This window comes from Flavobacterium omnivorum, assembly GCF_900099915.1.
GTDB lineage: Bacteria > Bacteroidota > Bacteroidia > Flavobacteriales > Flavobacteriaceae > Flavobacterium > Flavobacterium omnivorum.
This window is the reverse complement of record NZ_FNDB01000021.1, coordinates 1-57,671: the sequence shown is the minus strand read 5'-3', so window position 1 is coordinate 57,671 and position 57,671 is coordinate 1. Positions and strand designations below refer to the sequence as shown.

Annotated in this window: 44 protein-coding genes, 3 tRNA genes and 1 pseudogene (1 of these 48 running past the window's edge); 33 read left to right on the top strand and 15 right to left on the bottom strand. The window is 33.9% G+C overall.

Annotated elements, in window-relative coordinates; genetic code table 11:
* Positions 1–3,317: the 5' portion of a DUF5977 domain-containing protein gene (locus BLS90_RS14970; protein WP_091259063.1), read on the bottom strand. Its footprint begins 361 nt before the window's first position; 3,317 of the gene's 3,678 nt are visible here — the first part of the coding sequence; it begins with the start codon at positions 3,315–3,317; the stop codon falls past the left edge of the window.
* 739 nt (positions 3,318–4,056) lie between these two features.
* Here BLS90_RS14970 and BLS90_RS14965 point away from each other — a divergent pair.
* The 6 genes from BLS90_RS14965 to BLS90_RS14940 are packed head-to-tail and all read left to right on the top strand — an operon-like array spanning position 4,057 to position 10,267.
* Positions 4,057–4,467, top strand: a complete 411-nt coding sequence (locus tag BLS90_RS14965) for a prepilin-type N-terminal cleavage/methylation domain-containing protein (protein ID WP_091259061.1) — start codon at positions 4,057–4,059, stop codon at positions 4,465–4,467.
* Positions 4,467–4,949, top strand: coding sequence for a hypothetical protein (locus BLS90_RS14960; RefSeq protein WP_091259059.1), 483 nt, complete (start codon positions 4,467–4,469; stop codon positions 4,947–4,949). Before BLS90_RS14965 ends, BLS90_RS14960 begins: the two co-directional genes overlap by 1 nt.
* Positions 4,950–4,951: 2 nt before the next feature.
* Entirely contained in the window at positions 4,952–6,355 is a 1,404-nt protein-coding gene (locus tag BLS90_RS14955; protein WP_091259057.1) for a GspE/PulE family protein, read from the top strand.
* A 36-nt stretch (positions 6,356–6,391) separates the two neighbouring features.
* Positions 6,392–8,545: a type II secretion system protein GspD gene (locus BLS90_RS14950; RefSeq protein ID WP_091259055.1), complete on the top strand. Its 2,154-nt coding sequence runs from the start codon at positions 6,392–6,394 to the stop codon at positions 8,543–8,545.
* On the top strand, positions 8,545–9,741 hold the full coding sequence (locus BLS90_RS14945) for a general secretion pathway protein (RefSeq protein ID WP_091259053.1): 1,197 nt from the start codon (positions 8,545–8,547) through the stop codon (positions 9,739–9,741). Before BLS90_RS14950 ends, BLS90_RS14945 begins: the two co-directional genes overlap by 1 nt.
* Position 9,742: 1 nt before the next feature.
* Positions 9,743–10,267, top strand: coding sequence for a general secretion pathway protein (locus tag BLS90_RS14940; RefSeq protein ID WP_091259051.1), 525 nt, complete (start codon positions 9,743–9,745; stop codon positions 10,265–10,267).
* A gap of 353 nt (positions 10,268–10,620) precedes the next feature.
* Here the strand turns inward: BLS90_RS14940 and BLS90_RS17175 are convergent.
* The 3 genes and pseudogenes from BLS90_RS17175 to BLS90_RS14930 all read right to left on the bottom strand — a co-directional run.
* Positions 10,621–11,122, bottom strand: a pseudogene (locus BLS90_RS17175) (hypothetical protein); the annotation flags it as partial.
* An 11-nt stretch (positions 11,123–11,133) separates the two neighbouring features.
* Positions 11,134–12,537 carry a site-specific integrase gene (locus tag BLS90_RS14935; protein ID WP_091259049.1) on the bottom strand — a complete coding sequence of 468 codons (1,404 nt, stop codon included), beginning with the start codon at positions 12,535–12,537 and terminating at the stop codon, positions 11,134–11,136.
* Positions 12,538–12,814: 277 nt separating this feature from the next.
* Positions 12,815–13,819: a T9SS C-terminal target domain-containing protein gene (locus tag BLS90_RS14930; RefSeq protein ID WP_245705124.1), complete on the bottom strand. Its 1,005-nt coding sequence runs from the start codon at positions 13,817–13,819 to the stop codon at positions 12,815–12,817.
* A 373-nt stretch (positions 13,820–14,192) separates the two neighbouring features.
* On the opposite strand from BLS90_RS14930, the gene BLS90_RS14925 reads away from it, so the two are divergent.
* From BLS90_RS14925 to ftsY, 11 genes are all read left to right on the top strand, one after another.
* Positions 14,193–14,708, top strand: coding sequence for a cupin domain-containing protein (locus BLS90_RS14925; RefSeq protein WP_091259047.1), 516 nt, complete (start codon positions 14,193–14,195; stop codon positions 14,706–14,708).
* 64 nt (positions 14,709–14,772) lie between these two features.
* Complete coding sequence (locus BLS90_RS14920; RefSeq protein WP_091259046.1) at positions 14,773–15,948, top strand: glycosyltransferase family 2 protein; 1,176 nt, start codon at positions 14,773–14,775, stop codon at positions 15,946–15,948.
* Between the two features lie 84 nt (positions 15,949–16,032).
* Positions 16,033–17,334 (top strand): dihydrolipoamide acetyltransferase family protein, encoded by a 1,302-nt coding sequence (locus BLS90_RS14915; RefSeq protein WP_091259044.1) that lies wholly within the window; start codon positions 16,033–16,035, stop codon positions 17,332–17,334.
* Between the two features lie 147 nt (positions 17,335–17,481).
* On the top strand, positions 17,482–18,258 hold the full coding sequence (locus BLS90_RS14910; RefSeq protein ID WP_066078036.1) for a 3'-5' exonuclease: 777 nt from the start codon (positions 17,482–17,484) through the stop codon (positions 18,256–18,258).
* 34 nt (positions 18,259–18,292) lie between these two features.
* Positions 18,293–18,904 (top strand): fumarylacetoacetate hydrolase family protein, encoded by a 612-nt coding sequence (locus tag BLS90_RS14905; protein ID WP_073355159.1) that lies wholly within the window; start codon positions 18,293–18,295, stop codon positions 18,902–18,904.
* Positions 18,904–19,248, top strand: a complete 345-nt coding sequence (locus BLS90_RS14900; protein ID WP_091259042.1) for an Hpt domain-containing protein — start codon at positions 18,904–18,906, stop codon at positions 19,246–19,248. The genes BLS90_RS14905 and BLS90_RS14900 overlap by 1 nt, the downstream gene beginning before the upstream one ends.
* A gap of 226 nt (positions 19,249–19,474) precedes the next feature.
* A complete protein-coding gene (locus BLS90_RS14895; protein WP_091259040.1) occupies positions 19,475–20,728 on the top strand; it encodes a CinA family nicotinamide mononucleotide deamidase-related protein in 1,254 nt (417 codons plus the stop codon).
* Between the two features lie 72 nt (positions 20,729–20,800).
* A complete protein-coding gene (gene rpmB / locus BLS90_RS14890; RefSeq protein WP_091259039.1) occupies positions 20,801–21,037 on the top strand; it encodes a 50S ribosomal protein L28 in 237 nt (78 codons plus the stop codon).
* Positions 21,038–21,064: 27 nt separating this feature from the next.
* A complete protein-coding gene (rpmG, locus tag BLS90_RS14885; RefSeq protein ID WP_017495179.1) occupies positions 21,065–21,247 on the top strand; it encodes a 50S ribosomal protein L33 in 183 nt (60 codons plus the stop codon).
* Between the two features lie 9 nt (positions 21,248–21,256).
* The gene (locus BLS90_RS14880) at positions 21,257–21,409 is read left to right on the top strand and encodes a DUF4295 domain-containing protein (protein WP_072675716.1); all 153 of its coding nucleotides are present in this window, start codon (positions 21,257–21,259) and stop codon (positions 21,407–21,409) included.
* 128 nt (positions 21,410–21,537) lie between these two features.
* Complete coding sequence (gene ftsY, locus BLS90_RS14875; protein WP_091259037.1) at positions 21,538–22,491, top strand: signal recognition particle-docking protein FtsY; 954 nt, start codon at positions 21,538–21,540, stop codon at positions 22,489–22,491.
* 187 nt (positions 22,492–22,678) lie between these two features.
* Here ftsY and BLS90_RS14870 read toward each other — a convergent pair whose 3' ends face one another.
* The gene (locus tag BLS90_RS14870; protein WP_091259035.1) at positions 22,679–23,755 is read right to left on the bottom strand and encodes a serine hydrolase domain-containing protein; all 1,077 of its coding nucleotides are present in this window, start codon (positions 23,753–23,755) and stop codon (positions 22,679–22,681) included.
* Between the two features lie 285 nt (positions 23,756–24,040).
* On the opposite strand from BLS90_RS14870, the gene BLS90_RS14865 reads away from it, so the two are divergent.
* Both BLS90_RS14865 and BLS90_RS14860 read left to right on the top strand, forming a co-directional pair.
* Positions 24,041–24,481, top strand: a complete 441-nt coding sequence (locus BLS90_RS14865) for a hypothetical protein (protein WP_091259033.1) — start codon at positions 24,041–24,043, stop codon at positions 24,479–24,481.
* Entirely contained in the window at positions 24,462–24,758 is a 297-nt protein-coding gene (locus BLS90_RS14860; protein WP_073355171.1) for a DUF721 domain-containing protein, read from the top strand. The genes BLS90_RS14865 and BLS90_RS14860 overlap by 20 nt, the downstream gene beginning before the upstream one ends.
* 131 nt (positions 24,759–24,889) lie before the next feature.
* Here BLS90_RS14860 and BLS90_RS14855 read toward each other — a convergent pair whose 3' ends face one another.
* Both BLS90_RS14855 and bshC read right to left on the bottom strand, forming a co-directional pair.
* Complete coding sequence (locus tag BLS90_RS14855; protein WP_091259031.1) at positions 24,890–25,309, bottom strand: nucleoside-diphosphate kinase; 420 nt, start codon at positions 25,307–25,309, stop codon at positions 24,890–24,892.
* Between the two features lie 86 nt (positions 25,310–25,395).
* Entirely contained in the window at positions 25,396–26,985 is a 1,590-nt protein-coding gene (gene bshC, locus BLS90_RS14850; RefSeq protein WP_091259028.1) for a bacillithiol biosynthesis cysteine-adding enzyme BshC, read from the bottom strand.
* A gap of 104 nt (positions 26,986–27,089) precedes the next feature.
* On the opposite strand from bshC, the gene BLS90_RS14845 reads away from it, so the two are divergent.
* Positions 27,090–28,373, top strand: coding sequence for an MFS transporter (locus tag BLS90_RS14845; protein ID WP_091259026.1), 1,284 nt, complete (start codon positions 27,090–27,092; stop codon positions 28,371–28,373).
* A 56-nt stretch (positions 28,374–28,429) separates the two neighbouring features.
* Here the strand turns inward: BLS90_RS14845 and BLS90_RS14840 are convergent, their stop codons facing one another.
* Complete coding sequence (locus tag BLS90_RS14840) at positions 28,430–35,638, bottom strand: T9SS type B sorting domain-containing protein (protein WP_091259024.1); 7,209 nt, start codon at positions 35,636–35,638, stop codon at positions 28,430–28,432.
* A 231-nt stretch (positions 35,639–35,869) separates the two neighbouring features.
* On the opposite strand from BLS90_RS14840, the gene BLS90_RS14835 reads away from it, so the two are divergent.
* The 6 genes from BLS90_RS14835 (at position 35,870) to BLS90_RS14810 (ending at position 46,164) form a co-directional block, all read left to right on the top strand.
* Positions 35,870–38,071, top strand: coding sequence for a B12-binding domain-containing radical SAM protein (locus BLS90_RS14835; protein WP_091259022.1), 2,202 nt, complete (start codon positions 35,870–35,872; stop codon positions 38,069–38,071).
* Between the two features lie 102 nt (positions 38,072–38,173).
* Positions 38,174–38,659: an acetyl-CoA carboxylase biotin carboxyl carrier protein subunit gene (locus BLS90_RS14830; RefSeq protein ID WP_091259019.1), complete on the top strand. Its 486-nt coding sequence runs from the start codon at positions 38,174–38,176 to the stop codon at positions 38,657–38,659.
* Positions 38,660–38,757: 98 nt separating this feature from the next.
* Entirely contained in the window at positions 38,758–40,200 is a 1,443-nt protein-coding gene (accC, locus tag BLS90_RS14825; RefSeq protein WP_091259018.1) for an acetyl-CoA carboxylase biotin carboxylase subunit, read from the top strand.
* Between the two features lie 3 nt (positions 40,201–40,203).
* Positions 40,204–41,745, top strand: coding sequence for an acyl-CoA carboxylase subunit beta (locus BLS90_RS14820; RefSeq protein ID WP_091259016.1), 1,542 nt, complete (start codon positions 40,204–40,206; stop codon positions 41,743–41,745).
* A 718-nt stretch (positions 41,746–42,463) separates the two neighbouring features.
* Positions 42,464–44,575 carry a response regulator gene (locus BLS90_RS14815; RefSeq protein ID WP_091259014.1) on the top strand — a complete coding sequence of 704 codons (2,112 nt, stop codon included), beginning with the start codon at positions 42,464–42,466 and terminating at the stop codon, positions 44,573–44,575.
* A 236-nt stretch (positions 44,576–44,811) separates the two neighbouring features.
* Positions 44,812–46,164, top strand: coding sequence for an NAD-dependent succinate-semialdehyde dehydrogenase (locus BLS90_RS14810; protein ID WP_091259012.1), 1,353 nt, complete (start codon positions 44,812–44,814; stop codon positions 46,162–46,164).
* 143 nt (positions 46,165–46,307) lie between these two features.
* On the opposite strand, the gene BLS90_RS14805 is transcribed toward BLS90_RS14810, so the two are convergent.
* Both BLS90_RS14805 and BLS90_RS14800 read right to left on the bottom strand, forming a co-directional pair.
* Positions 46,308–46,787 carry a hypothetical protein gene (locus BLS90_RS14805; RefSeq protein ID WP_139171445.1) on the bottom strand — a complete coding sequence of 160 codons (480 nt, stop codon included), beginning with the start codon at positions 46,785–46,787 and terminating at the stop codon, positions 46,308–46,310.
* Positions 46,788–46,866: 79 nt separating this feature from the next.
* Positions 46,867–47,172 carry a hypothetical protein gene (locus BLS90_RS14800; RefSeq protein ID WP_091259008.1) on the bottom strand — a complete coding sequence of 102 codons (306 nt, stop codon included), beginning with the start codon at positions 47,170–47,172 and terminating at the stop codon, positions 46,867–46,869.
* 591 nt (positions 47,173–47,763) lie between these two features.
* Between BLS90_RS14800 and BLS90_RS14795 the strand changes: the two genes are divergently transcribed.
* Complete coding sequence (locus BLS90_RS14795; protein ID WP_091259006.1) at positions 47,764–48,813, top strand: outer membrane beta-barrel protein; 1,050 nt, start codon at positions 47,764–47,766, stop codon at positions 48,811–48,813.
* Positions 48,814–49,378: 565 nt separating this feature from the next.
* Here BLS90_RS14795 and BLS90_RS14790 read toward each other — a convergent pair.
* The 5 genes from BLS90_RS14790 to BLS90_RS14770 form a co-directional block, all read right to left on the bottom strand.
* Positions 49,379–50,281, bottom strand: coding sequence for an N-acetylmuramoyl-L-alanine amidase (locus BLS90_RS14790; RefSeq protein ID WP_091259004.1), 903 nt, complete (start codon positions 50,279–50,281; stop codon positions 49,379–49,381).
* A 31-nt stretch (positions 50,282–50,312) separates the two neighbouring features.
* Positions 50,313–50,780, bottom strand: coding sequence for a hypothetical protein (locus BLS90_RS14785; RefSeq protein WP_091259002.1), 468 nt, complete (start codon positions 50,778–50,780; stop codon positions 50,313–50,315).
* Positions 50,781–50,810: 30 nt separating this feature from the next.
* Positions 50,811–52,124 (bottom strand): 30S ribosomal protein S12 methylthiotransferase RimO, encoded by a 1,314-nt coding sequence (gene rimO, locus BLS90_RS14780; protein ID WP_091259000.1) that lies wholly within the window; start codon positions 52,122–52,124, stop codon positions 50,811–50,813.
* Between the two features lie 239 nt (positions 52,125–52,363).
* On the bottom strand, positions 52,364–53,941 hold the full coding sequence (locus BLS90_RS14775; protein ID WP_091258998.1) for an OmpP1/FadL family transporter: 1,578 nt from the start codon (positions 53,939–53,941) through the stop codon (positions 52,364–52,366).
* A 53-nt stretch (positions 53,942–53,994) separates the two neighbouring features.
* Positions 53,995–55,038 carry a hypothetical protein gene (locus BLS90_RS14770; RefSeq protein WP_091258997.1) on the bottom strand — a complete coding sequence of 348 codons (1,044 nt, stop codon included), beginning with the start codon at positions 55,036–55,038 and terminating at the stop codon, positions 53,995–53,997.
* Positions 55,039–55,138: 100 nt separating this feature from the next.
* On the opposite strand from BLS90_RS14770, the gene proS reads away from it, so the two are divergent.
* The 6 genes from proS to BLS90_RS14740 all read left to right on the top strand — a co-directional run.
* Positions 55,139–56,617: a proline--tRNA ligase gene (proS, locus tag BLS90_RS14765; protein WP_091258995.1), complete on the top strand. Its 1,479-nt coding sequence runs from the start codon at positions 55,139–55,141 to the stop codon at positions 56,615–56,617.
* Positions 56,618–56,695: 78 nt separating this feature from the next.
* A tRNA-Glu gene (locus tag BLS90_RS14760) sits at positions 56,696–56,767 on the top strand.
* Between the two features lie 47 nt (positions 56,768–56,814).
* Positions 56,815–56,886, top strand: a tRNA-Glu gene (locus BLS90_RS14755).
* A gap of 38 nt (positions 56,887–56,924) precedes the next feature.
* A tRNA-Glu gene (locus tag BLS90_RS14750) sits at positions 56,925–56,996 on the top strand.
* Positions 56,997–57,029: 33 nt separating this feature from the next.
* Positions 57,030–57,281, top strand: a complete 252-nt coding sequence (gene rpsT / locus BLS90_RS14745) for a 30S ribosomal protein S20 (RefSeq protein WP_091258993.1) — start codon at positions 57,030–57,032, stop codon at positions 57,279–57,281.
* 102 nt (positions 57,282–57,383) lie between these two features.
* Positions 57,384–57,671: transposase (locus BLS90_RS14740; RefSeq protein ID WP_139171443.1), on the top strand; the 288-nt coding region annotated here is incomplete at its 3' end.

Genomic DNA, 57,671 nt, shown 5'->3' with positions numbered 1-57,671 from the left:
GAATATACTCCTGCAGCTACATTATATGTCACGGGACTTCCTGTAAAACCTGCACCACAATTATTCCTAGTTAAAGGGCTACTCTTGGCTATATTTTTATAGACTACTTCCTTACAATTTACTTGTTGTCCTTTGTAGTTGTAGCAATATTTTTGCAAAACATTGCCCTCATGATCTTGAACCCACTGTAGTCTGTTGAAAGAATCATATTCATATGTGGTTTTTAGTCCTTTAGGATCTGTAATGGTACTCACTCCAACTAATGGGATATGAGTATAGGTAGTGATCATAGCATCAGGAAGAGTACTGTTAATTCGCAGACTGTTAATTGCTGTTAAATTAGTCTCATTAAGCGAACTCAAATCACTTACAACTAATGCTGTTGCTATTTGTGTACTAGTTGCATTCTCTATTTTTGCAATAGGTAGTGTTTTATTGTAACCCCAAATTATAGAAATAGGAGTACCGCCTTCAGGTGTATATTGCATGATATTACCTTTATTATCATATTGATCGTAGGTAACATTTTTTTCTAAATTCCCAATGTTGGGTAAAGAAGGTAATGTATTTGGAAATTTTGCAAAATAACTATTTTTTACCTTTAATTTATTATTTGTCGATGCATCTTTTCCTAAAAAAGAGAATTTTTCAGAAAGTTTGGAGCCGTTTCTGTACTGATTTTCTCTTAGAGATGAATAAATATTTGCATCTTTAAAATTTATATAATCAATAGAGCCTGCAGTGTATATATCCCAAGGATATTTATATTCAGTTTCTACTAATTCATTATTTACACTTGAAACAAAATTAGTTTTACTTAAAACATCCTGATTTGACATTGAAGTCGAATAATTTGGTGCTGAAGTATAAATAAATTTTTCAGTTGTAGTTAAATCGCCTGCGGGCGTATGCTGAGTTATAATTTTTTGTGTTAAAAAATCGTTATAAAAATAATGTTTTAAGGATTGAGCCCAAGCATAAGAATGATTAATAGATTGTGTGTTGAGAAGATAACGGCCTGGATCATTATTATAAACATAACTCTCCGATTGAACTGGATATCCAAACGAATTAAATATAAGTTTACTCTCCAATTTTCCTCTTTCAAAACTCGTATCATTATACAACAGTTTTAGATTTTTAACTATTAATTCAGGAGTATATGTACCATTAGTTATTTTTTCTATTTGAGTATCTTGGGTATCTGGATAGTTCTCATAGTTTTTAAATTTATGCAGTATAAGACCGTTCCCATTAGTTTTTTCTTGTACTGAAGCATAATGGATGTTCGCATTTTCTAAAGTGTTAATACTTAATGTCGAAGACTGAATAAATCCCCTATCAGTAATATTAGTTACATTGATTGTCTGAGTACTAAGGAAACCTGTACTTGACAATGAATTATTAGTTAATGATCTAAATTTTAATATATACCTAGGCCATTGCATCAATATTCCACTTGATGCATTGGAATTCAATGGATTATATTTGTATTCTTTGATATTAGTTGTTTCTAAACCATCAAAAGCAAATACTTTCTGTATTCTTGTTCCCCCTGATGTACCTAAAACATTATAAAGTTTGGGCAAAAAATTACCCTCAAATCTTCTTTCAAGCCTTTTAGAATAGGTATGAGCCTCATATTCAAACTCTGAATACCCCTTTGTAGGGTATATAATTTTTTTTAATTGTCCTATTTTAGAAAAATTGATGTCTGGCTCCCTGATGTCTTCAATATAGGTAAAATCTCCATTATTATCATAGTTAGTTAATGGAATAATCTTGGGTAAACCGTATGCTGGAGGATCATTAGTTAATTTTCCATTATAGTACCCCCAATAGTCTACAGCACATGTAGAAGGGCTTGGTAATATTTGATTAGATTCTAAATAATATTGAAATTGATAAGGCTCTTTCCCTCTTTCGTTTATTTTATCAAGAAATAGTCTAGGGTAAGAATTTTCACTATTCGTACCTCCTTTCGTTAGATACTCAAAAACAATTTTATTTATTATTGAACCAGAATTATTTTTAAGTATAATTGAGTCTAGTTTTGCTTCTTTGTGGTTTTTAGGAAATGCTGTTATCAAACTCTTGTTGTTAAAGACAAAATCTTGATCAGAATACTTGAATTCAATTTTAAAATTACTGGCTTGAATATTATCTAAAATAGCAACTTTATTTAGTGTAAAAATATTTGAGAAGCCAGTTCCATATTCAACAGACATTGTAAAATCAGACATTGAACCAGTAGTTTCTGTTAATGAATTAACACTTTCTCTAGTATCATTGGCATATTCATTAAGTTGAACGAAATTTTTTTTGCTTGCTAAGTTTAAATCGGAAAGCTTCCAAAACCCTAGATTTTTTTCGCAAAAATTACTTTCACTATTAATAAAATCATTTTTATAATTGTATTGTATTATTTCATTGTTGTAATATTCAATTTTCTTTAAAAACCATGTATTTATTATTGGCCTCCTGCCACTGTCATTACTAAATTGTAATGTATACTCCAAACAACTTGATTCGCCACCAAAATAGTATTTATTCCCCCTTTCATCAATTATCTTAATTTCTGAATTATTCATAGGAGCACAATATTTAGTATATGGCTGAAAATTAAAATTTGTTATATCAATTGATATTATTCCAGGATTATTGCTCATTACTTTAATTTTACCATCACTACCCATAAAAAATTTACCAGAAATACCATTAACATTAAATGAAAAAATATCTGGAGTTGTTTCAAAAGCTTTTGTATAATCATTATTTGGTCCGTTGTAACGAACCGAATAATATAAATCGTCAAGATTATTTAATGCAGCATAAGCAAAGGGAGGTGTTGAAAAAACAACCCCATTAGGCAATTGAGCCCCCACATTTTTCAAATAATTCATACCTACCATAAAACCATGTGCATACTCTCCATATTGACCCCCTAAAGTTTCTGGTGATCCCATATGATCATCGGGTACACCTCTAACTTCTCTTGTTATAGCACCATTTCCTATAAAAGTCCAGTTTAAACCTACAATTCCGGACCGTTTGTTCGGCACGAAGCCAGAGGCATTATAAGCCAGCGAAACATCTATTGGATTTTGATTATTTATTGGCACTGACAACAAAGGTATTGCTACATCTAATTCGCCGGTATATAACTTTGTAGAAATATTACCATACCTTGTAAAATCAGAAACATTTGGTGATTTAACATTTGATGTAAAAGTTTTCGTTTGCTCTAGTGTTTGACTAAATACATTTAAACAAAACAAATTTAATAATGTAAGCAATATTGGTTTTATAATTTTCATTTCTATTGTTTTTTAGTTTTATAATGTGAATACTTTATGAGATATTATCTAAATTGTTTGGGATTGTTCACTTCGCTTTGAGGTAAATATTTTTTAATTACCTTCGATTTGAATTATAAAAAAATTCTATGCCAAATTAGAAATCATATTTTAATTTTCAGTTTTTATCTAAGCAAGCAGGATTTGCTAAGGTCCTATACTAATTTAACCTTTTTTATTAAAAAGTATTATTATTCTTACTAAAATAAAAAAATGGTATAATTAAAAAAGTACTAATATTATGATGCATTAATCATCAACAATAATTAACAAAATAAATTTTAATGAAAAACTAGAAAAATAAAATACTAAACAAACGTTATTTTCTAATTTTCAACAAGAATTAACTGAAAAATGGGCTAGTACATCGCTACAAACAATATCGCTGCTAAAACCCCCGCAATAGAATAACAAAGAACTCTAATACAGTAGTCAATACTTTGGATAACTACGGAACCTCTTTACTATATTTCTTGCTTAATTGCTTAAAAATATATTCCGTTTGGTTGGTTTCATCTGCCATTTTTTTTTCTATTAACGCTACAATTGTTAAGCATTAAAACCATTACATAACTTTAATTAAAGTAATATAAGTAATACTTTTTATGCAATATTAACGCAAATTAACAAATTTAACAAACTAAATTGTACTTTATTTTAGTGAGATTTATATATATTTGTAAACCAATTCGCTATTACAATGAATACAACATCAGAGACCAAGATCACCTCTTTCAACCTACAGGAAATGCTAATCGTTTTGGCCATCATAGGTATTTTATTGCTTATTGCCCTACCTAATTTGATGCCGCTCATTACCAAAGCTAAAAGTGTAGAAGCACAAGTACAACTCAAAGCCATATACAATGCAGAGAAGCAATATTTTTTTATGTATTCTAAGTATAGTGCTAACTTTGCTGAAATTGACTTTGAAATCCCTAAAACAGTCAAAGAAAATGGCAGTGCAAATTACACTTATGAAATCATTCAAGCCAATACAAGTGACTTTAAGGTAAAAGCCACTGCTTTGACAGACTTTAATGGAAACGGAGTTTTTAATGTTTGGGAAATAGATCAAAATGGAACACCTAAACAAACTACTAGCGACTAATGATTATTTTACTCATATTAAATTGGATTACCCTCGCATTAATCACCATTCAGGATTATAAAGATAGAAGTGTCTACTGGTTTTTATATGCGTTGGTAGGCTTGTTTGTATTGGGTATTCAAATGATACAAAATCCAATTTACACCGTGCTTTTAAATAGCTTCAGCAATCTTATTTTTATAAGTGTCTTATTGCTTTTTGCCGCTCTGTATTCGAAAATTCGATTCAAAAAAAGGTTGATTAATGAGTCCATAGGTCTTGGAGACGTTCTTTTATTTATTGCAATGTCTTTCGCTTTTGCTCCTATTTCATTTTTTATACTTTTTGTATTTTCGTTACTTTTTTCCTTAGCTATTCATTTAGTCCTTAATCCAAAAAAAAATGTTGTGACAGTACCGTTGGCTGGTCACATGGCGTTGTTTTTTGGAATGGTGTATGCGGTCCTCTTTTTTACTAAGGATTATTCCTTATATGCTTACTAATTATGAATGATTTCAACCTCCCCTTTTCTATACAACAACTGGTCACTCCAGAACAAGCCTTCCATTACCGTATTATTCCTATCGCCCAGCAACAAGGAGTGACTGTTCTAAAAACGGATCACCCGGAATTGCAACAAATACAAATGGAATTGACGATTTTATGGAACACTAATATTGAAATAGTGTCTGATTCTACTGAGAATATCAATTGTTATTTGAGTACGAATTACAGACAAACCCAATCTGATAGTATCAGCGAAATCCATTACACTGTTGATTTTTTGGAAAAAATCGTGATTAATGCCAAGGAAATTGGGAGTAGTGATATTCATTTTGAACCTTATGAAAAGAATGCAAGAGTTCGCTGTAGACTCGACGGAAAGCTGAAAGAACAGTTCAATATTGCTATTGATGAGTATCCTATTCTTATTAATAAAATCAAGATTCGAGCACAATTGGACATCTCGGAAAAAAGATTACCACAAGATGGCCGTATCACTATGCAAACCAATACAAAAGATTTTGATATTCGGGTGTCTATTTTGCCTACTCTGCACGGAGAAAAGGCAGTTTTGCGTATTTTAAGCAAGGACACGGGCCATATCGATATTAACTCACTCGGTTTTACAGAAAACGAATTAATTACTTATCTAGAAAATATCAAGAAACCAAATGGTATCGTTCTTATTTCAGGGCCCACTGGTTCAGGGAAGACAACGACCTTGTACGCCACTTTAAAAAAGCTAAACTTGCCCAACACGAATATATTGACGGTTGAAGACCCAATAGAATATACGCTTGAAGGCATCAATCAAGTGCAATTACGCGAAAATATCGGTTTAGACTTTGCTACAACCCTCCGTGCTTTTTTACGGCAGGATCCTGATATTATTATGGTAGGTGAAATACGTGATGTAAATACTGCTAATATGGCTATTAGAGCTGCATTGACTGGACATCTTGTTTTGTCCACGATTCATACCAATTCTGCCTGGGCTACGGTATCTCGACTAATAGATATGGGGATTCCATCTTTCCTGATCGCAAGCACACTCAATGTTAGTGTTGCTCAACGTTTAGTTCGTAGACTCTGTATCCATTGCAAATCGGAGCAAGATGTCAGCTCTGCATTATTCCCAACGGGATTTGAAATACCCGAAGATTTGCAAAAGCATTATGAAGCTAGAGGTTGTCAGCAGTGTTATCATACAGGATATTCAGGAAGAAAAGCCATTTATGAAATTCTTCCTATTGATACCGAACTTTCTACTTTGATTAAAAACAATCAGTTAGCAATTGATCATTATATCGAAGAAAAAGAAATATTTACCTTGAAAAAAAATGCTTTGTCACTAATAAAAAAAGGAATTACGTCTATTGAAGAAGTCTTTTCTTTACTTCTTTAATAAAAACTATATTAGCCATCCAATTTAATACCGTTCATGAAAAAAATATCAACTCTCCTCTTACTATTTATTTTCCAGTTTTCTTTTTCTCAGGAAAACAGAATTCAACAGCTTAAAAATAATATTGAAGCCATTAGTGCCGATGCACCTGGTTTAACTGAAAAAGTGAATATAAACATTAAAGAGGCTTCGCTTTCCAGTTTTTTATTGGCGGTGTCTGAGGTGCATAAAGTAAACATCAGCGTTGCTCCAGAATTAGGACAAATAAATATTGTCAATAATTTTACTGATGTGACGGTTGGGGATTTATTGGTTTTTCTATGCAAGGAACATAGTCTTTCGATTGATTTTACGGGTAATATACTATCTGTTAAATCGTATGAAAAGCCAATGAAGATGCCTGTTGAAAAATTAATTGATGTAACATATGATGCTTCTGATAATTTGCTTTCTCTTGATTTAAAAGAAGATAAATTATATGATGTTTTCAAAAAAATAATGGATGTAAGTGGGAAAAATTTAGTTTTTGCCCCAGGCTTGGAAAAACAAATGTTGACTATTTATATCAAAAATATGCCATTTGATGCCGCATTAAATAAATTAGCTTATGCCAATAATCTTAGTACTTCGAAATCCAGAGATAACTTCTATGTATTTGATCAATTAGAGGGGATTTATTCCCCTGAGAATAATGCAGATAAAAGCATTACAAATGTTCGACAATTTAAACCACTGCGTTCCAGAAAATCAAACTTTTTTTTTACAGTGGTTGATGCCGATAAAAAAATATTGAACGTCGATTTCGAGAACACACCCATTTCTAGTATTATTTATGATATTGGCCATGATTTAGATATCGATATGTTTATATCAAGCCCCTTGGAAAGTATTGGTAATGCTACTGTTAAGGCCAAAAACATTTCCTTTGATGCCTTATTGAACAAATTGTTTGAAACTAAAATGGAGGGTGCTTTACTCTCAAATAATTCATCACCTGCCCAATTTAATAGCAGTACTAACTATAGTGTAGCTTCAACGGGTGATACGTATACTTATATGAAAAATGACGAAATTTATTATTTTGGCACCAAAAACCAGTTAGTTGTCAGGAATATAAAGTCAATTCCATTGATGCATCGCTCCATAGAGCTATTAAGTGATCCTTTAAAAGAGGGTAGGAGCGCTGGAAGATTGAATAACAATAATAGTTATTCTAATTATAACACTAATTTATCTGAGCCTAAAAACGGATCAAACAATCAATTTCAAAGCAATAGTTCTGTTGCCAGCAGTACTACCTCAGAATCTATATTGTCTATTATTCCCGATGAAATAAAAAAAGATTTAGATATTAAGATTGACAAAGAATTAAATGGTTTTCTGGTGAATGGTCCAGCGGCAAATATAGCTCGTTTTGAATCTTTTATTAAATTCATTGACAAAGCTGTTCCAGTTATACTTATTGAGGTGATGTTATTGGAAGTTAATAAGAGTGCGATTGTAGAAACAGGAATAAGTGCGGGAATTGGAAATAAACCAGTAACAACCAGTGGAGCTGTATTTCCTAGCGTCGACATTAATCTTGGTGCTCAAACCATTAACAAAATCATTAATGGTTTTGGTGGATTTGGATCTTTAAATGTTGGAAGTGTAGTCCCGAATTTTTATTTGAGTCTTAAAGCAATGGAAAGCAATGGAAATTTAAAAATACGGTCCTCTCCAAGATTGTCAACATTGAATGGACATAAAGCGTATTTATCCATTGGTGAGACCACCTATTACGTTGTCACGAACCAGAATTTTTATGGTTCCCAAATCCCACAAGCTTCGGAAGTTAAAAACTACCAACCTATTGATGCTGAACTTTCTTTAACGATTATGCCTTTAGTTTCAGGTGATGGACAAATAACAATGGATATTAAAGTAATTCAATCTAGTTTTAACGGTCAAAAAGTAGATGCAAATGCTCCTCCGGGAATCAACTCTAGAGAATTTACTTCGATTATTCGAGTGAAAGATCAAGACATAATAGTTCTGGGAGGACTTGAAGAATCGGTTAAAGATGATTCGGGTTCGGGTGTTCCAATATTAGCGCGGATACCAGTAATAAAGTGGTTGTTTAGTTCTAGAAGGCGTGAAGATTCCAAGAAAAAATTAACTGTATTAATTAAACCTACCGTTATTTACTAATGAAGCTACCTTATTTAAATGATATATTACTTGGAAAACGATATATTGGTATCGAGCATTTTTCTTTAAATAATAAGGAAATGATTTCTGTTTTGTTGATTGAAAAGGAAAAAGCAGCTTTAGTAATTAGTAAAAAAGATAAAGTCTCCTATTGTGAAACGCTACCTGATAAATGGGACAAAACCCTTCCTTTTGTTCTTATTATTAATACCAATCAGGTTATCCAAAAAGAATTGTTGGGAATAGAATCTCAAGATGAAAAACTACTTCAAAAAGGATTTCCTAATACCAATTGGGATGAATTCTATTTTGAAATTTGGAGACTGAAGACAAAATCCATTGTTGTTATTAGCAGAAAAATCTATGTGGACGAATTGCTTTTCAATTATCACAAGCAAGGTATTGGAATTGCCGGAATCAGCCTAGGTGCCTGTTCCATTGTTGAATTAATGAACTATTCAGAGCGAAATGAATTGCTAACGAATCATCAGACTATTTCTTGGAGTGAAGAGACCTCAATTATTACCTCAAGTATAATAGATTTAGAATCAACTTATGACATAAATGGACTGCTTGTTCAAAACTGTCATATATTAGCTTTTGCAGGCATCTTGCGTTTATTGCTTAATCGCACTGAAAATACAGGAAATCTGATCGCTCATAGTAACTATCTTCTTGGAAGTTATAAGCAGCAAAGTTTCTTTTCAAAAGGATTAAAGATAATGCTCGGGATATTAGTCACTATATTGTTAATCAACTTTTTCGTCTTTACGCATTATTTTAAACTAGCCGAAGAATCTTCCGAAAGTCTTTTGTTGAGTAAATCCTCAGTCGAAGATGTGATTAAAACGAAAGAAAATATTCAAGTTAAAGAACAAAAAATAAAAAATGTGATGGCGATAACCGCTTCGCAAAGTTCGCTTGTCATTAATGAAATTACAAAGAGCATTCCACAGTCTATTTTGCTGACGGAACTGGTGTACCATCCCTTAGAAAAAAAGATAAAAATAGAGGAACCTATTCTAACTCAAGAAAAAACAGTAATAATTTCCGGGACAACTATTGATAATACTGCTTTTACCCGTTGGGTTAAAACAATTGATCTATTGAAAGAGGTTAATCTAGTTGTAATTACTCATTTTGGAAAAAATGAGCAGAATGAGACTGAATTTTCTATCAAATTAAAATTAAAATAAAATGAGACTCAACAGAAAAAATAAATTTTTACTTCTAGGTTTTCTCGTGGCACTCTACTTCTGTTATTCTTTCGCTATTTCTAATACGATAACTTATTTTAAAGAGTACCATTCTAAAAATGAAATGTTAAATAATAACAATAGTAGTCCAAGATTAGCACATCAACTTCACCAAAAGGAAAAACAATTAGACTCACTGTTAGCTCATTATAACATAACCGCTTCGGAATCTTTTCAAAATGATTTATTAAAACAACTTAGTATCTACTGCGATTCCTCTCATTTGAAAATTATAGACTTTAAAGAACCTCATATTACAACCGAAAAAGGGTTTACTGCCACAAGCTATATTTTTTCGTTAGAAGGTTCTTTTAATGGCTGCGTGGCATTGCTAAACAAAATGGAGAACAATCCTGCTCTTGGTAGTATTAAGCATTTAAATTTCAGAAAAAAAAGGAATTATAAAACCAATGTGGACCAATTGTTTGTTGAGGTGATTATGCAGAAGAATAAGGGAGGTAATTGAAACCGGACCATTTTGTATCTGTATTGTACAAGGTAATGAAGCTAATTTAGAATAACAGAAGTGACTTCCTTTTTTTGCGTAGCAGATTTTTTTATGTCATTGAATACACATCCTTTTATAGTTTTATTAATGTTTGTTGTTAGTTAAATATGCGAATAAAGGGTTGAAATAGTAGTTGCATACATGACAAAAACAGAAAGAAATACCTTTTAGGAAATTTATTTAAAGTCTAATAATCATTATGTTTAAATTACATTCGAAGCGCTTTTGGACATATAATTATCCAGACTAAAAGACTGAAAATTAGGACAGATTTATTCAACAATTCGTAAAAAATTTATTGAGGTCGGTATCTAACCGTGTATTATTTCTCTATGATAAATATTATTGGGCTTTACCATCCTTTTGATTAAATTGTTAAATGTTCTGTCTTTGCTCTGGATACGGTTAATTCGGTAACGAAGCTAGGAAAAACATCTATTAATACTATTTCACTTACCCAAGAATAGGTCGTTCTCATCCAAGATTTAACCTGATAAATCATCATGAAAAGCTCTGAATTGCTCGCCTTCATCGATTAATATTTGTATCAAATCAATCTTTAGCAATTGGATTATGTCCTTTCCATTTGTTGATAATGATTTTTTTTCTTTATCAATGTGTGGATCGAATATTTTACACAATGATTAACTACTTTTACCATTTTTTATTGAACTCCAAATCGAACATCCATTCGAGATGCGTAAAGAGTTTTTAAGATTGTAGCCATTTTAAAGCAAATGAAAAGTGCTTTTCTTAATCCAAATTTAACTTTATGGATAGTGTATTAGACTTAGCTGATTGTTTACCAATACAATGTATGGTATTTAATCAAAAGTATAAAGTTGTGAAGATTTAATTTTGTTAACCCAATTGACTTCTTCAACAAACATTTTGGCTTTGTCTAGCATATCTCTCCTGTCATAAATGTGTACGCTTGAAGTACTACTTTTTTTTGCAGGATGCGTGACATAACTTATTACTTTCTCGGAGATTCTTAGTAAAGATAGATTACTAACAAAAGAACTTCGCAAGTTGTGAGTGCTAAACAAATGGCTGTTTTCAATTTCAACTGATTTTAATATTTTTCTGATGTTAATATTGAGATTGGTCAATCTGATATTGGAAAAATCAGGAAAAGCATCATCATTTTTTTTGATAATTTTTAATGCTGTAACGAATAAAGGTGTATAACATTCTGTTCGGGTTTTAGCTTGAATTGTGTGTATATAGTAAAAAATATTTTTTTTCTCATCGCATATTTGAATTGTTCGTCCTTTTGCTTCTTGCATCGACTGGAGACGCATGCCAGTTTGGCTAGCTATAAGGATGTAGTTTTTTGCTAATTCTAAATATTTTGAAGTAGGTACATATTCGATTATTTTAAGTATATCTTTTTCTTTGAGAAATGCTTCCGTTTTTTCAGACTTATTTTTTTCTGCTACATTAATTAAATTTTTGTCTGTAAGGTCTAATGGGATTTTGATTTCTTGTTTTTTAGCAACTTTGCAAAGTAGTATAAAATATGTTTGATATGCTTTTAAGGTGTTTGTTGAAAATGCTTTTTTTTGTTTTTGTTGGAAACTATCTATTTTGATTTTGCCAGTCCTAATATCATTTACTACTTCCCAGATTTCTCGATAAAGTTCTTCATTGAGTTTTTCAAATGTTAATTTAATTTTTTTTGCTTCTTGATATAATTTTATTATTGGATTTAGATTTCGATAAGAGTTGATGGTAGTATCTTTAACTTCATCTTTACGACTACTGCCTATAAGATTTTCCAGATGAGTAATATGACTATTTAGAAAATTTATGACTGCAAAAGTTTCCTCTGGTTTTCTTTTTTCTCTACCGCTAATAGAAAGCAAATAGTTTTTAACTTCTTCAGCGCTTGGTTCTTGATTTTTAAAGTGGGTTGCAGCTGTTTCTATATTCGATTCAAAATCGGTTATTTTATTTCTAAATAATTTATTATACTTTTCATTTGCTTTAACTGTGGCTGGATCATAAACAAAATTAAACACACCTCTTTTTTCGCGTACAATTCCGAAGTGTTTTGGTAAAACTGATACCTCTAAAGAGTATTGAAATTTTTTGTATTTGACTATACCATCTACTTTATTGGCAAATGCTCCGCTGATTTCTGCCAATACCAATTCAGGTCTAGTGCGCACATTCAAAGATTTACTTTTAGCTTTGAGTCTATATCTGTAGGTCAGTGCTTTCATAAGAGCAAAGTTACAAATTTAAATTCAATGGGTCTCTAATTAGGTCTCTAATTTTATGATAAAAGATGAAATATACTGATAATTAATGATTGATTTATTTTTTTATTTTTAAACTTTTGTCTTGTTTTTCAGTGGTTAAGGCTGTTTTTAGTGAGTTTGCAGAATATGATAGATATTTTCGACTGATAAGTAATTCACAAGGCTAAATTTTTGGCAAAAGTAAACTATTAAATGACTAATTGCGAATAGTTTGTTTGAATATGAAGCTTTTCAAGACTTATTGATTAAGAAAATTACCTAAAAATGGACTTAAATCCAGTTGGTGCAATTGCTGTGTTACGTCGACTATTGGTTTTCTGACAAAATTTTCATTGGTCAAATAAAAATGAATTCCATCTGGAGTGGCGATGCCTTCTATTTGATGAAAAGGAAGTGCAATTTTGACCTTTCTTTTATTGCCTGAAAAAAAATGAGTTGTCTTGTAATCGTATAAAAGGTATATAAAAGGAAATACAAATCTATTATATCCTGATAAAACAAGTAATTTTTTTTCGGGTAAATAGGCTGCCTCAGTGATTAGTCCTTTGGTGTTATAAGTCTCTTTTAACTTAGCAATGTAAGTACCTGGAGTTTTTGGTAAGGCATACACACTCGTTTTTTTGTTCTTCCATTGCTTCGTAAACAGATAAATACTATCATCGCAAACAATAAAAGCTTCACAATCAAAATCTGTAGTATTAGCCGTTTTTTTATTAAAATTAGTTTGATTGGAATAGGAAAACGAAATCGTATCAATCTTTTGGACAGGTGTTAAAAGTGTTTCTTTCTCTATTCGTAAAACGTGAAGATCTTTTCTGTTTCCGCTGGAATTATTTCCAAAATCACCTACATAAAAATAGTTGTTGTCTTGTGCTATTTCCTCCCAATCTGTATTTGATGCTTTTTTAAGCAGTATTTTGTTTTTAATACTACCAATCGTATCAAGGCCATAAAGAACGGTATCGGTATCGTCATTAATGGTCCAAAAGAGCGAATCGCTTTGTGTTAAACCAGAAGTTTCTTTTAGTCTTGCATTTAATTTTACAGAATATTTTGGCTTGATTTTTATCGAAGCATAGTGGCAACTACCATCATTTGTGGTAGCTTTTGGATTGTAATTCTTAGAAAGTGGATCCGTACATCCTGAAATTTGGGATTGAGCAATGCTAGCAGTTAGTAGCGATAATAATAGGAGTCTCTTTCTCAATGCTTCAATTAGATTAGGTTTAGTACTTCCTTCCATTTTTCAAAAGTAAACGATTTTCAAGACTAAAGAAGGAATGGAGAAGGAATGATTTTGTTTACATGAATTTGAAGTAGCACGTTTTCTTTCGAAAAAAGAATTATAACTTACAATGCAGGAAAACAATTTGTGGTACAGAAATGCCAATTAACCGCAATAGATGACCAACAAATGTTGTTTCTATGTTTTTTGAAGGAAATAAAATCACAATTATGCTTAACTTTGGGCAAAAAAAAGGAAGAGTCTCTCAAAAGAAGTGAAAAATCTTTCGATAGAATTTACATGGTAAGCAAGCAATCTTAGTATTTGTAGAAACTTTTGGTAGCATGCATCTCATTAAAATTGACACTTTTATAATTTTAAAATACTAAAAATGAGTTTTAATGTCCCGGATACTTTAGAAAAAAAAGCTGTTTTTGAACAACTGGCAGCAGCTTTGAAAAAGGAAAACTTTACGATTGAAAAACAAGATGCGACAAGACCTTGGGGAGGTTTTTTTGTTATTGATGAAAGCCAAGCGCCTGAATTTGCCGCTGCATTTTTTCCGCATCTTGATCTGAAAACAATTAAAATCACCAATAAGCTAAGTCCAAAGATTCTGGTAGTTGCGCCTCACAAACGTTTATCTTGGCAATATCACTTTCGCAGGGCAGAGTTGTGGAAGATACTTTCTGGAGTTGTAGGAGTGAAAACTAGTTTAACAGATGAAGAAGGTAAGATTAAACAGCTGATACCCGGAAATTTCATCCAACTGGAAAAAGGGGAGCGACACCGTTTAATTGGTCTAGATTCTTGGGGAATTGTAGCTGAAATTTGGCAACACACTGATGCTGAAAATCCTTCAGATGAGGATGATATTGTTCGTTTGCAAGATGATTTTGGACGATAAATAGAAACCGTGTATTTTATTTTGTAATTATTGTGGCTTTACATCTTAAAATCTATCTTTGAAAATGCAATTATCAGTTATTATTCTTAATTATAACGTTCGCTATTTTCTCGAACAATGTGTTTTAAGCGTTCAAAGTGCATTAGAAGACATGGAGGGCGAGATTATTGTCATCGATAATAATTCGCAGGATGATAGTTGTCAAATGATGACACAGCGGTTTCCAAATATAAAACTCATTCAAAACAAGGAGAATGTAGGTTTCTCGAAAGCAAACAATAGCGCTGTTGCTGAAGCTTGTGGAGAATACATTTGCATTCTCAATCCTGACACCGTTGTTGCCGAAGACACGTTTGTAAAAGTCTTGGCTTTTGCCAATAAACGATCTGACTTAGGGATTATAGGTTGTAAACTGATTGATGGAACTGGCAATTTTCTGCCTGAAAGTAAGCGGGGTGTTCCCACGCCTTGGGTGGCTTTTACCAAAATCACTGGATTGTATCGATTGTTTACTAAGTTTCCGCTTTTTGGGAGTTATTATGCGCAGCATTTAAACCGAGATCAAACTGGAAAAGTTGCAATTTTGGTTGGTGCTTTTATGGTCATGAAAAGAGAGTTGTATTGTGAAGTAGGTGGATTCGATGAAAATTGTTTCATGTATTCCGATGATATTGATTTGTCTTACATGATTTCTAAAAAAGGGAAATTCAATTTTTATTTTCATGAAACGACTGTTGTTCACTACAAAGGCGAAAGTACAATCAAGGATGGGACTTATATGAAGCGTTTTCAAGAGGCAATGAACTTCTTTTATAAAAAGCATTTTAGTTCCGATGGTTTTAGCTCCGCATTTTTTTCTGTTTTTATGAAAATGGGAATTATATTTTTTTCTTTTGTAAAAATGTTTCAGGGAAAATCCAAAGTAAAAAGCAGTCCAAACTCCTATCTTTTAGTTTCATCTAACGAAAAATTAGCAGATAAACTCTGCTTTGTATTGCAAAAAAAAGTGTCGTTTCACGATTTAAAAACAGAAAAAATGGTAAATTCGTCTTCTATTAAAAATAAAGACCGAGTGGAAATTATTCTGGATAACGAATTCCTTTCGTTTAAAGAAAGCATCGCTATTCTTGAATCTTTAAAGAATAAAGGATTTACGTTTAAAATTATACCAAAAAAAGCTAATTTTTTAATAGGAAGTAACAATAGTAGCGAAAGAGGTGAGGTTATTAAAATCGAGTAAAAAATTGCATTTAATGTAATTTATAATTGAAATATTTAGTAATTTCGCAAACTGAAAATCAAAATCACCTTTTAGGTTAACGATATGGCAAGATTTGAATTAAAACTTCCTAAAATGGGAGAAAGCGTTGCAGAAGCAACCATTACAAATTGGTTAAAACAAGTTGGAGACAAAGTAGAAGCCGATGAAGCAGTACTTGAAATTGCTACTGATAAAGTAGATAGTGAAGTGCCAAGCGAAGTTTCGGGAATCTTAGTCGAACAATTGTTTGGAAAAGATGATCTGGTTCAAGTAGGTCAGACTATTGCAATAATCGAAACCGAAGGCGGTGACTTGGTACCAATCGTTAAGGAAGCGGTACCTGCTGCAGTCGTAGCTGAAGTTGCAAAAACTGTTGATGCTGCTAAAGAAAGTGTTGCCGCTCCAGTTGACTTTTCTGATTCTGAAAAATTCTTGTCGCCTTTAGTCAAAAATATAGCCAAAGAAGAAGGGGTTTCTGTTGCAGAGTTAGAATCAATTTCAGGAACTGGAAAAGAAGGAAGAGTAACTAAAAATGATATTTTAGATTACGTAAAAAACAGATCAAATCAGCCAGCTGTGTCGACTCCGGTTGTGGCAGTTCAAAAAATAGTTGCGGCTCCAGTTGCTCAAAAAGCGGCTTCAGTATCAGTAAGTGGTGGAGACGAAATCATTGAGATGGATAGAATGCGCAAATTAATTGCGGGTTATATGGTCGCTTCGGTACAAACTTCGGCTCACGTACAATCCTTTATTGAAGTGGATGTGACGAATATTGTGAGATGGAGAGAAAAAAATAAAAATGCTTTTGAAAAAAGAGAAGGGGAGAAGTTGACGTATACTCCAATTTTCATGGAAGCAGTTGCAAAAGCACTGAAAGATTTTCCGGGAATGAATATTTCTGTAGATGGGGATTTCATTATCAAAAAGAAAAACATCAACCTTGGAATGGCGGCTTCGTTACCTAACGGGAACTTAATTGTTCCTGTTATTAAAAACGCGGATCAATTGAACCTAGTGGGTATGGCAAAAGCCGTAAATGATTTAGGGGGTCGTGCAAAGGCAGGAAAACTAAAACCAGATGATACACAAGGTGGAACTTACACCGTAACGAACGTTGGTACTTTTGGAAGTGTTTTTGGTACACCAATATTAAATCAACCACAAGTAGGAATTTTAGCATTGGGAGCTATTCGTAAAATGCCAGCAGTTATTGAAACTCCGGAAGGTGATTTCATAGGCATTCGCCAAAAAATGTTCTTATCGCACAGTTACGATCATCGTGTCGTAGATGGTGCATTAGGAGGTAGTTTTGTAAAACGCGTAGCTGAATATTTAGAAGCTTTTGACGTCAACAGAGATATTTAAAAATAGATAATAGTATTTTAGATCCGACTCGTTTTTATAAATTGGTCGGGTTTTTTGTTTTTGTCATGTTTTTTAGAACTTTAAAGGTCAAAGGTGAAACAAAATTAATCCCAAATTTCTATATTTGTAATCACACAAAAATTAAAAATGGAACTCAAACTCAATAAACCAATTTGCTTTTTCGATCTTGAAACTACTGGAATAGATATCGGAAAAGATAGAATTGTAGAAATCTCAATATTCAAAGTTTTTCCAAACGGAAATAAAGAAAGTAAAACATGGTTAGTGAATCCAACGATTCCAATCCCGGCACAAACCACAGCTGTTCATGGAATTACCGATGAAAAAGTGGCTAATGAGCCTACTTTTAATGAGTTGGCTGCGCAAGTTTACAATATGATAAAAGATAGTGATTTGGCTGGATTTAATTCGGATCGATTTGATATCCCTTTGTTGGCGGAAGAATTATTGCGTGCTGGAGTAGATTTTGATATGAAGGGAAAAGTATCAGTAGATGTTCAGACTATTTTTCATAAAATGGAAGAACGAACGTTGTCTGCAGCTTTAAAATTTTATTGTGATAAAGGATTGGAAAATGCGCATTCTGCGGAGGCGGATACTATGGCAACTTATGAAATCCTTAAAGCACAATTGGATCGCTATCCCGAATTGGAAAATGACATGAAACTACTTTCGGAATTTTCTACAAGAAAGAAAATTGCTGATTTTGCAGGAATGATTGCTTTTGATAAAGATAATGAAGAGATTTTTGCTTTTGGGAAACACAAAGGAATCAAAGTAGATAAAATTCTGGAAACAGAGCCTGGTTATTTTAGTTGGATTCAAAACGCTGATTTTCCTTTGTATACTAAAAAAGTATTGACTGCTATCAAACTTCGAAAACTGAATAATAAATTTAGCTAATTTTGAAATCAACCATTATTTAATAAAGCACGAAATGAAAATTATTTGCATAGGTAGAAATTACACCAATCATATTGAAGAATTGCATAACGAAAGGCCTACGGAGCCCGTAGTTTTTATGAAGCCGGATTCGGCTGTTTTGTTGAAGCAACATCCATTTGTGATTCCTGAATTTTCAGAAGAGGTGCATCATGAAATTGAAATTATTGTCAAAATTAGTAAGGTCGGTAAATACATCGAACCTAAGTTTGCTCATAAATATTATGACGAAATTAGTGTCGGAATCGATTTTACTGCTCGCGATTTGCAGGATAAGTTAAAGGCTAAAGGATTGCCTTGGGAGAAAGCCAAAGCATTTGACGGTTCGGCAGTACTAGGTGAATTTTTGCCCAAAAGTCAATTTAGTTCATTAGAAAATATTACTTTTGAATTAACAAATAACAGTAAGACAGTGCAAATGAGTAATTCCGGTCTTATGTTGTGGAAAATTGATGAGCTTATTTCATACGTTTCGCAGTTTTTTACGTTAAAAATTGGTGATATTATCTTTACAGGAACTCCGGAAGGGGTTGCAGCAGTAAAACCCGATGATGTACTAGAAGGATTTTTAGAGGGACAACAATTATTTAGAATACAAGTAAAATAATGGCTATACATTACAACCTTTCAAAAGTGTACGCACTTTCAGACAACGATCCAGAATTTGTAAACGAAATTCTAACTTTGTTTGTTACTGAAGTTCCAGAAGATTTACTTCAAATCAAAGAAGGAATAAAAAAGAAAGACCACAAGCATGCTTATGCTTATGCGCACAAGATAAAACCAACGCTTGATTTAATGGGTTTAAATGTAGCTTTTGAAGAGATTCTTCAAATCGAAGCATGGACCAAAGCCGAAGGGAAAAAGAAAGACATCAAAGAAACTTTTAAGAGTGTGAAAAATCAAGTAAATGATGCGGTCAAAGAAATCAAAAAAGACTTTGATTTGTAATAGTACGTCTTGACTCACTGAAAAGTATGTCGGGCTACTCGTTGCGATTATTCTGGTCTCTTTTTAATAATTTGATGAGAGAAGATTTTCGCTTTGAACAAATTTCAAGGAGCTCTAATGAAAATAAAATTAGGTAAACTACTTCCTTAAGAAAAAGAGAAATGTGCTAACTATAGTATGTTTCTCTTTTTGATTAAAACGGTATAAAATAAATAGCAGTAGAAAAATGAAAGCAACTATAGTTACCATTGGTGACGAAATTTTAATAGGCCAAATTGTAGATACTAATTCTGGTTTTATAGCCAATTCATTGGATAAAATTGGCGTTGAGATCAATGAAATGATTTCGATAAGTGATGATAAAGCGCATATTTTAGACACGTTTGCTGCGCTACAAAACAAAGTAGATTTAGTGATTATCACTGGCGGTTTGGGACCTACCAAAGACGATATTACAAAGAAGACATTTTGTGATTATTTTGATGACGAATTAATTGTTGATAAAGCGGTAGAGAAGCATGTAGTTGAGCTTATTGAGCGGGTTATGAATAGAGCGGCATCCCAAATCAATAGAGATCAAGCATTAGTCCCTTCTAAATGTACGGTCTTGCACAATCAATTGGGGACAGCGCCTGGAATGTGGATGAAAAAAGAGAATACGGTTTTTATTTCTCTTCCTGGAGTTCCTTATGAAATGAAATATATAGTAGAGCATGAAATTATTCCAAAAGTAATTCGGGAATACGAGCGTCCTTATATTATTCATAAAACCATTCTGACCTACGGTCAAGGCGAAAGTATAGTAGCGGAACGAATAGAGGATTGGGAAAATAATCTTCCAGAATTTATTAAATTGGCCTATTTGCCTGCGCCTGGAAGAGTTCGTTTGCGACTTTCGGCACGGGGTACTGACAAAGAAGAATTAGAAGCTGCTCTAGCTGAAAATGTAAAGTCGCTGGATCTCTTAATCAATGATATTATCGTGGGTTTTGACGATGGTGAGACGATAGAGGTTGTTGTGGGTAAAATGCTGATAAAACAAAATAAAACGCTATCGACAGCTGAAAGTTGTACTGGAGGTAAAATCGCACAGGTTTTGACCGCTATTGCTGGTGCTTCAAGTTATTTTAAAGGGAGTGTAGTTTCCTACGGAACAGAGGTTAAAATTGATGTTTTAGGCATACCAGAAAGTCTCATAAATGAGTATTCTGTGGTGAGCAGGGAAGTGGTTTCGGCGATGGCTTTGAATATTAAAAAGATGATGAAAACAGATTATGCAATTGCGACAACGGGAAATGCAGGACCATCAAAAGGGGACTCTAATGCTGAAATTGGGACTGTTTTTATTGCATTGGCTACGCCAAGCGAAATAATTGTTGAAGAATTTAATTTTGGTCAACCCCGTGAAAAAGTGATAGATAGAGCAGTAATTAAAAGTTTAGAGCTGTTGCAGAAAGAAATTTTAAAAAATGTGCGTTAATAATGTTGGTTAATAGGTTTATTTTTCTTTTCTTTGCACCCTGATTTTGAATAACGATAAAAGATAAGTATAATGTCAAGAGTTTGTGACCTTACAGGTAAAAGAGCGATGGTAGGAAATAACGTTTCTCACGCTATGAACAAAACTAAGAGAAAATTTTCTGTGAACTTAGTTAAAAAGCGTTTTTATCTTCCAGAAGAAGATAGATGGATTACTCTTAGAGTAGCAGCATCTACGATAAAAACAATTAATAAAAATGGAATCGCTGCAGTTTTGAAAAAAGCACAGGCAGAAGGATTTATTAAATAATCCCTTCCAAAATAAAAAAATAGCAAGATGGCAAAGAAAGGTAATAGAATCCAGGTAATTTTAGAATGTACTGAACACAAAACATCAGGTGTTGCAGGGACTTCAAGATACATAACAACAAAGAACAAAAAAAATACTCCAGACAGATTAGAGATTAAAAAATTTAATCCAATCTTGAAACGTGTAACTGTTCATAAAGAAATTAAATAATTATTAGTCATGGCAAAGAAAACAGTAGCAACCTTACAGACAGCTTCTAAGAGATTATCAAAAGCCATCAAAATGGTGAAATCTCCTAAAACAGGTGCATATACATTCGTAGAATCTATAATGACACCAGAATCAGTTGATGAATTCTTGAAAAAGAAATAATATTCAATTAACATTATATAGAAAAGCTACTTTCATTGGAAAGTAGCTTTTTTATTTTCTATATTTACCATTAGAAAACGTATGGGTTCTTTGGACTTAAATACTTCATTCTTAATACTATTTATACAATGAGTTTTTTCAAAAGAATATTTTCATCAGAGAAAAAAGAAACATTAGACAAAGGTCTTGAAAAATCAAAAACAAATTTCTTTTCAAAGTTAACTAAAGCTGTTGCAGGAAAGTCAAAAGTGGATGATGAAGTCTTAGATAATTTAGAAGAAATCCTTGTTACATCAGATGTTGGTGTCAATACAACTCTGAAAATTATTACAAGAATAGAGAGTCGTGTTGCCTCAGATAAATATATGGGAATAGAGGAGCTCAATCAAATTCTCAGAGAAGAAATTGCTGGTTTATTATCAGAGACCAATTCTGGTGAGGGTACTGAGTTTTTAATTCCAATTCAGACAAAACCCTATGTTTTGATGGTAGTTGGGGTAAATGGTGTTGGAAAGACTACTACCATTGGCAAGTTAGCGTATCAATTTAAAAAACAAGGTTATAATGTTGTTTTGGGTGCTGCTGATACTTTTCGTGCCGCGGCGATTGATCAATTACAAATTTGGGCAGATCGAGTAGGTGTTCCTATTGTCCGTCAAGATATGGGAAGTGATCCCGCTTCAGTAGCGTTTGATACCTTACAATCGGCTGTAGCTCAAAATGCGGATATCGTTATTATTGATACGGCAGGTCGTTTGCATAATAAAATTAATTTGATGAACGAGTTGACCAAAGTAAAACGAGTGATGCAAAAGGTAGTTGGTGATGCACCACACGATGTGTTATTAGTTTTGGACGGCTCAACCGGTCAGAATGCTTTTGAACAAGCAAAACAATTTACAGCAGCTACTGAGGTTACATGTTTAGCTGTTACTAAACTTGACGGAACTGCCAAAGGCGGAGTTGTGATAGGAATCTCAGATCAATTTCAAATTCCAGTAAAATATATTGGTGTTGGAGAAGGAATTGAGGATCTTCAGGTTTTTAATAAGTATGAGTTTGTAGATAGTTTTTTTAAATAATAATTAGAATGGATTTCTCTTCGTTGAAAAATACACCTCCGATGTATCTTTATTTAGTGAGTATCATTTCTTTTATATTGGCCAACCTTGTCCGAGATAAAAGTCTTGCTTTCTATTATTTTTTATTGATAATAGGTTTGGTTTTCTTTGTTTTGGGTTTTATGAGACGTTTGAAAAGCAAGTAGTTTTATTGGTACAAAGCACTTATTTTTTGCCATAAAACTGCATCAAAATCGGATAAAGCAAAAGTTGGATTATCTGGATTTGCAACATCTCCCATTCGGATAACGACCATTTTCTTGCTTGGAACTATGTATATTTTTTGATCGTTTTTACCCAATGCCATATACATATCGGTTGGAGCTGTTGGTATCAAACTACCAGTGAACTGCAATTGGCTTTGTGGTAAATGGTAACTTGATTTTCCATTCAACCACCATAAATAGCCGTATCCTAGATTGATTGTTTGTGAAGTGTTTGTAGCTTCATTTAAAAAGTTTTCATTCACTATCGTGTTACTTACCCATTTTCCTTTGTTGTAGATTAAAAGTCCAAAACGCGCCATGGAGCGTGTATTACTTCCATAAACTGAATTATTGCCTAATTGAAACCAAGCGCCATCCATTCCTATCTTATCTTTCAATTTGGTATTGAAATAGGAATTCCAGGTTTGTCCGCTGGCTTGCGCAATTACATCTTGTAATTTTACATATGCATTATGATAGGCCCAACGCGTTCCTGCATCTGCTTTGTATTTAAGGTTTACTGGATCAACATCATCGGTACTATCTTCTAATCCGGAAGTCATGTTGAGTAAGTGTTTGCTAGTAATCAAATTTTCTTTGGCTAAAGGCAAACTCGTCCAACCGGTTCCTATGTATTGTGAAACTTTAGTATTGATGTTGATGAGGTTATCTTGTTGTGCTATTCCTGTTACAGTTGAGGTTAGGGTTTTTCCGGCGCTTGCCCAATACCAAAAACTATTGGCGTCATGACCGTTAAAATAATTTTCCATTACGATTCTTCCGTTGACAAGAATGATAAAAGATTTTGACTTTTTGAGTTCTAAATAATCTAGTATCGGTTGCACAGCGGTTTGTTTCCAACCTAAACTTGCAATTGATTTTGTTTCCCAAGTGGTACCAGTTAAAGGCGGGAAATAAAGGATTTCTGTTGTTGGTGGAGAAGGAACTGATTCCGTGGTTTCAGAACTGCAGCTGCTACACAATAATATGATGAAGAAACTGTAGATTATTTTTGACATCTTGCTACTGATTTAGTTCTAATTCCTTTACCACCAAAAATATAGAAAATAGTTTAAAGTGTTTCTGAAATTTTTGTTTTCTTTGAAGTTAATAAGAGTAACTTTGTATCTAGAATAAACGCGATTTATCACGAATTCACTAGCCCTGATTACTTCACTGTACTTTTATTTTCAGAGGAGTTCAGTGAACTTCGTTTGTAGCGTAAATCCTTTTTAGCCGCTTTTTCAGCGGGTAAAAAGATTGAAGCGTAAAGCAGGAAACAGCTCCTAAAAATAATTAGTATTATGAAAAAAACAGTTAGCATTCTATTTTTAGCATTTCTTTTTATGGGGTGTCAGCAAAAGGTAAAGCCAGAAGATATTTCAAAAATAAATGGATATTGGGAAGTGGAGAAGGTAGTTTTTGATTCCATAAAGGACAAAGAATACAGGATGAATGAGGTGTATGATTATTTCGAATTAAAGAATAATAAAGGGATTCGGAAGAAAGTGATGCCGCAATTAAACGGTACGTTTGTGGTGAACGATACGTATGAAAACGTAACAGTTCGATTTGCGGATGACAAAGTATTCTTAGATTATTCTACGCCTTATATGAAGTGGAGTGAGGAGTTGATTGCTGTATCAGCGGAAGAATTAGTACTGTTGAACAAGGAAAAAGTAGAATACCATTACAAAAAAGCAACACCAATAAATTTACTGGGCGATGGCAAAACGACTAAATAATCAGAGTACGATAGGGGATGTTTTGAAACAAATAATCCAAGTGAATAAACTGCAACCCGGAATGGATCAAATTGACGTGAAAGACGCTTGGAAAAACTTAATGGGTAATGGCGTGAACAGTTATACGAATAATGTTGTTTTAAAAGGAAGTACGTTGTATGTTGAGTTGACTTCGTCTGTTTTGCGGGAAGAATTAAGTCACGGAAAGTCTAAAATAGTGGCGATGATTAATGAAGAATTAAGACGTGATGTGGTAAAAGACGTAGTTTTGAGGTAGTGATTTTAGATTGTTGATTAACGATTTTAGATTTCAGATTTTTGATATAAAAAAATCCCGTTTCAATTTTGAAACGGGATTTTCTAATTTATTATAATTCGTAACTGTCAATTGCGACTGAAAACGGAATACTAGAACTGCTCTCTTCCAGCAAAATGGAAAGCACCTTCGATAGCTGCATTTTCATCGCTATCAGAACCGTGAACTGCATTTTCACCAATAGAAGTGGCGTATGCTTTACGGATCGTTCCTTCAGCAGCTTCAGCTGGGTTTGTAGCACCAATTAAAGTTCTGAAATCTTCAACTGCATTGTCTTTTTCTAAAATAGCAGCAACAATTGGTCCTCTTGACATGAACTCAACTAATTCACCGTAGAAAGGTCTTGCAGCGTGTACTTCGTAAAAAGCTTGAGCATCAGCAATAGTTAATTGTGTTAATTTCAAAGAAACGATTTTGAAACCTGCATTTGTAATCATTGCAAGTATGTTTCCGATGTGTCCGTTAGCAACAGCATCAGGCTTAATCATTGTAAATGTTCTATTAGTAGCCATCTTTTATTTTTTTAAATTTTGTGCAAAAATAGTATTTTTTTATTGAATATTTTTACAAATTCGGCATTCAAATAAAGGTTATCTGATTAAAGTACAATAATATCAAATTGATTGTCCAATGGTTTGAGTTGTTTAATCAAGGTTGGAATCAGATTTTCGCCGTATTCCAAATAAAATTCCGAAAAATTAGTTTGGCGCTCTTGTAAACTTTGGTTAGGGAACAGCTCACTTTGTAAGTTTGTAATGCGTTCTAACACGTCATTTAATTTTCTTTTTTGAGCTTTTAGCAGACGTTTTTCTAGATTGTCTAAACCCTTGATTTGTTTTTTTTCTTGTGCTTTTACAGCTCCAAGGAAAGATTCGTCCGTTTTGTTCGAAACATCATAAAGAATACTAAATTGTTTTTGTAATTGCGCTTTTAAATCGGCTAAATCGATTGGGAAATCTGATAATTCTTTGGTTTTAGTAGTTACTAAATGGGCCTGTTTTGAAAATAAATTCCCCCAATTCAATTCTAATTTGTCTGCTTTTTTAGCTTGTTTTTCAGTTGCCAATAGGACAGAGTTTCTTAGCAATAGCATTGGAAAAGTTACTTTTGCAGCAGCAAAAAAGGATTTTAGCTCTAACCAATAGGCAATTTCTCCGCCCCCACCAATGTAGCATAGATTAGGTAAAATCACTTCCTGATATAATGGTCGCATAATCACGTTAGGACTGAATTTCTCTGGATGATTTTCTAATAATGTTAGAATTTCTGTTTCAGAAAACTCAATTTTTGTATGATTTACTTTGTATTTCCCATCTTCAAAAACAATACGTTCGCGAACATTATCCTCGATGTAAAACAAATTTATTTCACGGGGATTAACTTGAATCGTATATTCTTTTAATTTTTCGGCAGTTTCTACTACTAATTGGTGGGAGGATTGGTGTAGTAATTCTTCTTTTACAAATGGAATGAAATGGCGTTTTAAATTGGCATTATCGGCATCCAAAATGACTAATCCATACATGCCAAAAAGTGCATTTGCCAAAAAACGTGTTGCATCTGCTAGGTTGTTGTGAGCAAGATAGGAATCTTCAAATAATTTTTTTAAAGTTTCGGCATTCGTATTGGAACCCAATTCCAGTTTGTATACTTCTAGGAAATCAGCTAAACCATCAGTAGATAATCGTCCTACGGGGCCTCTGCTTTCTTTATTCCAACGGAATTTTTTTCCTTTAAAATTGAAATAATTGATTTCTTCAAAATCATGGTCTTCGGTTGCCATCCAGTAAATAGGTACAAAATTATAGGTTGGATATTTTGATTTTAATTCGGTTGTTAAATTAATAGTCGAAATGATTTTGTACAAGAAATAAAGCGGTCCGCTGAATAAGTTTAATTGATGCCCAGTGGTAACGGTAAATGTATTGTGAAGTGCTAAATCCTTAATATTTTGTTGTGTTATTGCGGAAGTTTCAACTTTTAAATATTGTTTTTGTAAAACAGTAACTAGCGTTTCTCGGGAAGCGTTATCAAAGGTGTTTTGCTTTTCGAGAATTTGAGCTTCAAAGCTTTCAAGTGTTGGAAATCTGTTATATAAGGATGATAAGTTGGTTTTATGGTCTAAATAATCATTCATCAAAGGAGAAAAATATCCGGAATTCTGATAGCTGATACAGTCGGTTGGCATAATAAAGTTTTATATGTTGCTAATTTACCATTATTTATTGGAATTATTAATTTGTTACTTTCGAAAAATAGTATCATTTTTATTGAAATATTTTTAACAATCTTATGAAAGATAATTCAAGGCTTACCGCCAAAAACTCAGTAAAACATGTTCTTTTTGGCAGTTTAATTGGTACCACGATAGAGTTTTTTGATTTTTATATTTATGCGAATGCCGCTGTATTGGTTTTTCCACAATTATTCTTTCCAAGTTCAGATAACACCTTGGCGACTTTACAATCATTAGCCACTTTTTCAATTGCTTTTTTATCGCGTCCGCTTGGTTCCGCATTTTTTGGACATTATGGAGATAAAATAGGACGTAAATTTACTTTGGTTGCTGCATTATTGACTATGGGAATTTCTACGGTAGCTATTGGTTTTTTGCCCAGTTATGCCAGTATTGGAGTTGCGGCTCCTTTGTTGTTGATGTTGTGTCGATTTGGGCAAGGTGTTGGATTAGGAGGCGAGTGGGGAGGAGCGGTATTGTTAGCTATTGAAAATGCCCCACCTAATAAAAGGGCTTGGTATGGTATGTTTCCACAGCTTGGTGCTCCCATAGGATTGTTGTTATCTGGTGGGACATTTTTACTCTTGACTGATACTTTGAGCAATGAAGATTTTATGAATTACGGTTGGCGTATTCCCTTTATAGCGAGTTCGCTTTTGGTTATAGTAGGTTTTTATATCCGAACTAAGATCACTGAAACTCCGTCTTTTGAAAACTCAAAAAAAGAACAGGAAGAGGTAAAAATCCCCTTTTTAACGCTGATTAAATCGTATAAAAACCAATTAATTTTTGGGACTTTTGCTGCCGTGACTACCTTTTTAGTTTTTTATTTAATGACAGTCTTTACATTGAGTTGGGCTACATCCGACTTAGGTTTTGCAAAAAGAGATTTCTTATTGATTCAGTTGTTCTCTGTTTTATTTTTTGCAGTGTTTATTCCAATTTCAGCCGTAGTTGCTGATATAATTGGTCGACGTACAATGCTGATTATTGCCACAACTGCTATTGCGGTGTTTGGTTTTGCATTTTCTTATTTTCTAAACTCAGGAAGTTCGGTCATGATCACTGTATTTTTATGTACAGGAATGGCTTTAATGGGATTTACGTATGGTCCCTTAGGTACATTTTTGTCTGAATTATTTCCCACTGCCGTTCGGTATTCTGGAGCCTCTTTGACCTTTAACTTAGCTGGAATTTTGGGAGCTGCTTTTGCACCTATGATTGCGATTTGGTTAGCAAGCACTTATAGTTTGACTTATGTTGGATATTATCTGACCATAGCGGCTTCTATTTCCTTGTTTGCATTATTGGTGATTAGTAAAGAGGAGCATAAATTTTAAATTTTAAAATATTTTAAAAGAGAAAGGTCGATTGAAAGTTTTCAGCCGACCTTTTTTTATCGTTTTAAACTAAAATGCCCTTTGTATTCATTTCCATCTGCTCGAGTGACTACAAACCAATAATCAGTGGCGGGAAGTTGTTGATTATTATAAGTTCCGTTCCAAGTTTCATTTTGATTTAGAACTGTTAATAATTTCCCATAACGATCAAAGATTTTAATTCCGGTATTAGGTTTCAAATAAGCAAAATTAATGGTCCAATAATCATTAAACCCATCTCCGTTTGGCGTTAAGAATTTTGGGTAGGGAAGCTCATAAACTAAATCAAGACAGCCCGCATTAGTTGCTTCAAGAATCTTCACTGTTATCTGAGTTCGTTCACTTTCGCAGTTGTTTATAGTTTGAGATGCGTAATAAGTCATTCCATTTTCAAGTACAATTGATTCAGATAATGTAGTTAATGAGGAAAGACTTGTGTACCATTTTATGTTTTGACCTTCAATAGATATAGTGCTAATTTTTCCATTTTCTTGAATGCAGAAAGATTGGTTTGGATTACCAATGGGGCTTTGAGTATCCTGAATTGTTACCGTAATTGCTATTCTTTCACTTTCGCAGTCATTTAATGTTTGCGTAGCGTAATAGGTTACGCCATTTGTTAATACAGTTATTTCTGCTAAAACCGTTCCGTTGGTTAAGGCATCATACCATTTCATATTGGAACCCAAAATATTTAGATTAGAAATTTGTGCATTTTCATCAAAACAAAATTGTTGATTAGTGTTTCCTGTTGGAGGTGGAGTGTCATAAATTCGAATTAAAACAGCAATTCTGTCACTTTCACATCCTATAGTTTGTGAGGCATAATAGCTTTTCTTATTTTCAAGTAAAGTAGAATTAGGTAAACTAATTGCACTAAAATTAGTTTCATACCATTTTATGTCTTGTCCTGCTATTTGGATAGTGCTCAGCCTTGCGTTTTCTTTTTTACAGAAAGATTGAGTTGTAATTGCTGTTGGAGTAGCGGGCGTATTTACAATTGAAATGGTGATTCCGAGTCGTTCGCTTTCGCAATTATTTACAGTTTGAGTTGCATAATAAGTCATGCCGTTTTGCAAAGAAGTTGAATTAATTAAAAGCGTTCCAGAGGAGTTATACCATTTTATAGAAGTTCCAGAAATCTGGATGGTGTCTAAAGTTGGATTTTGACTGGAACACAACATTTGATTTGTATTTCCTGTTGGAGTAGGAGTATTTTGAATATTGATTAAAACTGGAATTCTTGCACTTTCGCAACCGTTAATGGTTTGCGAAGCATGATAAGTGGTTCCGTTTTGTAGTGGAGCTGTATTTGATAAAGGAGTTCCATTAGTTAAATTATCATACCATTTTATGTTTTGGCCCGTAATTGAAATCTCGCTTAAAGTCGGATTTTGTTGGATGCAGAAGATTTGAGGATTTGTTAATGTAGGTTTCGGAGTAAAATTTGTAAAAGGAATTAGTGTAGCTGTGGTAGCATTTGAAATACAACCAATGCTGTTTTTTGCTTTTAGATAATATGTTCCAGGATCAAGATTTGATTGCATTGTATTTGTTTTCCAAGTAACTCCATTGTCAAAACTATATTCTGCGGCAATATCGGTAATTATAATAGTCCCTTTAAGATTATTACAGTCTGGCTGAATAGTTGTAAATTTAGGATTTACGGGATAATCAGTTGGAGGATTAATTTTTACAGATAATGCTACAGACTCGCAACCGCTACTATTCTTAACCCGAACTAAATAGGTCCCAGCTACTAAATTTCCTGAAATTGGATTGGTCGAATAATTTGCGCCATTGTCAAAACTATACTGGTAAGCGGCACTTGTAATGGAAATAGAACCAAACGGATTACTACAACTCACAGGTTGAGAAACGTTTAAGATTGGAGTTGAAGGTGCATTTGGAGGTGTATTGATAGTTGCAGCATAGGCAATCGAAGGGCAACCATTTGTATATTTTATTCGGATTAAATAATTTCCAGGAGATAAACTAGCAGTATTGGTCGTATTCCAAGTTAAACCATCATCAAAACTATATAGATTTGCAACAGTAGAAACCATAATGCTACCTGTTGATGATGTGCAACCAATAGGATTTGTTACTACAACTTGTGGTGCTGCTGGAATTGTGGGTGCAGCATCTATGGTAACAGGTGCGCTAAGAGAAATACAGCCAGAATTATATTTAATCATTAAATTATATGTTCCTGGTGCTACATTGGATTTTGTGTTTGAAGTTCCAAACGTGATTCCGTTATCAAAACTATATAAATCGGCAACGGTATCGATGGATAGTGATCCTGTAAAGTTGGTACAATCTGGTTGACTTGCTTTGTAGGCAGGAGCAGGAAGTGCAGATAATGTTGAAATAGTGACTGTGGCAGCATCAGAAACGCAACCAGCTAAATTTTTAATTTTTATAAAATAAATTCCTGGAGAAAGATCCGTCTTTGTATTCGAAAAAACGTAGGTTAATCCATTGTCATAACTATATGTAGCAGCAGTTGTGGCAATAGTAATAGAACCTTTTGCAGAGCTACAATTCGGCTGGGTTGAAGTATAAGCTGGAGCAGCAATTGTAGTACCTGAACTTAAATTTACAACTGTTGTTGATGATTCGCAACTATAAGAATATGTTTTGATTTTAATAATGTACGTACCAGCTCCTACATTTATTTTTGTTGGATTTGTTGTCCAGCTGTTTCCATCATTGAAACTATAACTTAGTGCCGTTGTAGTTATGGTTATGCTACCGTCAGTTGCTCCGCAAGAAGAGGGCTGAACAATCTGTACAGCGGGTGCTGGAGGAATGGCAGGCGGTATGTCAATATAGGCATAACTGCCATAAGAGACACAACCTAATGTGTTTTTTATTACTACAGTATATGAACCGCCAGCCAGATTTTTCTTCATGGGATTTGTAGTCCAAGTTACACCATTATCAAAACTGTATTGATCTGCAGTAGTATTTATTATTATAGTCCCGTAAGGAGAACTACAAGTTGGCTGAATGGAAGTTACATTTGGTGTGGGTAAATAATATTTATTAATGTAGTAGTATTGCGGCTGTGATTTGCAACCAGCCGTATTTTTAATAACAATAGTGTAAGATGATGATGTTGGATTTAGTAAAATAGGATTGGTACTCCAAGTTGTACCTCCATCAAAACTATATTGATCAGCTGGAGTAGTGACGGTAATACTTCCTCCATTTTCACAACTTGGTTGTATCACTTTTACATTTGGATTCGGAAGATAAAAAGGGTTAATGTATATCGATATGCCATAAGATTTGCAGCCAGTTGCATTTTTTATAACAATATTGTAATATCCCGACGTTAGTCCAGAAAGGGTGGGGTTTGTTGTCCAAGTAGTACCACCATCAAAACTATATGAATCTGCAACTGTTGCAATAGTAATGCTTCCATTGGTACCACAAGTTGGTTGGATGAATGTGAAGTCGGGATTTGGCAAATAATATGGATTTAAATTTGCGTAAGTATCATAAAGATAAGAAGTACATCCAGCAGCATTTTTTAACACTAAATAATAAGAACCAGAATTAAGATTAGTAAAGACAGGATTGGTATTCCATGTATTACCTCCATCTATGCTGTATTGTGCTGCAGTAGCAGTAAAAGTTATGCTTCCTCCATTTCCACAAGTGGGTTGTATTGATGTAAAAGTAGGACTAGGAAGATAAAAAGTTTGAATATTTGCAAAACTCGAGTTAGAAATACAACCTTGGGCATTTTTTATGTAAGGGTAATAATAGCCAGAAGAAAGATTTGAAAAAGTAGGACTTGTAATCCAAGTTTGACCATCAATACTGTAAAAATCGGCAGTAGTAGTGATTGTAATACTGCCTTTAGTTCCACAAGAGGGTTGAGTTATTGTGTACTTTGGAGATGCTAAATGAGTAGAATCTAAATAAACAGAAATATATTTCGATGTACAATCCGCTTTTTTTACCAATAGATAGTAATATCCTGAGCTTAAATTATTAAAAATAGAATTGGTACTCCAGGTTGTTCCATAATCTATGCTATAGTAATCTGCTGTGCTGTTGAATGTAATATTACCAATATTTCCGCAACTTGGATTAGTAACTATATAATCGGGATCTGGAAGACTAGGGTTATTAATCGGAATACCTATATTCTCGGATACGCATCCTAAACTATTTTTAATAGAAATGTTGTAATATCCATAAGAATTAATATTTGATAATGTAGGTGTGGTTCCCCAAGTATCTCCCCCGTCAAAGCTGTAAAAATCTGCAATTGTATTTATTGTAATGCTTCCTGCGGTAGTACAAGTTGGCTGACTGACAGTAAAATTAGGTACCGCTATATTTGGATTGTTTAAATAAGCACCAGTTGGATAGGAAGTACAACCAATGCTATTTTTTATAATTATGTTGTAATATCCTGGAGGCAATGATTTATTATTGAGGGTTGTCCAAGTTACTCCATCGTCAAAGCTGTAAAAATCTGATAATGAATTAACAGTGATTTTTCCGTTAACACCACAGGTTGGTTGTTCTAGGCTAATAATTGGTGTATACAAGTAGGGTTGGTATAAATAAACATAATTAGCAGCGCTAATACATCCTGAACTATTTTTTACTTTTACGGGATAGTTTCCATGGGGTAAACTGGCTACGTTATTGTTAGTCCAAGTTACACCATCATCAAAACTATAGGAATCTGCAACTGTAGTAATCGTAATGCTTCCATTACTTCCACAAACGGGTTGCTCTGTAGTATATTCAGGATAGGAATATTGAAAATCATTTAAATAAACATAGGTATAATAGGAAGTACAACCTAAAGCATTTTTGATTCCTAAAGAATAACTTCCGGTGCTTAAATTGCTCATAGTGTTACTTGTAACCCAAGTTGTACCACCATCAAAAGTATAAAAATCTGAAATAGTATTAATGGTAATGCTTCCAGCTATACTACAAGCAGGCTGTATGATAGTATAAGTTGCAGTTTCTAGCGTATTGCTACTAATAAGTACATTGTTAGCTGAAGAAATACAACCTTGTAAATCTTTTATACGAATTTTATAATTCCCTGGTAAAAGATTGGTGGCAGTAGCATAATTTACCCAAGTTACACCATCATCAAAACTATAATATGCAGATGGCGTAGTGATAGTAATACTACCTGCATCCCCACAAAATAGTGGATTGGTATAGTTATAATTTGGATATGAAGTTGACACAGATGTAATGGTTACACTTTGAGAATAAGAAGTACATCCATTTATGGTTTTTATTTTCACTAAATACGTTCCAGGATATAAATTACTATTTGTGTCGTTTTTACTCCAAGTTAAACCATCATCAAAACTATATTCTGATGCGGCTGAAGTTACTTTTATACTTCCTGTGGTAGAAAAACACGAGGGTTGAGTGATTTGCAAAATTGGTGAAACAGCAGTTTGGCTAGGTTCTATAGAAACACTAGCATCGCTACTACATCCAAAAGAATCAGTGACAGTTACAGAATAATTTCCTGTCGAAGTTACTGTAATACTTTGTGAAGTGCCTCCTGTACTCCATAAATAGGATGATCCTAAAGAAGCTGTTAATACAGTACTTCCTGAACAAACATTTAGAATACCTGTAATATTTGCCGTTGGATTTTTCACCTCTAAACTTGCAGAAATTATTTTGTAGCAAGTGGCATCTTTACTCACTCTAACAAAAATAGAAGCGCTTGAACTTGGATAACTTGAGAAATTGGCGATTGCATTCAAGTTAGCTTGCGCATCATTGTAATTTTTATAATAACTAAAACTTAAACCTGTAGTAGACGTTACCACCAAAGAGTTTAATTTAGATAAATCAAAATTTTCACTCCCGTCACGATTTGCGTCACATTGAGATATCTTTGCTGTTGTTACATTAATATTGCAACTTGAAGTACAATTTAAAAAAGAAATATCCCAACCAGAATTCGCATCAGGATCTGTGGCTGAATTAAATGTAGTTCCCGTACAAGAAGTTCCAGTAATATCATAATCTACTTGTACTCCAACATTATAATTGGCATTGGTGCTATTTGGAAAATCAGTAGCATTCAGTGTAAAACAAAACTTTTTATTTGTTGTGTCTAAACTTGAGGTTGTAGATGTGCTATAAACTGATACGTTATTACTGTTATAAACATTTAAAGTGATTTTTTTTACAGATGAAGAAATTCCGCCAGAATTAGGAATGGTATAATTTCCACACACGGAAATCGGTAAACTAGGGCAAACTTTATTCAAAGGATCTAGTTCTACAGATCCTTGTAAATTTTCTGTAGAATGCAGTAAGCAAATATCATCTACATACATATATCCGAAATGTCCACCCAATCCACATCTTGAAGCCATAAATTCCACGGTAAATTCTTCATTGTTAGGTATAGATGAAATATCCAGTATTCCAGATTGCCAATTGGCAGTATACAAAGTGACGTAAGAAGAAGTTTGACTTGGAACTTTGGTGAAAATGCAATTTTTTTCGTCACCTACCAAACAAAATTCATTTACGACAACGCCGTTTTTATCTAAAATCCTAGCCTTTACAAATGCTTGATTGTCAGTGTGACTATTGTCATATACACTTTGTAATACTGCTTTGTAATTGAACTTTAGATAATTTTCATTATTAGTTTTAAACCTTTTGCCCTGAACAATAGAGCCATAAGTAGATGAGTTCTCATAATTAATTTTAAGGGCATATTGATCGAATGCTTTTATATCTCCCATAAAAGGATCAATTAAATTTGAAGACACACCAGTTGCCATAATATCCATATTATTAGGGTCATACCGATTGATGTATGAATTTGCGGTATTGGTAATTGAGCGGCATTGCGTTGGTCCAGGAGGATCACCTATGGTATAAAGAAAATTCTTGAGGGAATTACTTCCACTGATAGTTTCATATTGTTCTAAACTTCCATTGGTACACATTTCTACAGCTTGTTGTGAAGCTGTTGTTTTCAAATACAGATTTACTTTTTTTAAATTCAGGATTTCTTTTTTCCTTTTTTCTTCCCGAATTTTCAAAAACTCGTTTTGCTCATCCAAAGTTTGAATTAAATGACCATTTTTATCTTCCAATAAAATTTTATTGAATGAATTTGGATTTGTTTTTTGAGAAAAAACAACAATACATTGGTGAAATAGAATAAACAGCAGTAGGACTTTAAGCTTCATTGTGGGAATTTTGTAAACAAAAGTAAATAAAAAATCAGTGTTTTAGCGTGAAAGATCTTAATTTTTGTATGAATTTTATATTTGAAATGGTAAGAATCAAAATGCAGAAATGACATTGTTTTTCGAAAGATTTAATTCAATTAATTATGCAATTTTAATCGAATAACTGCAAGTTGTTTCTTTTGTATAAAATCCATAATTATCCCTTATTTTTGCACAAAACAATTCCTCTTGAAAACCAAATTATTCTTAATTACGCCTCCTTTTACCCAACTGAATACGCCGTATCCGGCAACTGCTTATATCAAAGGGTTTCTGAATACCAAAAATATTGAGTCTGTTCAGGCGGATTTAGGTATCGAAGTTATTTTGAAATTGTTTTCGAAAGAAGGACTTGCAAATTTGTTTAAAGTCGCAAGTTTAAAGTTTACCGTTGGAGAAATCTCCGATAATTCTAAACGTATTTACGCTTTGCAAGATGAATACCTTAAAACTATAAATCCTGTAATTGCATTTTTACAAGGAAAAAATCCAACATTAGCACTCCAAATTTGTCAAGAAGATTTTTTGCCAGAAGCGTCCCGATTTGCACAACTAGAAGAATTGGATTGGGCTTTTGGAACTATGGGAACACAGGACAAAGCGAAACATTTGTCGACTTTGTATCTCGAAGATATTTCGGATTTTATTGTGGAATGTGTCGATGCTAATTTTGGTTTCAGCCGTTATGCGGAACGTTTAGGCCGAAGTGCAAATTCTTTTGACGAATTATATGAGGCCTTACAGCAGGAGCCCACCTATATCGATGCTATTCTTCTTTCAGTTTTAAAAGAAAAGATTGAAACCATACATCCTACATTTTTCCTGATTTCAATTCCGTTTCCCGGGAATTTATACTCGGCTTTTCGCTGCGCACAATGGGTAAAAAAGCACTATTCGGATATTAAAATTTCAGCGGGTGGCGGTTTTCCAAATACGGAACTGCGTTCACTTTCGGATGCCAGGGTATTTGAATTTTTTGATTTTATCACCTTGGATGATGGCGAAACACCTATTGAAGAACTAATAAACGCTGTCACTTCGAACGTAGTCGAGAAGCAATATAAACGAACATTCCTTTTAGAAAACGGAAAAGTCGTTTACAAAAATAATTCCCTAAAACCAGATTATAAACAAGCACAAGTGGGAACGCCGGATTATTCGGATTTGCTATTGGATAAATACATTTCGGTTATCGAAATTGTGAATCCCATGCATCGCATGTGGAGCGACGGACGCTGGAACAAACTTACCATGGCACATGGTTGCTATTGGGGAAAATGTACGTTTTGTGATATTTCATTGGATTACATCAAAATTTACGAACCCGTTGCTGCGAATCTCTTGTGTGATCGAATGGAGGAAATGATAGCGCAAACGGGTGAGAACGGATTTCATTTTGTTGATGAAGCCGCTCCTCCAGCTCTAATGCGTGCCTTGGCTCTGGAAATCCTTCGTAGGAAATTAGCAGTGACTTGGTGGACCAACATTCGATTTGAAAAAAGTTTTACCAAAGATTTATGTTTGCTACTAAAAGCTTCCGGTTGTATTGCTGTATCTGGAGGTCTCGAAGTTGCTTCGGATCGATTATTAAAATTAATAGATAAAGGGGTTACGGTTGAACAAGTAGCAAAAGTGACTCGGAATTTCACGGAAGCTGGCGTTATGGTTCATGCGTATTTAATGTATGGTTATCCTACACAAACCATTCAGGAAACCGTGGATAGCTTAGAAATGGTGCGTCAATTATTTGAAGCAGATGTATTGCAATCCGGATTTTGGCATCAATTTGCCATGACCGCACACAGTCCAGTGGGTTTGTATCCAGAGAAATTTGGTGTGGTAAAAGAAACTGAAATCATTGGAACTTTCGCCAATAACGATATTAATTACACGGATGCTACAGGAATTGACCATGATAAATTCAGTTTTGGACTCAAGAAATCCTTGTTCAACTTCATGCACGGAATTTGTTTTGATTATGAATTGCAGGATTGGTTCGAGTTTAAAATTCCAAAAACTAAAATCTCGCCTGATTTCATTTTTGATGCTTTAGAAGAAGATCCTGATTTTAATGTAAAACCAACTGCCAAAATTGTTTGGTTAGGAGGGAAGCCCTTTATAGAACATTTTACTAAATCTAAAAAAGGGAATTCTTGGGAATTGATGACGTTGACTTTTCATGATAAAAAAGAAAGTTTTAGTATTCAAACTAATAAAAAGGAAGGGGAATGGTTGACTGAAATTCTTCTAAAAATCTCCGTTTCCAATGCTAAAATTTATACTTTTCAAGAAATTAAATCCGATTTTGAAACTCAATTGGAAGACTTCGAATTATTTTGGTATTCCAAGCCCATCAAAACCTTAAGAGAATTTGGGTTACTAATTTTGTAAATTTATTTTAGAAAAACTATACTAAATTAGCATAAAACATCTGTTTTAAATGTACGCAAACGTTTTCTTTACTTATTTTTACATCCAATAAAAAATGTACTTATGAGTATTGGTTATAAAGTAAATGTAAATGACACTTTTCATTTTGATATTGAAAAGAAGGATATTTCACAATTAGACGCAGTGCGTATGGAAACAAATAAATTCCATATATTACATGAAAACACCCCTTATAAAGCGGAAATCCTAACGTCGGATTTCAATCAAAAAAGCTATACCGTTAAGGTAAACAACAACACTTACACCGTAACGATAGCAAATCACCTCGACTTGCTCATCAAGGAAATGGGATTTGAAGTGGGTCTTGCCAAACAGGTAAACTTCATTAAAGCGCCTATGCCTGGACTAATTTTGGAAATTAGTGTTGTGGTGGGTCAAGAAGTGAAAGAAAACGATAATCTAATCATTCTTGGAGCCATGAAAATGGAAAACAGTTTCCTTTCGCCACGTGATGGGGTTATCAAATCTATTTCAATTGCTATGGGAGATGCAGTAGAGAAAGGGCAACTTTTAATTGAATTCGAATAATAAATTAAGGCTAATTTGCTTATTCAAAATCGAGTTACCCAACATAAGGGAGTGTAGTAGAATTAAAAAATAGCGAGTCTGTGGTTAAAATAATCAAAATGAAAAAAATATTAGTTGCCAATAGAGGGGAAATTGCCATCAGGGTAATGAAAACCGCACAAAAAATGGGCATTAAAACAGTTGCCGTTTATTCAACTGTAGATCGAAATGCACCTCACGTAAAATTTGCTGATGAAGCAGTTTGGATTGGTGAAGCACCTTCAAGTCAATCCTATTTGTTAGGAAACAAAATCATTGAGGTAGCTAAAGCCTTAAATGTAGATGCAATTCATCCTGGTTATGGATTTTTGAGTGAAAATGCAGATTTTGCTGAAGAGTGTGAAAAAAATGACATTATATTCATTGGTCCAAAATCCAAAGCTATTAGGGTTATGGGGAGTAAATTAGCAGCTAAAGAGGCTGTTAAAGACTATAATATCCCTATGGTTCCTGGTGTAGACGAAGCAATTACAGACATCGAAAAAGCAAAATTAGCTGCTAAAGCAATTGGTTTTCCTATTCTTATAAAGGCTTCAGCCGGTGGCGGTGGAAAAGGAATGCGTGTGGTCGAAAGTGAAAGTGATTTTGAATCTCAAATGAACCGTGCAATTAGCGAAGCAATTGCAGCCTTTGGGGATGGTTCTGTTTTTATCGAAAAATATGTAGCCTCACCACGGCATATCGAAATTCAAGTTATGGCCGACAGTCACGGAAATATATTGTATTTATTCGAAAGGGAATGCAGCATCCAGCGTCGTCACCAAAAAGTAATTGAAGAAGCACCTTCATCCGTTCTCTCGCCTGAATTGCGCAAGCAAATGGGAGAAGTGGCTATTTTAGTGGCTAAATCATGTGATTATTTAGGTGCGGGAACAGTAGAATTTTTATTGGACGAAAACAATAATTTTTATTTCCTTGAAATGAATACCCGCTTGCAAGTAGAACATCCTGTTACGGAATGGATCACAGGGACTGATTTAGTGGAATTGCAAATCAGAGTAGCGAGAGGCGAAGTTTTATCGATGAAGCAAGAAGATTTAAAAATTAAAGGTCATGCTGTCGAATTGAGAGTCTATGCAGAGGATCCTACGAATGACTTTCTACCAAGTGTTGGTCACTTGGAGGTGTATGAATTACCTGTGGGTGAAAATATACGCGTCGATAATGGTTTTGAACAAGGCATGGATATCCCTATTTATTACGATCCCATGTTAGCCAAGTTAATTACTTACGGAGCAACTCGTGAAGAAGCGATTCAGTTGATGATTAAAGCGATTGATGGGTATCATGTGCAAGGAGTACAAACTACTTTGCCTTTTGGGAAGTTTGTTTTTGAACATGATGCCTTTCGTTCGGGTAATTTCGATACTCATTTTGTAAAAAAATATTACAATGCGGAAATATTGAAAAACCAAATGGCTAAAGAAGCCGAAATTGCAGCTCTTGTGGCTATGAAACAGTATTTTGAAGATCAGAAAATCATACGATTACCAATTCAGTAAATTATGGAATCTAAAATAAAAGTATTAAACAATAAAATTGCCGAAGCGCATTTAGGTGGTGGTAAAAAGCGAATCGAGAAACAACATTCCAATAAAAAATTAACAGCTAGAGAGCGTGTTGAGTACTTAATGGATGAAGGATCTTTTGAAGAAATTGGAATGTTGGTCACACACCGTACGTCTGATTTTGGAATGGAAAAAGAATTGTATTATGGCGATGGTGTTATTACAGGATACGGAGCTATAAATGGAAGATTGGTTTATATATTTGCCCAAGATTTCACGGTTTTTGGCGGTTCATTGTCAGAAACTCATGCCGAAAAAATTTGTAAAGTCATGGATATGGCGGTCAAAATGGGAGCGCCAATGATAGGATTAAACGATTCTGGCGGAGCACGTATTCAGGAAGGGGTGCGTTCTCTGGGTGGTTATGCCGATATTTTTTATAGAAACGTTCAAGCTTCAGGAGTGATTCCTCAGATTTCAGCTATAATGGGCCCCTGCGCTGGTGGGGCGGTCTATTCTCCTGCCATGACTGATTTTACTATGATGGTAGAAGATACTAGTTATATGTTTGTCACAGGACCCAATGTTGTTAAAACCGTAACCAATGAAACTGTGACCTCAGAGGAATTAGGAGGGGCAAGTACGCATTCAACTAAGTCAGGTGTGGCGCACTGCACTTCTGCAAATGATGTAGAATGTTTAGAGGATCTCAAGCGATTGCTGAGCTATTTGCCACAGAGCAATAAAGAAACTGCCCGCGATTTGCCTTATGAATTAGGGAATGAGATTCGGGAGCAATTATCAAATATAATTCCTGATAATCCTAATAAACCGTATGACATGCACAGTGTGATTGGTGGGATTATTGATGAAGATTCGTTTTTTGAAGTTCATAAAAATTATGCTGAAAATATTCTGGTGGGTTTTGCTCGATTGGGAGGAAAAAGCATTGGTATTATTGCTAATCAACCTATGGTTTTAGCAGGCTGTTTGGATGTGAACAGTTCCAAAAAAGCGGCACGATTTACCCGTTTTTGTGATTGTTTTAATATTCCTTTATTGGTTTTGGTGGATGTGCCGGGATTTTTACCTGGAACGGATCAGGAGTGGAATGGTATTATAGTTCATGGGGCTAAATTATTGTATGCCTTGAGTGAAGCGTCCGTGCCAAGAGTGACGGTTATTACTCGAAAAGCTTATGGAGGAGCTTATGATGTGATGAATTCAAAACATATTGGTGCCGATATGAATTTTGCTTGGCCAACTGCTGAAATTGCCGTAATGGGAGCTAAAGGTGCCTCTGAAATTATTTTCAAAAAAGAAATCAGCGATGCAGACGATCATGAAGCAAAATTATTAGAAAAAGAAGCAGAATATGCCACTTTGTTTGCTAATCCTTACACTGCTGCACAACGTGGTTTTGTAGATGAGGTGATTTTACCACAAGACACTCGCCGCAAATTGATAAAAGCATTTAGCATGCTTGAAAATAAAAAAAGTGTCACTCCGAATAGAAAACACGGAAACATCCCTTTGTAATTTTTTGGGTAAAAATAAAGCAACCAGCTCTAATCCAGCTGGTTTTTTTATGGATACACTTTAAATGTAAATGAAGCAAAAAAAGTAAAATTGACTTCAGAACTGCAAGTATTGAAGTGATAGTAGTACCAAGGGAATTTTTAGATTGAACCTGTAGCTAAGAGAACATGGAGTACTTGTTGATGTTGTCAAAATTATTTTTATTTCGAATTACGAATTGTATTGGCAACCCAATTTCCTGAAAATTTTTAGGAATACACCACAATCTAACCATTATAGGCTAAAATTAATTATTATTATTATTATTTTATTTTAAATTACTCCTGACAACTAATTTGATAACGCACAGTACTGAATTTACCAATGGCTTATTTTAACACTAGGTGCAGTAGTGGTGGAACAAAAGTTAGCATTGTAATCCGATCGTCTTGCCCTTTAAAGGATAAAAACAAAGTGGAATGTAACAAGAAGTAAAACTGTAAAATTAGTTGGAAAAACCTATTGCGTACTTTAAAATTGGCAACAGGTAAGTTAAAGGTTTTGTTGGAAAGTTTACCATTGTAAAACAGAAGTTATAATAATGAACTTCATGAGTTTAAATAGATGCAGTTTTTTTTATCATAAAAAAAACATAACTTGCGCCAGCAAGAAAAAGTGATATATCTTACAAATAATTGAGTAAGATGTTTTTGTTTTCTCTTTTTTATTTGCTTACAATATGAAGAAATTAATTAACCTGAATACTTATTTTAAACTATTGTTGCTGATTGCCTCAGCGACTGTATTCTTTTTTATACTTTATACTTCCTTATACCTTTATACCGTTCAAGAAGAACAGCACTTTTATAAAACTACTCACAGTCGATATGACAATGAAGTAAAATCCTTATTTATACTGAACTCTAGAACACCAACTGCCACAGTTATGGATGTTACATTTTGGGATGAGTTAGTTCGATTTACCAAAACAAAGGATAATAAATGGTATAATAAATACGTATCTAATGAATTTCAATCCTACGAAGCAGATTACATTGGAATTTATGATTTAGACCGCAAATTATTAAATAAGACAAGATCATCTAAGATTAAAAGTTTTGACTTTATTCCTAAGGAGATGATGACTGCACTTTATAAATCTAAATTTAAAAGGTTCTATATTAAGCTTCCAGAGGGTGTTGTTGAAGTTTTTGGTGCAACTATACATCCTTCTAATGATCCAAAAAAGAATAAAACAAAACCTTCCGGTTATTTTTTTATGGCTCGACTTTTAGATGCGTCTTTTTTCGCGTCTCTAGAAGATATTAGTAGTTCTAAAGTTAGTTTAGCATTTTCAAATCAAAAAATTAAGGCGGAAGATGATTTTGTAACTGTTGGGCTAAATTTAAAGGATTGGAAAAATAATGTAGTAAGCACGTTGCTTTTTAAAAGACCTTTTAATTTAAATTATAGTAAAACGAAAGAAATTCTTTTAATAGTGGTCATAGCTTCGATCATTAATATTTTGATTTTCATTTATTATACTAAAAAATGGGTTTACGATCCTTTAAAATTAATTAAAAATATCTTAGAAACAGGGAGTAGTAATTCAATATCGAGTTTAAAAAAATCCAAAGGCGAGTTTGGTTATATTGGGAATCTTTTTGAAGAAAATAGCAATCAACGAAAACAATTAGAAATCGCTAAACAAAAGGCAGAAGAAAGCGATACTTTAAAATCTGCTTTTTTGGCTAATTTGTCGCATGAGATTAGGACTCCCATGAATGCCATAATTGGCTTTAGTGATTTACTAATGGATGCTAATTTGAAAGAAAAGGAAAAAATAGACTATTTAAAAATCATAAAAAATAGCGGAAATAGCTTGGTTTCCATTATTGAAGATTTGATTGAAATGTCTAAGATTGATGCCAAGCAAATTACGCCAAATTATAAGGGGTTGGATTTAGAAAAATGTGTTGCGGAACTATATCACGCCATTAAGATTACTATTCCCAAAGATAAAGAGATCGAGTTTTATATTGTAAAAAATCCTGAGATTCTGCAAGGCACTATTATTACTGACGAAACGAAACTGAAACAGATTATCGTAAATTTAATTACAAATGCCGTTAAATTTACAGAGAAAGGTTTTGTTTCCTTTGGATATAAAATAAATAAACAAAAAGAACTTTTAGAGTTTACGATCGAAGATTCGGGCCTTGGAATTAGTGAAAATTATTTAAAAATCATCTTTGATCGCTTCAGAAGAATTGAAGATAATTCCACAAATGACACAACAGGACTCGGCCTTGGTTTGTCTATTACTAAAGCCTATGTCGAAATGTTAGGTGGCGAAATAAATGTGAAATCGACAATAGGGTTTGGATCTATTTTTACGTTTACAATACCCTTGCAGTTTGATCAAACAATAAATACAAATATTCAAAAGAAGTCAATTTCGTTTTCGGGTAATCATGAGAACGAAATAATTTTAATTGCTGAGGACGATAATATTAATTTCTTGTTGTTAAAGAAAATTATTGAATCAAAAAATCATACGGTTTTGCGAGCTCATAATGGCCAAGAAGCTGTAGATATTTGTGTTGAAAATCCTAATATTAGTTTGGTCTTTATGGACATCAAAATGCCTATTTTAAATGGTTTCGAAGCATTCGAACAAATAAGAGCCATTAAACCAGAGCTTCCTGTAATAGCGCAGACTGCTTATTCTTCTTTTGAAGATAGAGAAAAAATCTTGCAGTTTGGTTTTGTCGATTACATTACAAAACCATTGGATAAAGAAAAAATATTTGAATTGTTAGATTCGATTTTTATGGAAATTAATTCATAAATTCCATACCATTACGCTAAAGAACGCTATAAAGTCAATTTTTTTAATTGACAATAAACGTAAGAATCTAAAATCTTATGTTTACAGTTTATTCTATAGTAGAGATTTCTAATTACCAAACTGATTTCTTTTCAAGCAGATATTATAAAAAGCATTTGATTAGCTTTAGCATGATTTTGAAAATATTTTCAGCTGCTTCCTAACTACCTTTACAACGAATTTTAAATACAACGAACATGATCTTTAAATCCATAAATCCATTTTCACAAGAAGTGATTGCTGAGCATGAAGTTTTAACAAATGCGCAACTCAATCACAAGCTTAAATTGTCTGAAAACGCTTTTAAAGATTGGAAAACTACTTCTTTTCAACAAAGAGCAGATAAAATGCAAAGACTTGCGGGTATTTTAAGAGAAAATAAAGAAAAATTAGGATTGCTTATTACGAATGAGATGGGCAAAATTATAGCTGAAAGTATAGCTGAAGTAGAAAAATCAGCAAGTAATTGTGATTTTTACGCGGAGCATGCAAAGGAAATGTTACAAGACGAATACTACAGCACGCCATTCAAGAGCATGTCTGTTTATGATCCCATGGGAGCTGTTTTTGCAATAATGCCATGGAATTATCCTTTTTGGCAAGTACTGCGTTATGCCGCACCAGCAATTATGGCAGGAAACGTTACCCTTTTAAAACATTCATCCAACGTAATTGGCTGTGCTAAAGCGATTGAAAGTGCTTTTTTAGAAGCCGGTTTTCCTGAAGGAGTTTTTCAACAAATAAGCATTGAAATACCGCAGGTCGAAAGTGTTATAGCCTCTAATATTGTCCATGGTATTACTTTGACCGGTAGCGAGGGTGCAGGTTCTTCAGTAGCTTCACTTGCGGGGAAACACATCAAAAAAACAGTTATGGAGTTGGGAGGTTCAGATGCTTTTATCGTATTAAATGATGCTGATCTAGAGAAAGCTGCCCACGTTGCGGCACAATCCCGAATGTTAAACGCGGGTCAGGCTTGCATCTGCGCAAAACGTTTTATAGTTACAGAAAAAGTAGCTGATGCATTTGTGTCACTTTTTACGCAAAATATAAAAGCATTAAAACAGGGTAATCCAGTACAAGAAGGAATTCAGATGGGACCTTTGGCTCGCTTAGATTTAGCAGAAACTTTAGGTGATCAATTGGAAAAATCACTAAAGCAAGGAGCGAAATTAATAGTAGGAGGAGAGTGGGAAAGCTGCAATTTTCAGCCTACTTTAATTGATTTTGTAGCCGTTAATTCAATTGCATTTCAGGAAGAAACTTTTGGTCCACTGGCAACGGTTAGTAGAGCCAAAGATGAAAATGATGCGATCGCCATTGCCAATACTCATAGATATGGATTAGCTGCTGCAATCTGGACTGAAGACCGTGAGCATGCCTATAAACTAGCAAGAAAAATAGAAGCAGGAAATGTTTTTGTGAATTCCTTAGTCCGTTCGGATTCGAGAGTTCCTTTTGGGGGAATAAAAAAATCTGGTTATGGCAGGGAGTTAGGAGCAGTTGGAATCAAAGAATTTATGAACATGAAATCACTAGTTATCGAATAATATTTTTTTATTTCAAAGGGAAAGCTACAGTTTAATCAAAAAACGAGAATAGAAATTGTATTTACAATTCTATTCTCGTTTTATTTTTTCGCTCCTATCAAAAGCGCTTTGAGTTTTTCCTTGCAATGTAAATGTCCCCTTTCTTAATAGGTATACATAACTGCTTTTAAATCTTTAGACTTGGTGGAAAGAATCACAATAAAGGGATATCCTTGATCAGCCGCATTTTGTTTTAATCTTCTTGCAGCTCCATCCTTAAAGGATTGATTAGTTTCTCCTTTAGTTTTTCCTAAAAAGCTTGTTATCGTACCGGATTCCAGTAAGCCTTCGGTTTGTGAGGCGTTTAACACGATGACTTTCGTATAATCGGCCTTTCCAGATGGCATTATTTTTTCGGATATGGTTTTAGCTTCATTTTTCGATTTTTCGTGTAATTGGGAAATTGCGAATTGGCTAACTTTCTTTTCTTCGTTGCTTTCTACATTGGTATAGTAAACTAAATCATTTTCAATTTTAATGAAGTTTACCTCCATTGTTTCTCCGTTATGTTTTGTGATCTCATGAGTTTGTGCCATCACAGGGACCGTAAGTGAAAGTGCGAGTATTGTGAATATATTTCTCATTATAGTATAGATTTTTATCTAGGTGTTTTTTAAAGCTTTTTGTACGTGTATTTTCTTTTTTTATGGACGCTGGAATTGTTTATCCTTGCTTTGGTGGTGGAGTAGTGTTTTGCAAGGCATATTCCTTCATGCTAAACAAATCATTAGAATGAATACTGATTTTTTCGAAAATAGAAAATTCTAAAGAGTGGTGACTTTCAATAGTCGTTAGGAAAAGTGTTTTTGTTTGGGTTTCTAAATTATTTTCCTCTAAGTTCTTTTCCGATTGTTCGTAAAAATCAAATTTTTTATCACCAGCTAGCACAGCAAGTCCATCACTTATCCATACAAAAGAGAAAGTGACCAATGCTAAAAACAAACAAGTTTTGACGAGTACTTGATTCATCTCCTAAAAATAATAAAAAAGGAAACTAAACACAATTAAAATTTTCATAAATTAATGAAGATCTATTTGTTTCGATGCTTTAGATCGATGGTTTGGACGCTGTCAAAATAGGGTGTAACTTTATTTTAGCAAGAATATATCAAATAATTTGTTATTTTATATTTTTTGATAAATATTTTTATTTTTAATTAAAATGTATTTTTTAAGGGGGTGTGTTTGAAATAAAATGTTTAAAAATGACATTTTAGGTTTTAAAAACTAAAAATATAGTTAAATATCCAAATAAAATAGGGTTCAAGAATAAAACATCATTATTGAATTTTTAAAATAGGTGCTAAAAAATAGGGAATAAACATTTAATTTTATTCATTTTTCGTTATTGATAATTTTTCTTAAATCTCGATAAAAAAGTAGAAAATAGTAATTCAAGTGGGATAAAAGTTAATAAATTCGCTTTAATAAAAAGAGAATTTTAGGGTATAAAAGGCATTAAAAATAATTATTTATTGATCTAATACTGTCTGAAAACTCCAAAGATTAAAACCAGAAGCGATTAATTATCCAACTTATTACGAATCAAAACAACCAAACATGAAAAACCAACTAGCTACTTTAGTATTTTTACTAACAACTACCTTAACATTTGCACAAGAAACAACTCCTGCTCCTGCCACTACTTTTGCAGGATCAGCGGACGCTTATTACAAGTATGATTTTTCCGGAGTAGATAACAGTTTAACGAGTTTTACGAATTCTCATAACTCCTTTGAATTAGGAATGGCTTCTATAGAGGCTTCCCATAAAATGGGTAAAGCATCTGTTTTTGTAGATTTAGGTTTTGGAAATAGAGCGGCTCAATTTACTTATAATGACGGGCCGGAAACATTTATGATTAAACAATTGAATTTTACTTATGAATTTTCAGATAAGTTTAAAGTAACCGCTGGAAGCTTTGGTACTCACATTGGATATGAATTATTGGATGCCGTCGATAACAAGAATTACAGTATGTCTTATGCATTTACCTATGGTCCTTTCTTTAATACGGGTGTAAAAGCACAATATACATCAGGAAAGTTTAGTCTTATGGCTGGTGTTTCGAACCCAACTGATTTCAAAACAGCAATAGAGGCGGGTTCCTCTCAGAAAACATTTATCGGGCAGGTAGCATTTTTGGGAGATAGCGGGAGTGCTTACTTTAATGTAACTTCAGGGAGTAGTAATCCATCTTCAGACGAAAATAAAACCCAATTTGACTTTGTGGGAACAAAAAAAGTAAGTAACATTTTTTCACTAGGATTCAATGGTACGTACGCAATGACAAATAATGATGCTAATAGTACGTTAGATGGCGAATGGTTTTCTTTAGTAGGATATGCAAATGTAACTTTTAAAGAATCTTTAAGTTTAGCCTACAGATTGGAATATTTAGATGCTAAGGAGGCTACTGCAGGACTAGGTTTGCTTGCTGGGACCAGCGTTGTGGGCAATACCTTGTCCTTAAATTATAAAGTGGGGAATCTCACTATCATACCAGAGTTTCGTGTAGATATGGCCTCAGAGGATATCTTTTCAAATAGTGATGCTGCACCAAAAGGAGTAACTGCTTATGCTTTACTCGCAACCACCTATTCATTCTAATTCCAATACTATTTTTTTTTTTGCTGCCAGAATGCTTTTAAGTATTTTGGCAGTTTTTTTATAAGGTAAAGGGAATAAAATCTAAATAATGAAAAGTGAATTTTTTGCAACGATTCGTTCTTTTTTGATCCTAGAAGAGGAAAAGTGTTGGAATTATTGTATTGAAAAGGTCGTTGGTTAAAATAGCTATTGCTCTGTATTAAATGATTAAACTAAACGCTTTGTAACGTTCTAGCCGTGGTTTAAATAAATGTTTTTATCACAAACTATCAATTTTGAAATCATGAACTCATCTTTGAATATGGAATTAAATTTCACTAATTTTTTATCGATCTATCCTTGCGTACATGTAGTTAATTGTACTACATAGGTGAACATTTAATTGCAATAATTTAGTTGTTTTGGCTTTTAATTTCCTATACATCAATGTAAAAATAGGGGCTTGACTAAACATTATTTAGTAGGAGCACTCTAGATTTCTGTGATATTGTATGATAGCTAGTGTGGCTAAAAATAGGCTGTTGAGTGATCTAGAAGCCGTTTTTTAATTTTAGATGGGTACTAATTATTGCTTTTTATAAATAGAATAAATAGTGTTTATCGTTTTTTCATCTAAAAGATCATTTACTTCAGTTTGAATAAAATGTAGCTTGAATGCGATAATTGCAGCGGACAAATTCTTAGTATCATATCCTATGATTCGTAACCCTTGTTCTATATTGAAAGTAGTGGGAGCTGTCTCTAAAAAAGCATCAGGCCAAATTCCAAACCCTTTTTCAGCTAATATTTTCCATGGAAATAGAGCACTTGGATCTTTTTTCCGCGTTGGTGCAATATCAGCGTGACCAATAATATTTTGAGCCGGAATATTGTAGTCTTTTTTCAACTTAGTTAAAAGAGCTAGTAAACTATTGATTTGCAGTTCAGAAAAAACTTCAGATCCATTATTGTCTAGTTCAATACCTATTGATGTAGAATTAATATCTGTATTTTTTCCCCAAGAACCATTTCCAGCGTGCCAAGCTCTTAAATAGTCATTTAACATTTGAACCACTTTACCATCATCTGAAATTACATAATGAGCGCTTACTTGCGGTGCTATTTTTGTAAACGTGTTTAAGGTTTGTTGCAGAGAATCTTGTGCCGTATGATGAATAATGATTAAGTTGGGTTTTCGCAGGTTAAAATTTACCGTTCCTATCCATTCTGTATTGATTCCGTTTTCTAATGGGGTAGAACCCATTTTGAAAATCGTGTCCTTATAAGTCTGTAATTGCTGTGTGTATAAAGTATCAATATTTAGTATTACATGAGGAATGACCGGCAACGGATGCGGATCTTTATTTGAAATAGTTTCTTTTAATGATTTAAGTTTCTCGTCATATACTTTCTCACTTTTTTTGTAAGGATTGGGAGAGCAGGAAGTAATAATGCCGGCAAAAATTAGATAATAAAAAATTTTTCTCATGTAGGTTTATTTAACAATGGGCTATAAGCAGTTACTTAGATTTTTTTTTGGATTTTTTTGGATTTTTTGCCGCTTCATTAAGGGCGACAAATTTTTCTTTCTGGTCCTTATTCAGTAACTCCATTATTTTTCTATCTGTAACCTCCGAAAGTACTTTCAAGTTTTCCACTTTAAGTTCGTGGCTAGTCTCTGCCTTCATAAGCACGCCCTGCGTTCTAATGCTCTCGTTCAAAATATTAGAAAGAGCAACTACTTGAAGTTCATCTAGAAGGAGTTCAGGTTTTATTCGCTCGATTATTTTTGCAACCGTAACTTCGACAGGAATCTCTTTCGGTTTTTCCTGTGTTCTATTTTGATCCATCGAACTATTCATGCGGCGATTACCACCATTATTATTTCCATAACCATTATTGAATCCGCCATTTCCAAATTGTGCGGAAACAGTATTTGAAAATAGCGCAATAAATAGTACCGTTAGAATAGATTGAAGTGGTTTCATAACTAATGTTTTAAATCAAATATTATAAATTTAAGCGGGTTCTCCGTATAAATCAAATTCTGTTGCTTCTGTAATTTTTATTAGAACAAATTCGCCAGTTTTCACATAATGCTTTGACGCATCTATTAAAACTTCGTTATCTACATCAGGACTGTCAAATTCTGTGCGTCCTACAAAATGACCTCCTTCTTTTCTATCGATAATACACTTGAAAACCTGACCTACTTTTTCTTGGTTTAAATCCCAAGAAATTTGTGATTGTAATTCCATTATTTCATTGGCACGATCTTGCTTCACCTGGTCTGGAACATCATCTTCAAGTAAATAAGCATGTGTATTCTCTTCATGAGAATAGGCAAAACAACCCATTCTGTCAAACTTCATTTCTTGAACAAAATCTTTCAGTATATTAAAATCCTCTTGCGTTTCTCCTGGATATCCTACAATTAAAGTCGTGCGAATAGCCATTCCTGGGACAGCAGCGCGGAATTCTTTTAGTAATTTAGTTGTTTTTGCTTGAGTAGTTCCACGACGCATAGATTTCAAAATTGAATCTGAAATGTGTTGCAATGGAATATCTAAATAATTACAAATTTTAGGCTCTTGCTTCATGATTTCCAATACTTCCATAGGGAAGCCAGTAGGGAAAGCGTAATGCAAACGAATCCATTCGATTCCTTCTACCTTAACTAGCGCTTTTAATAATTCTCCAAGGGCTCTTTTTTTGTAAATATCCAAACCGTAATAGGTCAAATCCTGAGCTATCAAAATTAATTCTTTTACGCCATTTTTAGCTAGACCTTCAGATTCTTTTACTAGTTTTTCAATAGTTTGGGAAACATTTTTTCCTCGCATTAATGGGATTGCACAAAAGCTACAGGGTCTATCGCAACCTTCTGAAATTTTTAAATAAGCGTAGTTTTTAGGGGTGGTCGTTAAACGTTCTCCTAACAATTCATGCTTGTAATCAGCTCCTAAAGCTTTTAACAAAGCAGGCAATTCCGTAGTTCCAAAAAATTGATCCACATTAGGGATTTCTTTTTCTAAATCGGGACGGTAACGTTCCGACAAACAGCCAGTAACAAATACTTTGTCAACAAGTCCTCTTTCTTTTTTATCAGCATACTCTAAAATCATGTTCACTGATTCTGCCTTAGCATTATCAATAAACCCACAAGTATTTATTACAATAATATTTCCTTCTTCGGCTTCCGGAGCTTCGTGCGTAACGTCTTTTCCGCTTGCGCGAAGCTGACCCATAAGTACTTCACTGTCATATACATTCTTTGAGCACCCGAGAGTGATCACGTTTATTTTATTCTTTTTTAAAGACTTCGTTCTCATATCATTAGAATCCCTATAATTTGGGAATTTTGCAAAATTACAATTTTTATTTAAACTGAACTTGTTTCAGTTTCTATTAATTCATTTCGAACCATAAAACTTTGTTTTTTTTTATGGAGCTATTCCTGCTGTACGTTGCAATCTCCCGCTAAAAAGCGGGAGGATTTTCACTGCCATCAGGGCTAAAAAAAATCCGTTTCATAATCACGAAACGGATTTCTTATACTAATTTTAGTACTTTATAATTCGAATAGCAAGGTTAGTGAAATAGCGTTGTTTACAGCATCTATGTTTGCGCCATCAGTTAGTCCTTGACTAAAAAATCCTTGTTGTGTGTTTCTTTTGGCATAGGAGTAGGCTAAATCAACTTTTGTTGAGCCAAAACTGTAACCTAAACCACCTGAATAACCAGTTAAATCACCTATAGTTACAGCATTTTTATACGGACTTTGTTCGTAGCGGTATCCTGCTCTTAAACTTAAAGCCTCAATCTTATATTCAGCCCCTATTCTTAATTCGCCAGTAGAAGTTAAAGTGGAATTCACCTCACTGTTTAAATTGTTAAAATAAGAATCGTTTTCAGGTTTGAATTTAGTATTGCTGTAATCCTTCATAGCATAATCAACGCTTATTAAACCGGTTTTCCCAAATACATAAGCAAAACTTCCAGTTAACTTACTTGGTGTTTGCAGTTTATAAAGTTCGTACCTATTTACGTACTGAGGATTTACATCATTAGTGATATCATCAGCATTTGAAGCGCTCCTTACAACAACTAGTCTTTGAGATAATTCATCATTTAAGTTGTACCATGTAGATGATTCATAAGCAAGACCTACACGAACTTCATTCGTTAATTTTGCAATGGCTCCTACTTGGAACGAGAATCCTGTGCCATACGTGTATAAATCGTTTTCAAAACTCAATCTGCTTACGGTATAATCTGCTGTTAGTGGTGCATTATTATCTTCATAAAAAGTGGATGATTTGCGATAGTCAGTAAAATGAGAATTCAAATTAAGTCCTATATATAACTTATCATTATACGATGTTGCTGCATTAAAAGATAGTTTTCCATTATAACCAGTACTATAGATAGAATTTTCTTGATAATAATTGCCTCCAGCTGGAACATTCGAAGTGTAAGGAGAGTTATTGTTATTGGTGTCAACAGCATCAATTACGAAGCCTTGATATCCTAAAAATGCTTGCTGAGCAGAGAATCCGTTTAAGTTTTGATATTGATTATTAGGAAGATTAGTTCCTAAAAATGAATATAAATCTGAGATTGTTTCGCCAGGTACTCTGTTTACAAATTCTTGCGGGACAGGGGCTCCATCATTTGAATTGTTGGCATAACTCAAAAAGTAATTGCCTATTGAATTGTTTGGATTCGTTCCTGCGGAAAATAATCCATTATCAAAATTATTAGTATTTTCATAATTGATGCCGAGTGAAACTTTTTTCCACTTGCTATTCCCTCTGTTGTTAAATACAAAGACAGCTCCAGCTTGATTTAAATCGAAAGAATTGTTTTTTTCGGACGTTGAGGTTCCAAAGTAGTTCGAATTGTTTTTAATGTCGTAATTACTTAGTGTAATGGCCATTTGATTATTCGAAAAAATGGCGGAACCTGCTGGGTTTACATTTATGGAAGATAAATCTCCTCCTAATGCTCCAAACGCACCGCTCATAGCCCTAAACCGAGCTGTACCGCTTAAATTATCTTGTGAATAGCGAAGTGCATCAGAGATTTCTTGTGATTGCGCAACGCTTACTGAGAAGCCTAATGCTACTAAAAATATATATTTTTTCATATAATGGAATCGTTATAATTTAATACTGCAAAAAGAACGGAAATTTATCTTGATTATCCTCTACCGCCTCTACCGCCACCTCCGGATGATCTTCCACCACCTCCAGAATTTCCGCTACTACCAGATCCTCTGGAACTGCTTGATCCACTATTGCTAGGGCTGTATGATCTTGAATTATTATCGTTTGTTGAACTTGGAGTATAGGATCTTTCCGGTCTGTTGCTTTGGTTGCGAGTAGCGTTACCACTTCCTCTTCTACTTGGATTGTAATTCGAGTTGTTTTGTGATTGTCCTTGATTTCTTGAAAAGGTTGGACTGTTCCTATTGAATCCGTTTGTAGTATTTCTTCGGAAATCGGTATTTGTATTTCCTCTACCATTAAAATCGTTTCTACGGTTAATGGTATTGCCTTGGTTTCTAGAGTAGTTTTCTGAATTCCGGGTGTTGTAATTTCTATCCGTATTCGTATTGGTGGTGTAGGAAGAACCTCTTCGGCCTCTATTGTATGAATAGCCGCCATTATTATTGGAATTAGGATATCCCCAGTTGTTACCTTGCCAATTGTTCCATCCCCAATTGTTTCCGTACCAATTATTCCATCCAAAACCGGCATTCATACCCCAACCAAAACCGCCATTCCATCCCCAGCCGAAACCGCCATTCCATCCCCAGTTGTTTCCATACCAGTTATTCATGCCCCAACCGAAACCACCGTTCCATCCCCAATTGTTCATGCCCCAATTGTTGTCGTAGATGTTTATGCTTACGCCCTGAGGATTACTGCCCCATCCAGGATAGCTTACGTTGTCTTGTAGAGAGTCGTTTTCAATGTTGTAATCATTATAGTTGTCTACATCTGTAAAAATTTCTACAGGTTGATTGTTGTTCTGCAAAGACCCGAAATAGTCTTTATATTGATTGTTGGGAGCATTTTCTGCCTCTACTGCAACAGCTCTTCTTGGGGTATTACCATATATTCCATCAGAATCATAGTAAGAGCTGTTTTGATAAGAGCCACAAGATGTAAACAAAATGCTCAAAATTCCAACGAAGTAATAAATTGTTGGATTTCGGAAGGAAAGAGTACTAGTTTTCATATATATGGAGTTTTTATTGTTGGACACTACAAAAATAGTTAGTTTTGCGGAACTATTTACGTAAAATTATTAATGCAAAATTTGTGCCAAACTATTCAGTATGAGTAAGAACTTAACTACGAGAGCAGACGATTATTCAAAATGGTATAATGAGTTGGTTGTTAAAGCCGATTTAGCCGAAAATTCAGGAGTTAGAGGCTGTATGGTTATCAAACCTTACGGTTACGCGATATGGGAAAAAATGCAAGCGGAGTTGGATCGAATGTTTAAAGAAACGGGACATCAAAATGCCTATTTTCCATTATTTGTGCCAAAAAGCATGTTTGAAGCCGAAGAAAAAAATGCGGAAGGATTTGCCAAAGAATGTGCGATCGTGACCCATTATAGGTTGAAAAACGATCCAGACAGACCCGGCAAATTAATGGTGGATCCTAATGCAAAATTGGAAGAAGAATTGATTGTTCGTCCCACCAGTGAGGCAATTATTTGGTCTACATACAAAGGTTGGGTTCAATCCTACAGAGATTTACCGTTGTTGATTAATCAGTGGGCCAATGTAGTGCGTTGGGAAATGAGAACCAGATTGTTTTTGAGAACAGCAGAGTTTTTATGGCAAGAGGGGCATACGGCGCATGCAACAAAAGCAGAAGCAGTTGAAGAATCGGAAAAAATGATGAATGTATATGCTGATTTTGCCGAGAATTTCATGGCAATTCCAGTTATAAAAGGAATAAAGACAGAAACAGAGCGCTTTGCGGGAGCAGAGGAAACGTATTGTATTGAAGCTTTGATGCAAGACGGAAAAGCGCTTCAGGCAGGAACTTCGCATTTCCTAGGTCAGAATTTTGCTAAAGCCTTTGATGTTAAATTTGCAAATGCTGAAGGAAAGCAAGAGCACGTTTGGGGGACTTCTTGGGGTGTATCTACTCGTTTAATGGGTGCATTGGTAATGACGCATTCAGATGATCAAGGATTGGTATTGCCTCCTAGTTTAGCACCTATTCAGGTAGTGATTGTTCCTATTTATAAAACAGATGAGCAATTGGATGCTATAAGAGCTGAGGTAAATGTTTTGACTGTAGCTCTAAGAAAATTAAATATCTCTGTGAAATTTGATGATAGAACTACTCAGAAGCCTGGTTTTAAATTTGCGGAATGGGAGTTGAAAGGGGTACCAGTGCGAATTGCTGTAGGTCCAAAAGATCTAGAAAATGGAACTTTTGAGGTTGCAAGAAGAGATACTTTGTCTAAAGAAGTAATTTCTAAAGATGGAATTGAAACTTATGTCAGTGATTTATTGAAACAAATTCAAAAAGAATTGTTCGAAAAAGCATTAGATTATAGAAATACACATATTACTGAGGTAGACAGTTTTGAGGAGTTTAAAGAAGTTTTAGATACTAAAGGAGGTTTTGTATCAGCACATTGGGACGGAACTGCAGCCACTGAAGAAAAGATTAAAGACTTGACTAAAGCGACCATCAGATGTATTCCATTAGACAGGGTAGAAGCGACGGGAAGCTGTGTTTTTACTGGAGAAAGTTCAGTTGGAAGGGTGTTGTTTGCGAAGGCATATTAAAAAAAAATATTTTTTTTTGCATCAGCTATTGTGCGTCTCAAAAATAGTTGTATTTTTGCATCCGCATTAGAGAAGCAGGGCCCGTTCGTCTATCGGTTAGGACGCATGGTTTTCATCCATGTAAGAGCGGTTCGATTCCGCTACGGGCTACTATTTTTATTGCAGATTAAAGTTTTCCTGAACTTAGAGGGAAGTATGGCCCGTTCGTCTATCGGTTAGGACGCATGGTTTTCATCCATGTAAGAGCGGTTCGATTCCGCTACGGGCTACAAAATTCAATTCATATTGATAAAACTTAGGGGATAATGGTCCGTTCGTCTAGGGGTTAGGACGCCAAGATTTCGTCTTGGTAACAGGGGTTCGATTCCCTTACGGACTACAATAAAATAGTAAAAGATAAAAAAGCAATAAAATGGCAAATCATAAATCAGCTCTAAAGAGAATCAGAACTAACGAAAAGAGAAGAGTATTAAACAGATACCAACACAAGACTACTCGTAATGCAATCAAGGCATTAAGAATAGCTACTGATAAAACAGATGCTACATCTAAATTGTCAAGCGTGATCTCTATGATTGATAAGTTAGCTAAAAAGAATATTATTCATGATAACAAAGCTTCTAATTTAAAATCTAAATTAACGAAACTTGTTTCTAAATTGTAATTAATACAATTTTTTACATACAAAAAAAGCTCTCATTTTATGAGGGCTTTTTTTTGTATGTAATGTCCCGTCCTGAAATAGCGATACACAAAAAGTATCCTAATGGAAAAACATGAAGAAACGCGCTATGTGAAGCGGACTCAAAAAGATTATTCAATGTCTTTTAAATTACAAATTGTTCAAGAAATTGAACGAGGACAACTTACAGTTACAGAATCCACAAAGACTTATGGCATTCAAAATAGATCAACTGTTGTTAAATGGCTTAGAAAATTCGGTAACTTTGATTGGGAAAACCAAACACCATTTACTATGTCAAAGTCGCCAGAACAAAAGATAATGGAACTTGAAGCCAAAGTAAAACTTCTAGAGAAACAGAAGTCTTTTTTG

Bases quoted from the DNA above. Each gene is read 5' to 3' on its own strand.
- BLS90_RS14965 (WP_091259061.1), top strand. From the start codon at position 4,057: ATGAATACAACATCAGAGACCAAGATCACCTCTTTCAACCTACAGGAA.
- BLS90_RS14960 (WP_091259059.1), top strand. From the start codon at position 4,467: ATGATTATTTTACTCATATTAAATTGGATTACCCTCGCATTAATCACC.
- BLS90_RS14955 (WP_091259057.1), top strand. From the start codon at position 4,952: ATGAATGATTTCAACCTCCCCTTTTCTATACAACAACTGGTCACTCCA.
- BLS90_RS14950 (WP_091259055.1), top strand. From the start codon at position 6,392: ATGAAAAAAATATCAACTCTCCTCTTACTATTTATTTTCCAGTTTTCT.
- BLS90_RS14945 (WP_091259053.1), top strand. From the start codon at position 8,545: ATGAAGCTACCTTATTTAAATGATATATTACTTGGAAAACGATATATT.
- BLS90_RS14940 (WP_091259051.1), top strand. From the start codon at position 9,743: ATGAGACTCAACAGAAAAAATAAATTTTTACTTCTAGGTTTTCTCGTG.
- BLS90_RS14935 (WP_091259049.1), bottom strand. From the start codon at position 12,537: ATGAAAGCACTGACCTACAGATATAGACTCAAAGCTAAAAGTAAATCT.
- BLS90_RS14930 (WP_245705124.1), bottom strand. From the start codon at position 13,819: ATGGAAGGAAGTACTAAACCTAATCTAATTGAAGCATTGAGAAAGAGA.
- BLS90_RS14925 (WP_091259047.1), top strand. From the start codon at position 14,193: ATGAGTTTTAATGTCCCGGATACTTTAGAAAAAAAAGCTGTTTTTGAA.
- BLS90_RS14920 (WP_091259046.1), top strand. From the start codon at position 14,773: ATGCAATTATCAGTTATTATTCTTAATTATAACGTTCGCTATTTTCTC.
- BLS90_RS14915 (WP_091259044.1), top strand. From the start codon at position 16,033: ATGGCAAGATTTGAATTAAAACTTCCTAAAATGGGAGAAAGCGTTGCA.
- BLS90_RS14910 (WP_066078036.1), top strand. From the start codon at position 17,482: ATGGAACTCAAACTCAATAAACCAATTTGCTTTTTCGATCTTGAAACT.
- BLS90_RS14905 (WP_073355159.1), top strand. From the start codon at position 18,293: ATGAAAATTATTTGCATAGGTAGAAATTACACCAATCATATTGAAGAA.
- BLS90_RS14900 (WP_091259042.1), top strand. From the start codon at position 18,904: ATGGCTATACATTACAACCTTTCAAAAGTGTACGCACTTTCAGACAAC.
- BLS90_RS14895 (WP_091259040.1), top strand. From the start codon at position 19,475: ATGAAAGCAACTATAGTTACCATTGGTGACGAAATTTTAATAGGCCAA.
- rpmB (WP_091259039.1), top strand. From the start codon at position 20,801: ATGTCAAGAGTTTGTGACCTTACAGGTAAAAGAGCGATGGTAGGAAAT.
- rpmG (WP_017495179.1), top strand. From the start codon at position 21,065: ATGGCAAAGAAAGGTAATAGAATCCAGGTAATTTTAGAATGTACTGAA.
- BLS90_RS14880 (WP_072675716.1), top strand. From the start codon at position 21,257: ATGGCAAAGAAAACAGTAGCAACCTTACAGACAGCTTCTAAGAGATTA.
- ftsY (WP_091259037.1), top strand. From the start codon at position 21,538: ATGAGTTTTTTCAAAAGAATATTTTCATCAGAGAAAAAAGAAACATTA.
- BLS90_RS14870 (WP_091259035.1), bottom strand. From the start codon at position 23,755: ATGTCAAAAATAATCTACAGTTTCTTCATCATATTATTGTGTAGCAGC.
- BLS90_RS14865 (WP_091259033.1), top strand. From the start codon at position 24,041: ATGAAAAAAACAGTTAGCATTCTATTTTTAGCATTTCTTTTTATGGGG.
- BLS90_RS14860 (WP_073355171.1), top strand. From the start codon at position 24,462: ATGGCAAAACGACTAAATAATCAGAGTACGATAGGGGATGTTTTGAAA.
- BLS90_RS14855 (WP_091259031.1), bottom strand. From the start codon at position 25,309: ATGGCTACTAATAGAACATTTACAATGATTAAGCCTGATGCTGTTGCT.
- bshC (WP_091259028.1), bottom strand. From the start codon at position 26,985: ATGCCAACCGACTGTATCAGCTATCAGAATTCCGGATATTTTTCTCCT.
- BLS90_RS14845 (WP_091259026.1), top strand. From the start codon at position 27,090: ATGAAAGATAATTCAAGGCTTACCGCCAAAAACTCAGTAAAACATGTT.
- BLS90_RS14840 (WP_091259024.1), bottom strand. From the start codon at position 35,638: ATGAAGCTTAAAGTCCTACTGCTGTTTATTCTATTTCACCAATGTATT.
- BLS90_RS14830 (WP_091259019.1), top strand. From the start codon at position 38,174: ATGAGTATTGGTTATAAAGTAAATGTAAATGACACTTTTCATTTTGAT.
- accC (WP_091259018.1), top strand. From the start codon at position 38,758: ATGAAAAAAATATTAGTTGCCAATAGAGGGGAAATTGCCATCAGGGTA.
- BLS90_RS14820 (WP_091259016.1), top strand. From the start codon at position 40,204: ATGGAATCTAAAATAAAAGTATTAAACAATAAAATTGCCGAAGCGCAT.
- BLS90_RS14815 (WP_091259014.1), top strand. From the start codon at position 42,464: ATGAAGAAATTAATTAACCTGAATACTTATTTTAAACTATTGTTGCTG.
- BLS90_RS14810 (WP_091259012.1), top strand. From the start codon at position 44,812: ATGATCTTTAAATCCATAAATCCATTTTCACAAGAAGTGATTGCTGAG.
- BLS90_RS14805 (WP_139171445.1), bottom strand. From the start codon at position 46,787: ATGAGAAATATATTCACAATACTCGCACTTTCACTTACGGTCCCTGTG.
- BLS90_RS14800 (WP_091259008.1), bottom strand. From the start codon at position 47,172: ATGAATCAAGTACTCGTCAAAACTTGTTTGTTTTTAGCATTGGTCACT.
- BLS90_RS14795 (WP_091259006.1), top strand. From the start codon at position 47,764: ATGAAAAACCAACTAGCTACTTTAGTATTTTTACTAACAACTACCTTA.
- BLS90_RS14790 (WP_091259004.1), bottom strand. From the start codon at position 50,281: ATGAGAAAAATTTTTTATTATCTAATTTTTGCCGGCATTATTACTTCC.
- BLS90_RS14785 (WP_091259002.1), bottom strand. From the start codon at position 50,780: ATGAAACCACTTCAATCTATTCTAACGGTACTATTTATTGCGCTATTT.
- rimO (WP_091259000.1), bottom strand. From the start codon at position 52,124: ATGAGAACGAAGTCTTTAAAAAAGAATAAAATAAACGTGATCACTCTC.
- BLS90_RS14775 (WP_091258998.1), bottom strand. From the start codon at position 53,941: ATGAAAAAATATATATTTTTAGTAGCATTAGGCTTCTCAGTAAGCGTT.
- BLS90_RS14770 (WP_091258997.1), bottom strand. From the start codon at position 55,038: ATGAAAACTAGTACTCTTTCCTTCCGAAATCCAACAATTTATTACTTC.
- proS (WP_091258995.1), top strand. From the start codon at position 55,139: ATGAGTAAGAACTTAACTACGAGAGCAGACGATTATTCAAAATGGTAT.
- rpsT (WP_091258993.1), top strand. From the start codon at position 57,030: ATGGCAAATCATAAATCAGCTCTAAAGAGAATCAGAACTAACGAAAAG.